At 72.5% G+C, this 55,839-nt stretch carries 49 protein-coding genes and 1 pseudogene (2 of these 50 cut by a window edge); 26 read left to right on the top strand and 24 right to left on the bottom strand.

Annotated features, from left to right (window positions below; all coding sequences use genetic code 11):
• On the top strand, positions 1–559 hold the final stretch of the coding sequence (locus tag ACGFZS_RS32755; RefSeq protein ID WP_393798117.1) for an MFS transporter. It extends 935 nt beyond the left edge of the window; 559 of the gene's 1,494 nt are visible here — the last part of the coding sequence; its start codon lies beyond the left edge, outside the window; its stop codon occupies positions 557–559.
• On the opposite strand, the gene ACGFZS_RS32750 is transcribed toward ACGFZS_RS32755, so the two are convergent.
• Positions 556–1,587, bottom strand: a complete 1,032-nt coding sequence (locus tag ACGFZS_RS32750) for a methyltransferase (protein WP_393798116.1) — start codon at positions 1,585–1,587, stop codon at positions 556–558. The two genes, ACGFZS_RS32755 and ACGFZS_RS32750, sit on opposite strands and share 4 nt — an antisense overlap.
• 138 nt (positions 1,588–1,725) lie before the next feature.
• Positions 1,726–2,514, bottom strand: a complete 789-nt coding sequence (locus tag ACGFZS_RS32745; RefSeq protein ID WP_393798115.1) for a LysR family substrate-binding domain-containing protein — start codon at positions 2,512–2,514, stop codon at positions 1,726–1,728.
• 59 nt (positions 2,515–2,573) lie between these two features.
• On the opposite strand from ACGFZS_RS32745, the gene ACGFZS_RS32740 reads away from it, so the two are divergent.
• Both ACGFZS_RS32740 and ACGFZS_RS32735 read left to right on the top strand, forming a co-directional pair.
• A complete protein-coding gene (locus ACGFZS_RS32740; protein WP_355712012.1) occupies positions 2,574–2,966 on the top strand; it encodes a DUF5997 family protein in 393 nt (130 codons plus the stop codon).
• Between the two features lie 323 nt (positions 2,967–3,289).
• Positions 3,290–4,141 carry a LuxR C-terminal-related transcriptional regulator gene (locus ACGFZS_RS32735; protein ID WP_393798114.1) on the top strand — a complete coding sequence of 284 codons (852 nt, stop codon included), beginning with the start codon at positions 3,290–3,292 and terminating at the stop codon, positions 4,139–4,141.
• Here the strand turns inward: ACGFZS_RS32735 and ACGFZS_RS32730 are convergent.
• Entirely contained in the window at positions 4,126–5,415 is a 1,290-nt protein-coding gene (locus tag ACGFZS_RS32730; protein WP_393798113.1) for a DUF4241 domain-containing protein, read from the bottom strand. The two genes, ACGFZS_RS32735 and ACGFZS_RS32730, sit on opposite strands and share 16 nt — an antisense overlap.
• A 139-nt stretch (positions 5,416–5,554) precedes the next feature.
• Between ACGFZS_RS32730 and ACGFZS_RS32725 the strand changes: the two genes are divergently transcribed.
• Entirely contained in the window at positions 5,555–6,295 is a 741-nt protein-coding gene (locus ACGFZS_RS32725) for a class I SAM-dependent DNA methyltransferase (protein ID WP_393798112.1), read from the top strand.
• A gap of 21 nt (positions 6,296–6,316) precedes the next feature.
• Here the strand turns inward: ACGFZS_RS32725 and ACGFZS_RS32720 are convergent, their stop codons facing one another.
• From ACGFZS_RS32720 to ACGFZS_RS32700, 5 genes are read right to left on the bottom strand one after another with little or no spacing between them, the layout of a single operon-like run.
• Positions 6,317–7,480, bottom strand: a complete 1,164-nt coding sequence (locus ACGFZS_RS32720) for an MFS transporter (RefSeq protein ID WP_393798111.1) — start codon at positions 7,478–7,480, stop codon at positions 6,317–6,319.
• Positions 7,480–8,016 carry a GNAT family N-acetyltransferase gene (locus ACGFZS_RS32715; RefSeq protein ID WP_393798110.1) on the bottom strand — a complete coding sequence of 179 codons (537 nt, stop codon included), beginning with the start codon at positions 8,014–8,016 and terminating at the stop codon, positions 7,480–7,482. Before ACGFZS_RS32715 ends, ACGFZS_RS32720 begins: the two co-directional genes overlap by 1 nt.
• Positions 8,013–9,191, bottom strand: coding sequence for a type III PLP-dependent enzyme (locus ACGFZS_RS32710; protein WP_393798109.1), 1,179 nt, complete (start codon positions 9,189–9,191; stop codon positions 8,013–8,015). Before ACGFZS_RS32710 ends, ACGFZS_RS32715 begins: the two co-directional genes overlap by 4 nt.
• 8 nt (positions 9,192–9,199) lie before the next feature.
• Entirely contained in the window at positions 9,200–10,507 is a 1,308-nt protein-coding gene (locus ACGFZS_RS32705; protein WP_393798108.1) for a DUF6271 family protein, read from the bottom strand.
• Positions 10,489–11,562: a phytanoyl-CoA dioxygenase family protein gene (locus ACGFZS_RS32700; RefSeq protein WP_393798107.1), complete on the bottom strand. Its 1,074-nt coding sequence runs from the start codon at positions 11,560–11,562 to the stop codon at positions 10,489–10,491. The genes ACGFZS_RS32705 and ACGFZS_RS32700 overlap by 19 nt, the downstream gene beginning before the upstream one ends.
• A 281-nt stretch (positions 11,563–11,843) precedes the next feature.
• Here ACGFZS_RS32700 and ACGFZS_RS32695 point away from each other — a divergent pair, with 281 nt between their 5' ends.
• Together ACGFZS_RS32695 and ACGFZS_RS32690 are read left to right on the top strand one after the other, a co-directional pair.
• Positions 11,844–13,355, top strand: coding sequence for a glycoside hydrolase family 3 protein (locus ACGFZS_RS32695; protein ID WP_393798106.1), 1,512 nt, complete (start codon positions 11,844–11,846; stop codon positions 13,353–13,355).
• 109 nt (positions 13,356–13,464) lie between these two features.
• A complete protein-coding gene (locus ACGFZS_RS32690; RefSeq protein WP_393798105.1) occupies positions 13,465–14,949 on the top strand; it encodes a glycoside hydrolase family 76 protein in 1,485 nt (494 codons plus the stop codon).
• 34 nt (positions 14,950–14,983) lie between these two features.
• Here the strand turns inward: ACGFZS_RS32690 and ACGFZS_RS32685 are convergent, their stop codons facing one another.
• Positions 14,984–15,412, bottom strand: a complete 429-nt coding sequence (locus tag ACGFZS_RS32685) for a secondary thiamine-phosphate synthase enzyme YjbQ (protein WP_393798359.1) — start codon at positions 15,410–15,412, stop codon at positions 14,984–14,986.
• Positions 15,413–15,496: 84 nt separating this feature from the next.
• Between ACGFZS_RS32685 and ACGFZS_RS32680 the strand changes: the two genes are divergently transcribed.
• Positions 15,497–16,576: an NAD(P)-binding domain-containing protein gene (locus tag ACGFZS_RS32680; protein ID WP_393798104.1), complete on the top strand. Its 1,080-nt coding sequence runs from the start codon at positions 15,497–15,499 to the stop codon at positions 16,574–16,576.
• Positions 16,577–16,591: 15 nt separating this feature from the next.
• On the opposite strand, the gene mltG is transcribed toward ACGFZS_RS32680, so the two are convergent.
• Complete coding sequence (mltG, locus tag ACGFZS_RS32675; protein WP_393798103.1) at positions 16,592–17,545, bottom strand: endolytic transglycosylase MltG; 954 nt, start codon at positions 17,543–17,545, stop codon at positions 16,592–16,594.
• Between the two features lie 57 nt (positions 17,546–17,602).
• Positions 17,603–19,558 carry an ABC transporter ATP-binding protein gene (locus ACGFZS_RS32670; protein WP_393798102.1) on the bottom strand — a complete coding sequence of 652 codons (1,956 nt, stop codon included), beginning with the start codon at positions 19,556–19,558 and terminating at the stop codon, positions 17,603–17,605.
• A 95-nt stretch (positions 19,559–19,653) separates the two neighbouring features.
• On the opposite strand from ACGFZS_RS32670, the gene ACGFZS_RS32665 reads away from it, so the two are divergent.
• On the top strand, positions 19,654–20,106 hold the full coding sequence (locus ACGFZS_RS32665) for a MarR family transcriptional regulator (RefSeq protein WP_365694506.1): 453 nt from the start codon (positions 19,654–19,656) through the stop codon (positions 20,104–20,106).
• 58 nt (positions 20,107–20,164) lie between these two features.
• Here the strand turns inward: ACGFZS_RS32665 and ACGFZS_RS32660 are convergent, their stop codons facing one another.
• Positions 20,165–21,511: a cation:dicarboxylate symporter family transporter gene (locus ACGFZS_RS32660; RefSeq protein WP_393798101.1), complete on the bottom strand. Its 1,347-nt coding sequence runs from the start codon at positions 21,509–21,511 to the stop codon at positions 20,165–20,167.
• A gap of 168 nt (positions 21,512–21,679) precedes the next feature.
• Positions 21,680–23,281, bottom strand: a complete 1,602-nt coding sequence (locus ACGFZS_RS32655) for a peptide-N4-asparagine amidase (protein ID WP_393798100.1) — start codon at positions 23,279–23,281, stop codon at positions 21,680–21,682.
• Positions 23,282–23,434: 153 nt separating this feature from the next.
• Between ACGFZS_RS32655 and ACGFZS_RS32650 the strand changes: the two genes are divergently transcribed.
• From ACGFZS_RS32650 to ACGFZS_RS32625, 6 genes are all read left to right on the top strand, one after another.
• The gene (locus ACGFZS_RS32650; RefSeq protein ID WP_393798099.1) at positions 23,435–24,955 is read left to right on the top strand and encodes a M1 family metallopeptidase; all 1,521 of its coding nucleotides are present in this window, start codon (positions 23,435–23,437) and stop codon (positions 24,953–24,955) included.
• Positions 24,956–25,169: 214 nt separating this feature from the next.
• Positions 25,170–27,242: an N-acetylmuramoyl-L-alanine amidase gene (locus ACGFZS_RS32645; protein WP_393798098.1), complete on the top strand. Its 2,073-nt coding sequence runs from the start codon at positions 25,170–25,172 to the stop codon at positions 27,240–27,242.
• Positions 27,243–27,405: 163 nt separating this feature from the next.
• Positions 27,406–29,217 carry an ABC transporter transmembrane domain-containing protein gene (locus ACGFZS_RS32640; RefSeq protein WP_393798097.1) on the top strand — a complete coding sequence of 604 codons (1,812 nt, stop codon included), beginning with the start codon at positions 27,406–27,408 and terminating at the stop codon, positions 29,215–29,217.
• Positions 29,214–30,995 (top strand): ABC transporter ATP-binding protein, encoded by a 1,782-nt coding sequence (locus tag ACGFZS_RS32635; protein ID WP_393798096.1) that lies wholly within the window; start codon positions 29,214–29,216, stop codon positions 30,993–30,995. The genes ACGFZS_RS32640 and ACGFZS_RS32635 overlap by 4 nt, the downstream gene beginning before the upstream one ends.
• 195 nt (positions 30,996–31,190) lie before the next feature.
• The gene (locus ACGFZS_RS32630) at positions 31,191–31,661 is read left to right on the top strand and encodes a DUF5709 domain-containing protein (protein ID WP_365694521.1); all 471 of its coding nucleotides are present in this window, start codon (positions 31,191–31,193) and stop codon (positions 31,659–31,661) included.
• 51 nt (positions 31,662–31,712) lie between these two features.
• Positions 31,713–31,973 (top strand): type B 50S ribosomal protein L31, encoded by a 261-nt coding sequence (locus tag ACGFZS_RS32625; RefSeq protein WP_355711964.1) that lies wholly within the window; start codon positions 31,713–31,715, stop codon positions 31,971–31,973.
• A 26-nt stretch (positions 31,974–31,999) separates the two neighbouring features.
• Here the strand turns inward: ACGFZS_RS32625 and ACGFZS_RS32620 are convergent, their stop codons facing one another.
• On the bottom strand, positions 32,000–32,794 hold the full coding sequence (locus tag ACGFZS_RS32620; protein ID WP_355711962.1) for a metal-dependent hydrolase: 795 nt from the start codon (positions 32,792–32,794) through the stop codon (positions 32,000–32,002).
• A 145-nt stretch (positions 32,795–32,939) separates the two neighbouring features.
• Between ACGFZS_RS32620 and ACGFZS_RS32615 the strand changes: the two genes are divergently transcribed.
• Positions 32,940–35,453: a DUF3516 domain-containing protein gene (locus ACGFZS_RS32615; RefSeq protein ID WP_365694525.1), complete on the top strand. Its 2,514-nt coding sequence runs from the start codon at positions 32,940–32,942 to the stop codon at positions 35,451–35,453.
• Between the two features lie 49 nt (positions 35,454–35,502).
• Positions 35,503–36,369: an acyl-CoA thioesterase II gene (locus tag ACGFZS_RS32610; RefSeq protein ID WP_365694527.1), complete on the top strand. Its 867-nt coding sequence runs from the start codon at positions 35,503–35,505 to the stop codon at positions 36,367–36,369.
• 21 nt (positions 36,370–36,390) lie between these two features.
• On the opposite strand, the gene ACGFZS_RS32605 is transcribed toward ACGFZS_RS32610, so the two are convergent.
• Together ACGFZS_RS32605 and ACGFZS_RS32600 are read right to left on the bottom strand one after the other, a co-directional pair.
• Positions 36,391–37,299 carry a DUF6397 family protein gene (locus tag ACGFZS_RS32605; protein WP_393798095.1) on the bottom strand — a complete coding sequence of 303 codons (909 nt, stop codon included), beginning with the start codon at positions 37,297–37,299 and terminating at the stop codon, positions 36,391–36,393.
• 127 nt (positions 37,300–37,426) lie between these two features.
• Positions 37,427–37,840, bottom strand: a complete 414-nt coding sequence (locus tag ACGFZS_RS32600) for a roadblock/LC7 domain-containing protein (protein ID WP_359219691.1) — start codon at positions 37,838–37,840, stop codon at positions 37,427–37,429.
• A 96-nt stretch (positions 37,841–37,936) separates the two neighbouring features.
• Between ACGFZS_RS32600 and ACGFZS_RS32595 the strand changes: the two genes are divergently transcribed.
• Positions 37,937–38,365 carry a PPOX class F420-dependent oxidoreductase gene (locus tag ACGFZS_RS32595; RefSeq protein ID WP_393798094.1) on the top strand — a complete coding sequence of 143 codons (429 nt, stop codon included), beginning with the start codon at positions 37,937–37,939 and terminating at the stop codon, positions 38,363–38,365.
• Positions 38,366–38,378: 13 nt separating this feature from the next.
• Here ACGFZS_RS32595 and ACGFZS_RS32590 read toward each other — a convergent pair whose 3' ends face one another.
• From ACGFZS_RS32590 to ACGFZS_RS32570, 5 genes are all read right to left on the bottom strand, one after another.
• On the bottom strand, positions 38,379–38,987 hold the full coding sequence (locus ACGFZS_RS32590; protein WP_393666185.1) for an ATP/GTP-binding protein: 609 nt from the start codon (positions 38,985–38,987) through the stop codon (positions 38,379–38,381).
• Positions 38,988–39,188: 201 nt separating this feature from the next.
• Entirely contained in the window at positions 39,189–39,602 is a 414-nt protein-coding gene (locus ACGFZS_RS32585; protein WP_393798093.1) for a DUF742 domain-containing protein, read from the bottom strand.
• An 18-nt stretch (positions 39,603–39,620) separates the two neighbouring features.
• A complete protein-coding gene (locus ACGFZS_RS32580) occupies positions 39,621–40,058 on the bottom strand; it encodes a roadblock/LC7 domain-containing protein (RefSeq protein ID WP_355711946.1) in 438 nt (145 codons plus the stop codon).
• A complete protein-coding gene (locus ACGFZS_RS32575) occupies positions 40,055–42,562 on the bottom strand; it encodes a nitrate- and nitrite sensing domain-containing protein (protein WP_393798092.1) in 2,508 nt (835 codons plus the stop codon). Before ACGFZS_RS32575 ends, ACGFZS_RS32580 begins: the two co-directional genes overlap by 4 nt.
• A 38-nt stretch (positions 42,563–42,600) precedes the next feature.
• A complete protein-coding gene (locus ACGFZS_RS32570) occupies positions 42,601–43,374 on the bottom strand; it encodes an MHYT domain-containing protein (protein WP_393798091.1) in 774 nt (257 codons plus the stop codon).
• A gap of 150 nt (positions 43,375–43,524) precedes the next feature.
• On the opposite strand from ACGFZS_RS32570, the gene ACGFZS_RS32565 reads away from it, so the two are divergent.
• The 3 genes from ACGFZS_RS32565 to ACGFZS_RS32555 all read left to right on the top strand — a co-directional run bounded on the left by ACGFZS_RS32565 (position 43,525) and on the right by ACGFZS_RS32555 (position 45,569).
• Entirely contained in the window at positions 43,525–44,124 is a 600-nt protein-coding gene (locus ACGFZS_RS32565; RefSeq protein WP_393798090.1) for a class I SAM-dependent methyltransferase, read from the top strand.
• A 127-nt stretch (positions 44,125–44,251) separates the two neighbouring features.
• Complete coding sequence (locus ACGFZS_RS32560) at positions 44,252–44,557, top strand: hypothetical protein (RefSeq protein WP_393798089.1); 306 nt, start codon at positions 44,252–44,254, stop codon at positions 44,555–44,557.
• A 136-nt stretch (positions 44,558–44,693) separates the two neighbouring features.
• Complete coding sequence (locus ACGFZS_RS32555; RefSeq protein WP_393798088.1) at positions 44,694–45,569, top strand: hypothetical protein; 876 nt, start codon at positions 44,694–44,696, stop codon at positions 45,567–45,569.
• Between the two features lie 50 nt (positions 45,570–45,619).
• Here ACGFZS_RS32555 and ACGFZS_RS32550 read toward each other — a convergent pair whose 3' ends face one another.
• A complete protein-coding gene (locus ACGFZS_RS32550) occupies positions 45,620–45,802 on the bottom strand; it encodes a hypothetical protein (protein ID WP_355711936.1) in 183 nt (60 codons plus the stop codon).
• A 312-nt stretch (positions 45,803–46,114) separates the two neighbouring features.
• On the opposite strand from ACGFZS_RS32550, the gene ACGFZS_RS32545 reads away from it, so the two are divergent.
• Positions 46,115–47,374, top strand: coding sequence for an alpha/beta hydrolase family protein (locus ACGFZS_RS32545; protein WP_393798087.1), 1,260 nt, complete (start codon positions 46,115–46,117; stop codon positions 47,372–47,374).
• A gap of 162 nt (positions 47,375–47,536) precedes the next feature.
• On the top strand, positions 47,537–48,877 hold the full coding sequence (locus tag ACGFZS_RS32540; RefSeq protein WP_393798086.1) for an esterase-like activity of phytase family protein: 1,341 nt from the start codon (positions 47,537–47,539) through the stop codon (positions 48,875–48,877).
• Between the two features lie 15 nt (positions 48,878–48,892).
• Here the strand turns inward: ACGFZS_RS32540 and ACGFZS_RS32535 are convergent, their stop codons facing one another.
• A complete protein-coding gene (locus tag ACGFZS_RS32535; RefSeq protein ID WP_393798085.1) occupies positions 48,893–49,396 on the bottom strand; it encodes a hypothetical protein in 504 nt (167 codons plus the stop codon).
• Positions 49,397–49,580: 184 nt separating this feature from the next.
• Positions 49,581–50,747 carry a xylose isomerase gene (xylA, locus tag ACGFZS_RS32530; RefSeq protein WP_393798084.1) on the bottom strand — a complete coding sequence of 389 codons (1,167 nt, stop codon included), beginning with the start codon at positions 50,745–50,747 and terminating at the stop codon, positions 49,581–49,583.
• Between the two features lie 216 nt (positions 50,748–50,963).
• Between xylA and xylB the strand changes: the two genes are divergently transcribed.
• From xylB to ACGFZS_RS32510, 4 genes and pseudogenes are all read left to right on the top strand, one after another.
• Positions 50,964–52,409, top strand: a complete 1,446-nt coding sequence (xylB, locus tag ACGFZS_RS32525) for a xylulokinase (protein WP_393798083.1) — start codon at positions 50,964–50,966, stop codon at positions 52,407–52,409.
• 74 nt (positions 52,410–52,483) lie between these two features.
• A complete protein-coding gene (locus ACGFZS_RS32520; protein WP_359219668.1) occupies positions 52,484–53,692 on the top strand; it encodes an ROK family transcriptional regulator in 1,209 nt (402 codons plus the stop codon).
• A gap of 193 nt (positions 53,693–53,885) precedes the next feature.
• A pseudogene (locus tag ACGFZS_RS32515) lies at positions 53,886–55,294 on the top strand (APC family permease).
• Positions 55,291–55,839 carry the 5' portion of an acetamidase/formamidase family protein gene (locus ACGFZS_RS32510; RefSeq protein ID WP_393798082.1) on the top strand. The gene runs 465 nt beyond the window's last position, so the window shows 549 of its 1,014 coding nt (coding positions 1–549); it begins with the start codon at positions 55,291–55,293; its stop codon lies beyond the right edge, outside the window. The pseudogene ACGFZS_RS32515 and the gene ACGFZS_RS32510 overlap by 4 nt, the downstream one beginning before the upstream one ends.

The following is a 55,839-nucleotide window of genomic DNA, read 5'->3' as shown; positions in this document are numbered from 1 at the left end:
CAGCGCGCTGGCCGCCGGTGTCACGGTGCTGCCGTTCGCGGTCGCCTCGGCCGTCGGCGCCGCTCTCGGCGGCCGACTGGTGATGCGGCACGGACGCAAGCTGGTGGTCATCGGTCTGAGCGGGGTGGCGCTGGGGCTGCTCGGGATCGTCGCGGTGGTGCGGCTGGTGCCGATGGAGAGCCTGGGGTGGGCCACGGTGGTGCCCATGATCGTCGGTGGCCTCGGCTCCGGCATCACGGTCTCCCCCAACACGACGCTCACCCTGACCCGGGTCCCGGTGAAGCGGGCCGGTGCGGCCGGCGGGGTGCTGCAGACCGGCCAGCGCGTCGGCTCGGCGGCCGGGATCGCCGTGGTGGGCTCGGTGTACTTCGCCCACCTCGCGAACCGCGGCCCGGCCACCGAGGCGCTCCAGCTCGGTCTGCTGACGTCCGTCGGGTTCATCCTGGTGGCCCTGTGCCTGGCGGTCGCCGATCTGCGGGAGCGGACGAAGGCGGCGGCACCGGAGGCCGGGTCGCCGGAGGCCGGGTCGGAGCGGGAGACCGGGTCCCGGGTGTCCTAGGCGGCGACCGCCTCCACCACCGAGAGCACGGTCGAGGTCGGCACCACCCGCGACAGCTTCAGACCGGCGGCCTCGAACAGCCCGGCGAACTCCGGCTCGGTGCGCTCCCGGCCCACCAGGGCCGCCATCAGCAGCAGGTCCAGGGCCTTGGCCTGATGGGGCGCGTTGCCCGGCGGGACCACCGCGTCGACGACCAGGATCCGCCCGCCCGGCGCCAGCGCGGCCCGGCAGCGTTCCAGGAGGGTCACGCACTGGTCGTCCTCCCAGTCGTGCGTGATCCGCTTCAGCACCAGGACGTCACCCTCCGGTACGTCGGTGAAGAAGTCCCCGGACGCGGTGGACCAGCGGCCCGCGGTCCCGGGCGTGTCCAGCCGGGCACCGGCCAGGACGTGCGGCCGGTCGTACAGGATGCCGCGCAGACCGGGGTGGCGGTCGAGGACCGCCAGCAGGAAGCCGCCGTGCCCCCCGCCCACGTCGACCACCGTCCCGGTGGGCGGGAAGTCGCAGGCGGCGGCGATGGGCTCGTTCTCCGCGTCGGACATCGCGGCCATACCGCAGTGGAAGACGTCGGCGGTCTCCTCGTCCTGGGCGAAGTACTCGAAGAACGGCAGCCCGAAGAGGTGCTCGAAGGCGGACGTGCCCTCGCTGACGCAGCGGCTCAGGTCGGCGGTGGGCAGCCACATGCTGCGGTCGGTGTTCATCAGGACGGCGGTGCGCGCCGAGCAGGGGGCGTCGCTGCGCAGGGTGTCGCCGACGGAGGTGAGCCGGAAGCGCCCGCTGTCGTCCTCCTCGAAGATGCCGCGGGTGGCGAGCAGCCGGAGCACCCGGTGGAGGTTCCGCGCGTCGGTGCGGGTGGTCGCGGCCAGTTCGGCCGGGGTGCGGGGGCCGTCGGCCAGATGATCGGCCACCCCGACGACCGCGGCGGCACGCAGCGCGGCCGGGACGAGGTAGCCGAGCGATTCGTTGACGAGGAACGCGGACGACGTACGGGGGTCGACGGCTTCGTCCGGGGCTGCTTCAGTGCTCACGGGCGCCTCCAGCGGTGAATGTCCGGGTTGTCCGGAGGCATCGTGACATCGCGGGGGCCCTGGATCGGGGAGGGTGATCGGGGCGCGCGGGAGCAGATCGGGAGCGGGCGTGGGGCCCGGCCCCCGGCCCGGCCCCGGTCACGACCGGCGGCGGGGCTTTCCGCGCTTCGCGGGCTTGGCGGACTTCGCGCCGGTGGCGCGGGCGCGCGCGGTGCGGTCGGCCGGTGTCGCCTTGCCGGCCGCCGGCTTCTGCGCCCGCTTGGGCTTGTCCTGCGAACCCTGTGCCGCCTGGGCAGACTGCGACGGCTGTGCCGCCTGGCGGCCCCGCGTGCTGTTGACCGTGCGGCCGCGGACGATGCCGATGAAGTCCTCGACCAGCTCCGTGGTGGCCTCCTCGGGCCAGGACAGCGCGACGGTCGACTGCGGGGCGTCGGTGAGCGGGCGGTAGGTGAGGTCCCGGCGGTGGTGGAGACGGGCCAGGGACTGCGGGACGACCAGGAGGCCCACCCCGGCGGCGACCAGTTCGACCGCGTCCTCGGTGGTGGCGGGGCGCTCGAAAGCGGGCTCGCCGGGCGGCGCGTCCCAGTCGAGGACGTCGTCGAGGGGGTGGAAGAGGACCTCGTCGGCGAGGTCGGCGACGGTGACCTCCTCGGCCGCCGTGATCACGTGGTCCTTGGGGACGACGACCACCGTGGTCTCGCTGTAGAGGGGGATCGCGCTGAAGAACGTACGGTCCACCGGGAGCCGTAGGAATCCGGCGTCCGCGTCGCCCGCCCGCAGCAGCTCGGGCGCCTCGGCGGCCGTGACCTGGTGGAGGGTGAGCGGGATGTCCGGCAGGCGCTCGTTCCAGATCCGAACCCATTTGGCGGGCGTCACGCCGGGGACGTACGCGAGCCGGAACGACGGTGTTTCCTCCGAGCCTGTCACCGGACCAGGTTAACCGGCGGTGGTCAGGGCCCGCGCACCCGGCCGATACCCTTGACCTCATGAGTTCGCACCAGACCGCCCAGACGATGAAGCCCGCGACCGCGGCGAAGAAGCTGGGGGTGTACCTGCCCGCCACGCCCGCCTCCTTCCAGGAGGGTGTCGTCTCGCGCGCCGAGCTGACCGAGCTCCAGGCGAACCCGCCCGAGTGGCTGCTCGAACTGCGGGCCAACGGGCCGCACCCGCGTCCGGTGGTCGCGGCCAAGCTGGGCGTGTCCATCGCGGGGCTGGCCCGCGGCGGGGTGACGGAGGCGCTCACCACCGAGCAGATCGAGGAGCTCAAGCGCGAGCTGCCCGCGTGGCTGGAGAAGGAGCGCACCACCCAGGCGGAGGTCCGCAAGGAGGGCGCGCGGCTGAAGAACCTGCAGCGGGAGAAGGAGGCGGGGCAGGACTGACGTCCCGGCCCGCGAGACGGTCGTACGGCTCCGGCCCAGGCGTTGCCGCCTGCGGTCCGGGGCCGTTGTCGTACCGGCCGGCTCCGGGGCCGCCCTCCGCACCCCCTGTGCCCCGCCGTCGACGACCGGTCGCGGGGGGCGGCCCCCCCCCCCCCCCCCCCCCCCCCCCCCCCCGCGGGGGCCCCCCCCCCCCCCCCCCGCCCCCCCCCCCCCCACGACCGGAGTCGTCGCACCCGATCTCGGTGCCCGGTTGAAGCATGCGACACCTGACCGTTGCCTGGGTATGCGTATAACTGCGTAGGGGCAGGGGCAGAGAGGAACACGTGTTACACGGGCTGGACAGGGCCTACGAGCGTCTCACCGAGCTGGCCGTGGCCGCGCTGCACGAACGCGAGCCCGATCGGCTGTGGCCGCTGCTCGCCGACGCGCTGACCGGCCTGTGCGGCGGCGAGACGCTGATCTACAAGCTGGACGACTGGAGCGAGGGCAAGGGCACCCTCGGCCTGGCGCCCGCCGCGGCCGTCGAGTTGGGCCGGCTGGACGACGAGGCGCTGAGCGTGCTGCGCTCGGGCTACCCGTTCGCCCACCACTACGCGGCCGGTCTCGGCCGTAGCCCCGTCACGGCCCGCAGGATCGCCGACCGGGCCTGGTCGGCGAGCGAGACCGCGCGGGTGCTGGGCAACGCCCTGGATCTGGACCAGGTGCTGGCGCTCCCGCTGCCCGGAACGGTCGCGCCGATCACGGGGTGTCTGGTCTACCGCTCCGGAGCGGACTTCACCGACGACCAGGTGCGGATCGCGGAGCGCGCCCAGCCGCTGCTGGCCGCCGTGGAGCAGCAGCGGCAACTCCTGGAGCAGTGGCGCCGGTTGTCGGCGGCGGCCGACGCGCCGGAGGAGCGCGCGGCGGACTGCGCGCTGACTCCCCGGGAACTCACCGTCCTGCTCCTGCTCACCGATGCCCTGACCGCCGACGCGATCGGCCGCCGGCTGGGCATCTCGGCGCGCACGGTGCACAAGCACATCGAGAACATCTACCGCAAACTCGGCACGCGGGACCGCCTCGGCACGGTGCTGCACGCCCAGCGGCTGGGGTTGGTGCCCGCACCGGACCGCCCGCCGGACCGCCCGCCGGGCGGCAGGCGGCGCGCGGGCGGCGGGGATCACAACGGCAGGTAGTCCGAGAGCCAGTCGGTGAGGACCACCACGGAGACCACGTCCCCGGACGCGGACCGGCCCAGCCACACCGACCAGGCTCCGTCACCGCAGGTGCAGAAGGTCACCAGATCGCCGCCGGACTTCCGGCCGGCGACGCGCATGGTGCCGGTCCTGACCTCCTCGACTCCCTGCTCGCCTTCGCCGTCGTAGTAGCGCCGGAACGTTCCGGACAGCGGGTCCCAGCCGGCGGCATCGGCGAAGGCGCCGTGCGCGGCGTCGGTGACGAAGCCGTAGGCCTCGCCGTCGAGCAGCAGCCGGGGATCCTCGCCCGCGCCGAGCCCCATCTCCCAGGAGACCGCCGGTTCGTCGGAGATCAGCAGGCGCAGCAGGGGCTCCTCCTCCACCGGGAAACCCTCACCGTGGTAGTCACCCTCGCCGACGAGTACGGGTGTCTGCAGGCGGTACTCCCCCGGTGGGATCGGCTGGGTGAGTTCCCTGGGGGCGGCCGGGTAGAGCGGATCGGCGACCACCAGCCGCCCGCTGGGCACCCGGACCGTGGTGACGTCCTCGACCCGGTCGACGGTCAGCTCGCCCCAGTCGTCGTGGTCGAACCTGTTGCCCGGCCGCAGGAGTTCCTGCACGTCGAACTCCAGTCGGCGTGGCCGGGGCGGTCTCCACAGCGACACCGGCGGCTCCGGTGCGTCATCAGGCTCGGACTGAGGCTCGGACTCGGACTCGGACTCGGACTCGGACTCGGACTCGGACTCGGGCTCGGGCTCGTCGGGGCCGGGCGCCGGGGAATCGTCCTGGTCGTCGGTGGCGCCGACGCCGAACGCGGCGCGGGGGATCCACCACTGTGCTTCCGGCAGGTCCGACCAGCCGTGCCGGCTGGAGCCGAGTGCCCCCTGCTCCTGGACGACGTGCTTGGCCTTCTTGCCGGGGGTGAGGGTCAGTCTGGTCAGCCAGGCGTCGGGGGCGCGGTCGGGCTGGTCCGGTGAGGAGTAGCGCCGCTCCACGACCTCGCGTATGAACAGGCGGTCCGGTTCGAGCAGGCGCAGGTCGAACTCGCGGGTGCGGCGGCCCAGTTCGTCGTACATCCAGTGCCCGACGTGCCCGTCGGCCCAGGCCACGAGGTACACCTGCACGGGCTCGGCGCGGCCCGGCTCGCGGTGGATCTCCACATAGGGCTGGCAGGCGGTGTCCCGGCGCCGTGCCCCCGCCGCCGAGAGCGGCCGGTGGGCCCGGCGGGTCGCGGCGTCCCAGCCCTCCGCGTACGAGATGTCGACTGTGGTCATGTTCCCCGCCCGATCCGCTCCGATCGCCGATCCGGCCGTGCGATCCACTTGCCACGACCGTACCGGGCGCCACTGACAACGCCGGACGGCCGGGAATCGCGTGGACAGTCTCCTCGGGCGCCCGGCAGAGTGGGCGATCATGACGACCAGTGAGCTGTGGAGCCGTACCGTGGCCGAGCGCTACGACGCCGAGGAGACCGGGATGAACTCGGCCGCGGTGCTCGGGCCGACCGTCGACTTCCTCGCCGGACTCGCCGGAGACGGCCGGGCGCTGGAGTTCGCCATCGGGACCGGACGGGTCGGTGTCCCGCTCCGGGAGCGCGGGGTGCCCGTGGCGGGCATCGAGTACTCGGAGCCGATGGCGGCGGTACTGCGGCGGAAGGCCGACGAGGAGACGCTGCCGGTCGTGATCGGGGACATGGCCAGGGCCACCGTGCCCGGCGAGTTCTCCCTGGTCTATCTCGTGTACAACACCATCTCGAACCTGCTCACCCAGGACGAGCAGGTCGAGTGCTTCCGCAACGCCGCCCGGCATCTGGTGCCCGGCGGCCGCTTCGTGATCGAGCTGGGGGTGCCGCCGCTGCGACTGCTGCCGCCCGGTCAGGTCGCGGTGCCGTTCGACGTGTCCGCGGGACATCTCGGGTTCGACACCTTCGACCTGGTCGAGCAGATTCTCGTCTCGCACCACCTCACCCGCGACGGCGAGGACGGTCGCTACCGCCGGGACGACTCCCGGCACCGGTACGCCTGGCCGGCGGAGCTGGACCTGATGGCCCGGATCGCGGGCCTGGAGCTGGAGCGGCGCGTCGCGGACTGGGACGGATCCCCGTTCGTGCACGACTCCTCGAAGCACATCTCCGTGTGGCGCAAGCCGGCCTGACCGACCGGGGCGGGACGCCTGTCAGCCGCTCGCCGGTGTCCACTGGATCCGGGTGCTGCACAGGGAGACCACGACCGCCGCGGTCGCGACGACTCCCAGGCCCCACACCAGGCTGGTCGAGTTCGCCACGAAACCGATGAGCGGCGGCCCGGCCAGCAGACCCGTGGTGCCCATGGCGGCGACCAGGGCCAGCGCCTCCGAGCCCTGTTTCGCCGCGGCCACGTACACGCACGGGGTCACCGCCGCACAGCCCAGTCCGACACAGGCGAACCCGACGAGGGCGGCCACCACTCCGCCGCTCACCAGGGCGAAGGCGAGTCCGGCGGCGGCCAGGGCGCTGCCGGACAGCACGACCCGCCCGTCGCCCCACCGGTTGCGCCAGCCGTCCGCGAAGAGCCGGGCCAGCACCATCATGCCGGAGAAGACGGCGATGCCCATCGGCGCCAACTCCGCCGAGGACTTGGCCACTTCCCTCAGGTAGAGGGCGGACCAGTCGTTCATGGCGCCCTCGGTGACCGTGCCGAAGGCCATGGCACAGCACATCCAGAGCGTCACCCGGGACGGGAGGCTCCAGCCGGTGCGGCTCCTGCTCTGCTTCTCCGCCGCCGGAGCCTCGTCCACGAGCAGACCGGGGCGTGCCACAGCCGTCAGCAGGACGAGGACCGCGGCGGCCACACCGAAGTGCGCCTTGACGGAGGAGGTGACCGCGTTCATGCCGGAGGCGAGCAGCGCGGCGAGCAGCGAGCCGGCGCTGAACGTGGCGTGCAGCTTGGCCATGGTGGTGCGTTCGTACCGGGTCTCCAGGGCCGTTCCCTGCGCATTCATGGCCACGTTCAGGCATCCCACGCACACCCCGTCGGCCACCATGACCAGCAGGGCGACCGGATAGTCCGGCGCGAGGGCGAGCGCCGGGAGCAGCAGGGTCAGGCAGAGGGCCGACAGCAGGGCCAGCCGTGCCGAGCCCAGCCGCCGCATGAGCACCGGCACCAGCGGGAAGGACGCCACGGCGCCGATACCGGCCGCCATCAGCAGCACCCCCACCTCGGCCGCGGTCAGCCCGAGGTCCGCCTTGATGGCGGGGATCCGCGCGGCCCAGGTGGCGTACTGGAAGCCGAGGGAGCAGAACAGCGCGGCGATGGCCAGCCGGCTGCGCTGGAAGGGGTCATGGACAGGGAACACGCACATCAACTCGTTTCGTCGACTCGGCCGTCGCCGCGGACCTGCGGACGGGACATGTAGACGGCGTTCGCGCCGTATCCGCCCGGCGCGATCCCCGGGTACGCGGTGAACCCGCGCCTCGCCCAGAACGGCTCACTGCGGCCGACGGCGATCAGCGAGATCCGCTCGAAGCCACGCGACCCGGCGGTCAGGGTCAGGTGGTGCAGGAGCCGCTGCCCCAGTCCCCCGCCCCGCAGCCGCTCCGCGACGACGATGTCGTGCAGGTGCAGATTGCGCGGCCGGTCCGCGGGAACCGACGACTCTGACGCTCGTTCGAGGTCGGGGTATCTGAACGGCGGATACGGCAGGGCCAGCACGTACCCGGCCGGCCGCGCGTCGACGTCCAGGACGAAACAGGTCTCCGGTGAGGCGTCCGCCCTGGCCCTCAGGGCCGCCTGCCCCTCGGAGAGCCCGAGTTCCGTGTAGGCACGGGATTCCATGGCGGCGATGGCGTCCCAGTCGGCGTCGGTGATGCGGCGGATGCCCACGCCGTCGCCGCTCACGGGTGTCCTCCGCCGACGCAGGTGTACGGGAGCGGGGCGAAGCCGTTGAATCCCTGGGTCGTGTAGCTGATGGCGTAGGCGCCGGTGGAGAGCAGCCAGACGGGGTCGCCGGACGCCAGTTCCCGGGGGACCTGGACGAGGGCGTGTCCCTGGGGGTAGGCGTCGTCGCTGTCGCAGGTGGGACCTGCCAGGACGGCGGGGACGTACTCGGCGTCGGGGTGGGTGGGGAAGACGAGCGGGTACTGCAGCGCGTCCATCTCGTAGAGGCCGTTGAACTTGCCGCAGCTCAGGTAGAGCCAGTGCCGGCGCTCGCCGTCGGGTCCCCGGCGCTCGGCGAGGCGGGCCACGTGGGCGCGGATGGCTCCGTGGTCGGCGACGAGGTGGCGCCCGGGTTCCATGACGAACGCGAGGTGTTCGCCGTGGACCTTTCTGAGGTGGCGCATCCCCTCGCGGATGACGGCGAAGATCTTGTCCAGCGGGGGTTCCAGGGGCAGGCCGTACCGGTCGAGGTAGCCGAGGGCCGGCAGCCCGCCGCCGAGGTTGACATGGTCCAGGACGATCCCGCGCCGGCCGAGGGCGGTCAGTACGTCCGCCAGGCACTCGACGGCGCTGTGCCAGGCGTCCGCCGTCATCTGCTGGGAGCCGACGTGCACGGACAGTCCGGCGGGCGTGAGTCCGGTCTCCCGTGCCGTCTGCAGGATCCGTACCGCGTCCGCGGGCGGGCAGCCGAACTTGTTGCTCAGTCCCCACAGCGCCCCGTCGCCGCTCGTCGCCAGCCGGCAGAACACGCGGGCTCCCGGGGCGTGGGCCGCGACGGCCGCCAGGTCCTCGACGCTGTCGGTCGCGAAGTCCCGGACGCCGAGACGATGGGCGTCGGCGATGTCCCGGTCGGACTTGACGGTGTTGCCGTAGTGCGTCCGCTCGACCGGGACGCCCGCGCGCAGCGCCTGCTCCAGCTCGCGGGGGCTCGCCCCGTCGACCCCCGCGCCCTTGCGGGCCAGATGGGCGAGCACCTCGTCCACCGGGCAGGTCTTCATGGCGAAACGGACGGCGACGCCGGGCAGTTCGCGCCGGAGTGTGTCGTAGCGGCTCTCGATTCCGGTCAGGTCGAAGAAGATCCGGTCCTCGGTGGCGCCCGCCAGCGCGGCGCGCAGCGGTACGGACTCGTGCGCCATCGTCGCCCTCACCGCCGCCGCGGCACGGACGTGAGCGCGGCCGCCCGCACCAGCGGCTCCCACGCCTCCACCAGCAGGGCGAAGTCCTCGATGTCGCCGCGTGCCTCGTCGAGGAGGCGTTCGCGGCGCTGCCCGAGGAGGTCGGCGAACTCGGCGTATCTGCCGCCCAGTTTCCGGTACGCGGTGTCGAGGACGTCCAGCCGGTGGACGTTCTCGGTCCGGTCCAGGCTCGCGCTCCGCCTGGCCAGTTCGGCCACGACGGACGGGCGTACCCGCCCTTGCCCGTCGAGCAACGACGCACCGGCCCGCGCCATCCGGTCGTAGACGAAGTTGAAGTAGAGCATCGACAGCAGGAACTTGACGAAGCGCAGCTGGTACGCCGTGAATCCGGAGTCGGTGCGGCGTTCGCCGGTGTAGTAGTTGACGATGTTCCGGTTGTGCAGGACGCCCGGCAGCGCGGCGTCGTGGACCAGGTGGATCAGGAAGTAGTCGCTGCCGATGGTGTCGGTCGCGGGCGGCAGGGGCACCCGTTCGTGGACGCCGTGGAAGGCGATGTTGCACATGTCCACGCGCATGGGGTCGACCAGGGTGAGGGTGGAGTGGTCCGCGGTGAAGGCGTCGGTGCCGGCGCCCCGGAAGGACTCCTCGACGAGTTCCCGCTTCTGCTCGCCGGACCAGTCGGCGGGGGCCCAGAGGCCGACCATGTCGTGGTAGACGTCGGGGTCGATGCGGAGTATGTCGCCGATGTCGACGGAGAGTTCGCCGACGAAGGAGCTGCCGACCATCGCGACCCGGCGGTCCAGGTGGCCGGCGGCCAGTGCGGTCTCGGTGACGTGCGGGACCGCGTCGGCCGCGCGCCTGCCGAGTGCCGGCAGTTCGTGGTGGACGGGGAAGACGGGCGCGCCGTCCACGGCCTGGTACCGGCTGTCGGAGTCCCTGCGGTGGACCGACTCGCAGCCGAGCGCGGCGGCGAGGAGGAAGGCCCGGTTGGTGCAGGCGCCGTAGGAGACACCGGCCGGGAGCATCAGGTCCAGCAGGAGGTCGGGTTTCGTCGCCGCGGACCGGTCGATCGCGCGCCGGAGGAAGTCCCGCTGCTGTGCCTCGTCGAGGTGGTGTACGACGATCCGCGGGTCCTCCGGGATCCGGCGCACGGTCTCGGCGTGCTCCGCGTGGGCCGGTGCGGGGCAGGAGTCCAGGATCAGGAGGTGCACCTCGACGTCGAAGTGCCGGACGGCGTAGGCCGCTTCCTCGGCCACGGCCGTGATCGTCGCCGCGCAGGGCCTGTTGGTCGGCAGGGTCAGGCAGATTCGGCGCATGTCTCTTCTCCGGCCTGCGGTGTCGCCCCGTCGAGGTCCGCTCCGGTCCAGGACCTGAGGCCGAGCAGCTTGGCGCCGAGTTCGTCGAGTTCGGCCCGCCCGTACCGCAGGGACTCGTGGCGGGTGGCGTCGCCGAGCAGCGTTCCGTTCCAGTCGGGTGTGGCGAGGGTGCGCCAGGACTCGACCCGGGACCTCCGGAGCGTCTCGTGGGACTCCAGGGCCGGCATCATCGACAGGTACTGGACCGCGCGTACCTTCTCGTGGGCGGTGTTCGGTGCCACGCCGTGCGCCAGCAGGCCGTTGAAGATCAGCAGGTCGCCGGCCTCCAACTCCGGTCGGACCACGGGGAACTCCGCGCGGTCGATCCGGGGCCGGATCGGGTCGCGGTCCTCGGGCTGGAAGACCTTCCACTGGTCGAACCGCTTGAACAGCTCGGGGCAGCACTGGAAGCCGCCGAGTTCCGGCCTGGTGTCGGTCAGGGCGATGATCCCCTGGACCCGCTGCGGCAGGACGCCGAGCGTGGTGTCGACATCCCAGTGGAGCTCGATGTCGAAGCCCTCGTCCGTGCGCGGGATCAGGGCGCGGTCACGGTTCCTGATGTTGGGCGGGTTCAGGTTGAGCCGGTCGAGCGTCACCCACAGCTCTTCGCAGTCCCAGACGTCGACGAAGGCGTCGTAGACCCGCCGCGTCTGGCGGCTGTCCCAGATGAGCTGGTGGTGGTAGGCCTCGACGAAGCCGTAGATGTGCAGTTCGCGGTCGAGGTCGGAGCGGTACTCCCGCTCCTCGTACCAGGTCTCGGGCCGCTCGGCGTCGAGGCCCTGGAACTCCCAGGCGAAGTCCAGCAGTTGACGGGCCGACGCGGCGGGAATGGCCTGCTTGACCACCACGTAGCCATAGGTCTGCCAGAAGGCGAGGTCCTCTTCGGACAGGACTCGCAGGGGGCGGGTCTTCTTCAGGTCCCGCAGGGGTGTCGGGGCGAGATAGGTCTCGCCGTCCGAGCTGAAGTAGGGGGTGTCCGAGGGGGCTCGATGGAGATAACGGTCAGTCGTGGGCATAACGGTGCTCCACACCTCGTTCTCGGGTACCGGCGACCCAGCCGGGTCACCAACTGCGCGGAGTGCGGGGCGGGGACGCGTGGCGGCATCACTGCACCACGGGCCGCACCAGCCCCTCTTCGAACTCGCGTTGCAACCAACTTGGACTAGACCAACTCGATGTGTCAAACACCGCAGTTGAGGGCGCTTATCCGCCAACAGGGCGCGATCCGGGCCCACTTGACAGCACGGCTAGCCTGAGCGGCAACACATTGGTCTGTACCAACAGGAGGGTGCACGCTATGGTCTCCCGTACGCACAGCGAGGGGTTGCGTCAGCTGGCGCGCTCCGTCCTGCAGCCGGGGTTCGTGGGCACCGAGGCCCCCGACTGGGTACTGCGCGAGATCGGGGACGGGCTCGCGTCGGTCGTGCTCTTCTCCCGCAACATCGTCACGCTCGATCAGGTCGCCCGGCTGACCGGGCAACTACGCGCGGAGAACCCCGAGTTGATCATCGCGATCGACGAGGAGGCCGGTGACGTCACCCGGATCGAGTCGGCGACCGGCTCCACCCGGCCGGGCAGCTTCGCACTCGGAACCGTGGACGACACCGACCTGACCGAGGCCGTCGCCGCCGACCTGGGCCGCCAGCTGCGCACGGCCGGGGTGAGCCTCGACTACGCGCCGAGTGCGGATGTGAACTCCAACCCCGACAACCCGATCATCGGGGTCAGATCCTTCGGCGTCGACACCAAGGTGGTGGCGCGGCACACCGGGGCCTGGATCCGGGGGCTCCAGTCGGCCGGGGTCGCCGCCTGCGCCAAGCACTTCCCCGGCCACGGCGACGTGGCCGTCGACTCCCACCACGGCCTGCCCGTGTACGGCGCCGACCGCGCCCGGATCGCCGAGCAGGCCCTGCCGCCGTTCCGCGCGGCGATCGAGGCGGGCGTCCGCGCGGTGATGAGCGGTCACCTGCTGGTGCCCGCCTACGACCCCGACCTGCCCGCCACCCTCAGCCGGCGCATCCTGGAGGAACTGCTGCGCCAGGAACTCGGGTTCGACGGCGTGATCGTCACCGACGCCATCGAGATGGGTGCGGTGACCGGCCGCTACGGGATCGGCGGAGCCACGGTCAGGGCCGTCGCCGCCGGTGCCGACGCCGTCTGCGTCGGCGGCGAGAACTCCGAGGAGGCCACCGTGGGCCTGCTCGTGGACACCCTCGCGGACGCCGTCCGGTCGGGGGACCTGCCGGAGGAACGACTCGTGACGGCGAGCCGTCGCGTCCGGGAGTTCGCGGCCTGGTCGGCGGGGCTCACCCCGGTCGGCCTCGCCCCCTGGGGCGACGGCGGCATCGGATTCGCCGCCGCCCGCCGCGCCATCCGGCTGACCGGCGCCGTACGGCACGCCCTCCCCCTGGTCACCGCGCCGCACGTGGTGGAGCTGGCGCCCGCCACCAACCTCGCCATCGGCAAGGAGACCCCCTGGGGCGTGGCCGCCCCGCTGGGCGAGCGGCTGCCCGGGACGACCTCCGTCCGGGTGCGCCGCGAGGACCTCCAGGCACACGCGACCACACTCCGGACACAGGCGCTGGCACCCGCCGCGGGGCGGCCCCTGGTCGTGGTGGTCCGCGACGCCGCCCGGCACGCGTGGATGGCCCGGGCCCTCGCGGATCTCCTCGCCGCCCGTCCCGACGCGATCGTCGTGGAGATGGGTCTGCCGGGCACCGTCGTCCCCTCGGCCGCCCAGATCTTCACACACGGCGCCACGGCCGCCTCCGGGGTCGCGGCCGCCGAGGTGCTGGCGGGTGCCCTTTAGTGCAGACCTGGGTGCAACTTCCGTACCCGTGAGCGACATTGACGCCTCCCCGCCCCTTCCCTACGGTCCGAGAGCGCTCTCACACCTGTCCCCCACACAGGGAGGCCCGATGTCCCCCGCCCACCGGCCACGAGTCCGCCCCCTGCGCCGGCTGGCGTCAGCGCTCGCCCCGGCGCTGTTCGCCGTCCTCCTCCCCCTCTCACCCCCGGCGGTGGCCGCCGACACCGCCGCGGCGGCCACCGTCTGCAACAAGTACTGCGACACCCGCGACCCCGCGCTCGCCCCGGGCGACCGCACCCCGGTCACGGCGGGCGTCTACGGGCGCTCGATCGTCCTGCACTTCGACGACACCGACGCCATGGGCTGGGCCTCCCTCGACAACGGCAACCCCGGCGACGAGGTGTGGCTCGACCGCTCCTTCGACGGCGGCCGCACCTGGAGCTCTGGCAGCAAGCTCGGCGACACCACCGTGCCCACGGGGCAGCGCGGCTGGCGCACGCTCATGTACAACGTGGACGACTGGAACAACCTCGGCGTCGGCGCCCTGCGCGCCTGCGGAAAGGCCGGCGACCGCACCGAGATCGCCTGCACCCCCTGGGCCCGCACCACCTGGAACGCGGGCGAGCCGCGCACCGCCGCCGCCACCGGCCTGATGACCTTCTACGACTACGGAACCGGCCTCTTCGACACCACCGGCTGGTGGAACTCCGCGAACGCCCTGACGGCGGTCATCGACAACATCCGCGTGACGGGCATGGGCAGTTACCGGTACGCGATCGCCCGCACCTACGACCTCAACATCAACGCGCAGGGCGGGCAGTTCCGCAACGACTACATCGACGACACCGGCTGGTGGGGCCTCGCCTGGGTCGCCGCCTACGACCTCACCGGCGACACCCGCTATCTCGACACGGCCCGCGCGGACGCCGACCACATGGCGGCCTACTGGGACTCCACCTGCGGCGGCGGGGTGTGGTGGAGCACCGCGAAGACGTACAAGAACGCGATCGCCAACTCCCTCTACATCCAGCTCAACGCCGCCCTCCACAACCGCGTCCAGGGCGACACGGCCTACCTCGGCCGCGCCCGCGCCGGCTGGACCTGGTTCCAGGGCACCGGCATGGTCAACGGCTCCCACCTGGTCAACGACGGCATCGACCTGTCCACCTGCGGCAACAACGGACAGGCCGTCTGGTCCTACAACCAGGGCGTCCTCCTCGGCGCCCTCACCGAGCTCTACCGGGCCACCGGCGACACCGCGCTGCTCACCGGCGCCCGGCAGATCGCCGACGCCGCCACCACGACCTCCCAGCTCCACACCTCCGACGGCATCCTGCGCGACCCCTGCGAGACCGGCGACTGCGGAGCCGACGGACCATCCTTCAAAGGCGCCGACGCACGCGGCCTCGGCACACTCGACTCCCTCCTCCCCGACCACCCCTACAGCACCTACCTCAAACACCAGGCAGACACCGCCCACACCAACGACCGCAACGCCCTGGACCAGTACGGACTCCACTGGTACGGCCCCCTCGACCAGACAGACGCGGCACGCCAGCAGAGCGCGCTCGATCTGCTGAACGCGGCGTATTGATCACGTCGGTCAGCGTCGGCGCAGCGGGACGGAATCAAGAACCCCCAAGAAAGGAAAAGCGCACCTTTCGCGATGGATTGTCCTTGTTGGTGTCGACCAGGCACACCGACTGCCAAGTGCCCAGTTCCAGGCGGCCGTTGATGACGGGGAGGGTGGCGTGTGGGGGGACGAGGGCTGGGAGGACGTGGTCGCGGCCGTGGCCGGGGGTGCCGTGGCGGTGCTGCCGGCGGTCGTCGGCGGGGAGCAGGGTGTGGAGGGCGGCGAGCAGGTCGTCGTCGCTGCCGGCGCCGGTCTCGATGACGGCGATGCCGGCCGTCGCGTGCGGGACGAAGATGTTCAGCAGTCCGTCGCGGCCGGCCGCGGCCTCGCGGAGGAAGGTCTCGCAGTCGCCGGTGAGGTCGACGACCCGCTCCCGGCTTCCGGTGGCGACATGGATCTCGCGTGTGGTGAAGGCATCCGACATGCCCCCATCCTGGCCCATGCGCCGGGCCGGCAGCGGCGCGGCCGGGTGGGGAAGATCCATGGCCGCCCCTCTGTTGGTAGAAGCGTGAACGATGTGCGTGAGGTGGCGGTAGTCGTCGTAGGCGCTGGTCAGGCGGGTCTGTCCAGCGCCTATCACCTGCGGCGCACCGGTTTCGAGCCGGACCGCGACTTCGTGGTCCTGGACCACTCCGCCGCCCCGGGCGGCGCCTGGCAGTACCGGTGGCCGTCGCTGACGTACGGCAAGGTGCACGGGATGCACGCGCTGCCGGGCATGGAGCTGACCGGGGCCGATCCGGCACGGCCGTCCGCCGAGGTGATCGGCGGGTACTTCACGGAGTACGAGCGCGCCTTCGACCTGCGGGTACGGCGGCCCGCGGACGTCCGCGCGGTGCGCGAGGGCGAGGGCGGGCGGCTGCTGGTCGAGACCGATCACGGTGACTGGTCGACGCGGGCGCTGATCAACGCGACCGGCACCTGGGACCGGCCGTTCTGGCCGCGCTATCCGGGTCAGGAGACCTTCCGCGGACGGCAGTTGCACACCGCGCAGTACGCCGGGCCGGAGGAGTTCGCCGGGAAGCGGGTCGTGGTCGTCGGCGGCGGCGCCTCCGGCACCCAGCATCTCCTGGAGCTGGCCCCGTTCGCGAAGTCCACCACCTGGGTCACCCGGCGGCCGCCGGTCTTCCGCGAGGGCCCCTTCGACGAGGGCGCGGGCCGGGCCGCGGTGGCGCTGGTGGAGGAGCGGGTACGGCAGGGGCTGCCGCCGCGGAGCGTGGTCTCGGTCACCGGGCTGCCCCTCAACGACGCGATCCGGCAGGGCCTGAAGGACGGCGTCCTGGACCGGCAGCCGATGTTCGACCGCATCACCGCGGACGGGGTGGAGTGGGACGACGGGCGGCGGGTCGAGGCCGATGTCATCCTCTGGGCCACCGGTTTCCGTGCCGCCCTGGAGCATCTGACACCGCTGCGGCTGCGCGAGCCGGGCGGCGGGATCCGGGTCGAGGGGAGCCGCGCGGTCGCCGATCCGCGCGTCCACCTCGTCGGGTACGGCCCCTCGGCGAGCACCATCGGCGCCAACCGCGCAGGCCGGGAAGCCGTCCGGGACATCAGGAGGCTGCTCGCCGGGGAGCCGGTCGCCGCCGCCTGACCGGCGGGCGGCGGCTCAGCGCCACGACTGCGACGGCTGCGAGGCCTGCGGCGACTGGGCTGACTGGGGCGACCGGGACGACTGGGGCGGCTGCTGGGCCTTGCTGCTCTGCACGGCGTTGAACTCGGCGACGTTGCGCTGCTGTTCGGCGTAGTCGGCGGTGAACCGCGTGTCGCCCGGCTTGACCGTGACGAAGTACAGCCAGTTGCCCGGCGGCGGGTTGAGCGCGGCGCGCATCGCGTCCTCGCCCGGGTTGTCGATCGGGCTGGGCGGTAGGCCCATGCGCTGGTAGGAGTTGTACGGGCTCTCGCTGCGGGTGTCGTCCAGCGTGGTCTTGAGGGTGCTGCGGTTGAGGCCGTAGTTGAGGGTGGAGTCCATCTGCAGCGGCATGCCGTTCTGCAGCCGGTTGAAGATGACCCGGGCCACCTTCCCCATGTCGGCCTTGTTCCCGGCCTCGGCCTGGGCGATGCTGGCGATGATCACCGCCTGGTGGACGTTCATGGCGTTGCGCTGCGCGCCCGCCGCGACGGGCGCCCCCTCGAACTTCTGGTTGGCGGTGTCGACCATGTACCGCAGTACCGACTGCGGGGTCGCGTCCTTGTCCAGGGGGTAGCTGGCCGGGAAGAGATAGCCCTCCGGGTTGCCCCCGGCGTCGCCGGGCAGTTTCAGGCCCGCGGTGCCGACGGACTTCCTGGTGCTGCCGGCGGGCAGGGCGAGGGCCTTGTCGACGGCGTCGTAGACCTGGGACGCGCGCCAGCCCTCCGGGATGACCAGGGTGGCGGGCCGGGAAGTCCCGCTGTGGGCCAGGTAGAGCAGCGGCACCGCCACGGCGGCGCCCGCCACGACGGCGCCGGTCACACCGAGCAGCAGCCTGCCCCGGCGCGTGAGCCGGACCGTCCTGCGCCGAGTCGGGTGCGGTCGGCCGGGGTTCCGACGGATCGTGTTCCGTGGCGGAGTGTTCGTCTGCATGCGGGAACGTTAGCCCGCATATTGCCTCAAACCCGACATATCTTCAGCTTGTCGGCGTCAGTTTGTCGGTGGAGTCGCGTGTCGGCGCCCCCGGTCACCCCGTCGGCGCCCCGGCCGTCGCGCCGCCTCCCACTGGCTCGCCTCGTCGGTCCCGGCCGGCTCGACCGGGACGTCGGGCTCGACCGCCGGGTCCCCCGCCGTCTCCCCCGCCGTCTCCCCCGTCGTCTCCAGCCGGGCGTCCCGCCGCACCAGTTCCGCGTACCGCCCGTCGAGTTCCAGAAGTTCCTCGTGGGTGCCGCGTTCGGCCACCTGCCCGGAGTCCAGGACTACGATCTGGTCGGCGCCGCGGATCGTGGACAGCCGGTGGGCGATGGTGAGCGTCGTCCGGTTGGCCGACAGCGCGTCGATGGCTTCCTGGACGGCGTGTTCGGTGCGGGTGTCCAGAGCGCTGGTCGCCTCGTCGAGGATCAGGACCGGCGGGTCGCGCAGGATGGTGCGGGCGATGGCCAGCCGCTGCTTCTCGCCGCCGGAGAAGCGGTGACCGCGCTCGCCGACGACCGTGTCGTAGCCGTCGGGCAGCCCGGCGATGTGGTCGTGGATCTGGGCCGCGCGGGCGGCCGCGTGGAGTTCCTCGTCGGTCGCGTCCGGCTTGGCGAAGCGCAGGTTGTCGGCGACCGAGGCGTGGAAGAGGTACGTCTCCTGGGAGACGACGCCGACCGCGCGGGCGAGGGTGTCGAAGTCGAGGTCACGGACGTCGACGCCGTCCACCGTGACCCGGCCGCCGGTGACGTCGTAGAGGCGGGGAACCAGGTAGCCGAGCGTGGACTTGCCCGCGCCGGTCGGGCCTACGACGGCCAGGCTGCCGCCCGCCGGGACGGTGAGGTCGATGCCGTCGAGGACGGGGCCGCCCTTGTCGTCGTACCTGAACTCGACCTTCTCGAAGCGCACCTCGCCCTTGACCCGGTCCAGATGCACCGGCTCGTCCCGCTCGGTGATGTCGATGGGCAGGTCGAGGTACTCGAAGATGCGCTGGAAGAGCGCGAGGGAGGTCTGGATCTGGACGCCGGTCGCCAGCAGGCTCACGGCCGGGCGGAACAGGCCCTGCTGGAGCGAGACGAAGGCGACGATGGTGCCGAGCGAGATCTGCGGGCCGCCCGTCTGGAGGGCCATGCCGGCGGTCCAGTAGATGACGGCGGGCATCGCGGCCATCACGATCGTGATCACGGCCATCCGCCAGCGGCCGGCCATGTTCGAGCGCACTTCCAGGTCGACCAGTTGGTCGGACTCCTCGGCGAAGGAGGCGGTGAGCGAGTCGGCGCGGCCCATGGTGCGGCCGAGCAGGATGCCGCTGACGGAGAGGGACTCGGTGACCGTGGCGGCCATCGCGGCCATCTGTTTCTGGCGCTGGGTGGTGATCTTCTTGCGTTCGTTGCCGACCCGGCGGCTGATCCACACGAAGACGGGGAGCAGGACCAGCGAGACGACGGTGAGCCGCCAGTCGAGGGCGAGCATCGCGACGATCGTGGCGACCACGCTGGTCAGGTTGGAGACCAGGGAGGTGGCGGTGGAGGTGACGGTGGCCTGCATGCCGCCGATGTCGTTGGCAATGCGGGACTGCACCTCGCCGGTGCGGGTGCGGGTGAAGAAGGCGAGCGACATGCGCTGCAGCCGGCCGTAGACGGCGGTGCGCAGGTCGTGCATGACGCGCTGGCCGACGGTGGTGGATATCAGCGTCTGCAGGACGCCGAAGACGCTGGAGAGGACGGCACTGAGGATCATGCCCAGCGCGAGCAGGCTGAGCAGTCCGGTGCGGCCCTGCGGGATCGCGGTGTCGAGGGTCGCCTTCAGCAGGAACGGCGTGGCGACCGAGACCAGCGAGGAGGCGCCGACCAGCAGGCCGACGATCGCGAGCCGGCCGCGGTAGGGGCGGAAGAGCGTGAGGATGCGGCGTACCTGGCGGGGCTGTCCGGCCGAGGTGCCGTCGGGGGTCCAGTTGATCTCGTCTCGGGGCATGGCTCCTACGGATGGGTGCGGTGTGTGCGGACTGACGGAGCATAGCTCACTGTTACCTATGCTCACAATGAACTAGGTCCTGATATTATTCCCGCATGAGCACCCCCGATCCCGACGGCCCGCTCGCCGAGCAGCTGCTGCGTCTGACGCGCCGGGTGTGGCGTATCCAGAAGCGCCATCTGGAGGCGCGCGATCTCGGCGTCACCCCGGCGCAGTCCCGCCTGCTGCGCACCCTCGCGCACTACGACGCGCCGCCGCGCATGGCCGACCTCGCCGAGCGCCTGGAGGTGGTGCCGCGCGCGGTGACGACCCTGGTCGACGGTCTGGAGGCGAGCGGCAAGGTGCGCCGGGTGGCGGATCCGACGAACCGCCGGGTGACCCGGATCGAGATCACGGACGAGGGGCGCGAGACCCTGCGCGAGCTGCGGGCGGCACGCCGGTCCGCCGCCGAGGAGATCCTGGCCCCGCTCTCCGAGGAGCAGCGCAAGGTGCTGGGCGGGCTGCTGGACACGCTGGTCGACGGACCGGTGCCGGCGAAGCGCTGCTGAGACGTGGCGAAGCGGCTCCCCTGCCTCTCCGAGAGGGGAGCCGCTTTCCGCCGTACGGTCAGCTTCGGGCCACCGGCTCCTCGGCCGGCACCTCGGCCTCTTCCTCGACCGTCCCGGTCTCGCCGCCGAGCACCCGCTTCGCCCGCTCGATGTCCAGCGCGCCCTCCCAGCGGGACACCGCGAACACGGCGACGCAGTTGCCGAGCAGGTTGGTGACGACGCGCATCGAGTCCATGATGCGGTCGACGCCGAGCAGCAGGGCGACGGCACCGGCCGGGATCGCCCCGAGCGAGGAGGCGGTCGCGGACAGCGCGAGGAAGGCCGAGCCGGGGATGCCGGCCATGCCCTTGCTGGTGAGCATCAGCACCAGGACCACGGTGATCTGCTGACCGAGACTCAGGTCGACGCCCACGGCCTGCGCGATGAACAGGGTGCCGATGGAGAGATAGAGCGAGGCGCCGTCGAGGTTGAAGGAGTATCCGGTGGGCAGCACAAGGCCGACGGCGTCGTCCCGCGCGCCCGCCCTGCGCAGCTTCTGCATCACGCGCGGCAGCACGGACTCCGTGGAGGCGGTGCCCAGCGCGAGCAGCAGCTCCGCGCGGATGTAGCGGACGAACTTCCAGAGACTGAGCCCGGTGAGGGCCTTCAGGGCGACGGCGAGCAGGGCGATGAAGAGGGCGGCGGCCGCGTAGCAGAGGACGATGAGCTTGGCGTAGGTCTCGATGACGCCCAGCCCGTACTGGCCGATCAGGACGGCCATCGCGCCGAAGACGGCGATCGGGGCGAGGCGCATCACGAAGCCGACGATCGCGAAGATGATCTCCTGGGCCTGCTCGACGGCCGGCAGCACCTGGGGCACCTTGGTGTGGCCGAGGTGGAGCAGGGCCGCGCCCACCAGGCAGGCCAGGACGAGCACTTGGAGCAGGGAGTTCTCGGCGAAGGCGCCGATGAAACTGGTGGGCAGGGCGTTGAGCACGAACTCGGTGGTCGAGGGCAGCGAGCCGCCGCCCGTCTTGGCGTCGACCGCCTTGGCGCTCAGCGTGGCCGGGTCGACGTGCATCCCGGAGCCGGGCTGGACGAGGTTGGCGGCGACCAGGCCGATGACCAGCGCGAGCGTGCTGGCCACCTCGAACCAGATCAGGGCCTTGAGCCCGATCCGCCCGAAGGCCTTCAGGTCACCGGCCTTGGCGATGCCGACGACGACCACGCAGAAGACGAGCGGCGAGATGATCGTCTTGATCAGCCGGGTGAAGCCGTCGCCGAGCGGCTGGAGGTCCGAGGCGAACCCGGGCCACAGCCGCCCGACGACGATGCCGAGCACGAGCGCGCAGGCGACCTGCGCGAAGAGAGAGGTACGCAGTATGCGTGCGACGCGTCGCGGCAGGGACGGTACGGACTGCGGCACGGGCACTCCTGGTGGGGGGATCGACTCGCGGAAGCCGAGCGGGACTTCTGCGATACGGAAAGCGGCTTCCGCGTCGACCACTCTGGAGGTCTTCTTGATCCCGTCCGAGACCACCGTGTATCAGCCGTGTAAATCACGTTCCGAGTGACCCATCGCACACAACTCGCCTCAGCAGCCGCTGCGGTCCTCCGTCAGCACCCCCTGTTCGGTGGCCAGCGAACGGTCGTAGCACCCGCCGGGGCCGTACAGCCGGTACCGCTCGCTCGACGTGCCGACCGCGTGCCGCTGGTCGCGCGGTACGCCCAGGGTGTACGTCGCGTCACCGCGGTAGGTGTCGTCGAGGCGCGACCGGCCGCCTCCGGCTCCCACGACCGTCGCCCGGTCGCCGAGGGTGAGTTCGGTGCGCAGCCGATCGTCGGCGCCGACGGTGATGGCGCCGTCCATGGTGTACGTCCGGCGGGTGGCGGTCGTCCGGGGCGCCCCGCCCGCCGCTGTCACCGTGATCTTCTGGTCGTCGGTCCAGGTGGCGTCGAGCGCGTCGGTGGTCTCGCCGTCGTTCCAGCGGTGGACGGAGGTGTTGGCCAGCGTCCGGCTGACGGTGGTGGTCACCCGGCCGTGCGAGGTGTCGAGGTATCCGGCGGCGGTGAACCGGTGCCCGGCGTCGGTGTCGACCCGGTACTCCCCCGAACCCGGCGTGTACACCGAGGAGTTGGCGGGGTCGGAGGCCGTGGCCCCGGTGAGCTTCCCGGTGACGCGGGCGCGGTGCGCGTCCTGCCAGACCAGCACGTTCACCGGCGCGCTCCAGCCGGCCTGCCCCTCGGGCACCCCGGCGACGGAGACCTCGACCTGGTGCGGGCGACCGTCGTTGAGCAGTCCGGCGAACGGCGTCAGGTCGTATTCGATCGGCTTGACGTCGAAGGCGCGCGGGCCCGGAATGACGTACCAGAGGAAGGGGTTGGACCAGCCGCCGGTCCACACGTTCGGGAACGGCGCCGCGATTCCCGCCAGTTGGCCGTCGACCTTGATCTGCACCTCCCGGTACGGCCCCTTGTCCGCCTTGCAGGAGTACGACGCCGGGTCGGCCACGGTCAGGTACCAGAACTCCTCGCAGCCGCCGCCGGATCCGGTGGCGTACACCTCGGCGACGATGCGTTCGCTGTTGCGCGGGGTGGTGAGGGTGGTGCCGTCGGTCAGGGTCAGCACCTTGTCGGGGACGGCGGCGGGCTGCGCGCGCCCCTCGTAGAAGGTGAGTGTGGCCTTGACGTCGATGACCCCGGTGTAGGTGTCGTCGACGACGTTGCCGATGAGCATCTCGACGTCCTGGGCGGTGCGGAAGGTGTCGCTGTAGCGTGTGACGTCCTTCTCCACATGCCACTCGATGCCGTCCGGGGAGGGCTCGGGCGTGGAGGTGCGCAGTACCTCGACGCCGCCGACGTGCAGATAGCCCAGGCGGTCGTACTGACGGCCCTTCACCTTGCCGTCGAGCCGCAGCACCACCTTGCTCCACCGGTCACCGCAGCCCCGGGGTGGCGTGTACGTCCCCTGGTACGGCGTGAAGTCGCGGAACTGGGCCTCGGCCAGGGTGACCTGGCAGGACTTGGCGCCCTTGGGCACCGACACCGGCGGAGCCGCGGTCACCGGGTCGTGCCAGTCGGTGCCGAACTCGGCCGGGACGTCGGCGGCCCGGGCGGCGGGGGCACCGGTACCGAGGAGGGTGCTCGCGAGGAGGGTCGCCCCTGCGAGCATGGACATGACGATCCGTCTTCTCATGGCCGGTGTTCTACGGGGAGTTGACCATCGGCCGCAATGGGGAGACCGGCCGACGACAGGCCGGCGCCCGGCCGGCGCCCACCCGACCCGCACGGGCGCACCCATGGGGTACATATAGTGCTATAACCTGATACTCCTGCCACAGTGCTGCCCATGGAGATCACCACCGCTCGCGTCCGCCGCGTGGCCCTCGCCCTGGCCCTCGGCGGTGCCGTCGCCCTCACCTGCGACGCCGTTCTCGCGGGCCTCCCGCACGAGGGCCCCGGCTCCCCCGCTCCGGGCCCCTCGGCCGCCCCGTCCGGACCGGCCCCCGCCCCCGGCGCGCCGGGCATCGGCGACCCGCTCATGCCCCTGGACGGCAACGGCGGCTACACCGTCCGCCGTTACACCCTCGACTTCGACTGGCGGGCACCCGCGACGCCCTTCGAGGCCGGGACCACCATCAGCGCCACCGCCACCCAGGCCCTGTCCCGGTTCGACCTCGACTTCGCGGGCAACACCCTGCACAAGGTCACCGTCGACGGGGCACCGGCCGCCTTCGTCCGCGACGGCGACGAACTCGTCGTCACCCCCGCGCGGGCGATCCCGCGCGGCGGCACGTTCACCGTCCGCGTCACCTACACCGCCGACCCGACCCAGCGCCGGCGGCGGAGCGACGCGATCCGGGAGTACGGCTGGGTGCCCACCCCCGACGGCACCCTGATCTGCGCTCAGCCCGACGGCGCCAAGCTGGTCTTCCCGGTGGACGACCACCCCAGCCTGCGGGCGCCCGTCACCTTCCACATCACCACCCCGCCGGGAATCCGCGCGGTCGCCAACGGCCGGCTCGTCGACCGCGCCGGGCGCCCCGGCGGACGGGTCCGGTGGACCTACGACTCCGAGGAGCCCATCGCGGCCCAGCTGGTCCAGGTGGCGATCGGGAGGTTCACGGTCCTCGACAGCACCGGCCCGCGCGGGCTGCCCGTCCGGGACGTCGTGCCGGACGGCCTGGTCGCGGACACCGCGGAGCAGCGCGCGCTTACCCCGGAACACCTCGCCTGGCTGGAGAAGCGGCTCGGCCCGTACCCGTTCCGGCGCTACGGCGTACTGGTCGGGGACACTGACCTGCCGGTGGCCCTCGAGACGCAGTCGCTGTCCGTCGTACCCAAGGACGACCTGCTGGGCGACCGGGTGGACGCCGAGCGCAACCTCGTCCACGAGCTGACACACCATTGGACGGGTGACAGCGTTGCCGTCCGGCGCTGGTCCGATCTGTGGCTGAGTGAGGGTCACGCCCGTTTCTACGAGCGGCTCTACTCCGCCGAGCACGGCGGCGTCGGCATGGAGGACGCCATGCGGGCCGCGTACGAGCAGCACGACCAGTGGCGGCACGACGACGGCGCGCCCGCCGAGCCCACCGAGCCGACGCTCTTCAAGGTGATGCGGTACGACGGCTCGGCGCTGGTGCTGTATGCCCTGCGGGAGAAGGTCGGTGACGAGACGTTCGACCGGATCGAACGGACCTGGGTGACCAGGTACCGGGGCCGCGCGGCCGGCACCCGGGAATTCGTCGCCCTCGCCTCAGAGGTCGCGGGTGAGGATCTGACGCCGTTTCTGACCCCGTGGCTGTACGGGCCGGACACCCCGCCGATGCCGGGTCACCCCGACTGGCGGGTGGACCCGGTCGAGGACTGAGCCCGTGCGTTGTGTGGCCACCCACGGATGACGGGCCGTTGCCCGCCGACCGGGTGGCCTCTGCCGGACCGCTGGGCCACCCCGGTGAAGCTCGGCGCGCCGCATCGCGCCGGGCACGGAAACGTACAGGGGGTGACGTGAAGGGCAACTCCTCGGCGTTGGTTGCGACAAGCGTGGTGGGAGACCCTCTGCAAGCGGTTGGAGACCCTCTGGTATGAGAAGAACTGTCGCTCCACGTGTGCCCGACACCGCCCGGATCTGCCGCCGGACGGCCTGCCTGCTCGCGACGGCGGCGATGCTGCCACCGCTGCTCATCCTCCCGTCGTCCGGCGACGACGAGGCGGAGGGCCAACGACTGCAGAACGCCTTCACGGACGCCGCACGCGAGTTCCACGTACCGCGCAGTGTGCTCATGAGCGTGTCCTACATGCAGTCGCGCTGGGACGCCCATCCCGGCGCGCCCAGCGTCGCGGGCGGCTACGGGCCGATGCACCTGGTGGACACCGGCCAGGCCCAGGCCGCGGCACCGGCGGCGGGCCCGGTCGAGGCGGACGGGCGGACCACCGTGCCGCGCGAACTGACGGCGGGCGGACCGAGCGGCTCGGGCGGTCCAGCGGGTTCGGGCGGTCCAGCGGGTTCGGGCGGAACGGGGGGTTCGGGCGCCTCGGGCGCTCCGGGCGGTCACACCGTGCAGCCGGCGGACCTGCAACGCGCCGCACGGCTGATCAGGACCCCGGCCGGGCAGCTGCGGACGGACGCCGTCGCCAACGTGCGCGGCGGCGCGGCCCTGCTGGCCGCCACCCAGCGGCATCTCGGCAAGCCGCTCAGTGTCCGCCCGGAGGACTGGTGGCAGGCGGTGGAACGTTTCCCCGGCACCCCCGACGTCACCTCGGCCGCCACCTACGCCGACGACGTCTTCGGCCTGATCCGCCGGGGAGCGCACCGGACCACCGCCGAGGGGCAGGACGTCACGCTGCCGGCCTCCCCCGGCGTCCGCCCGCACCCCGGCCCGCAGTCCGCGCGGCGGCCGAAGAACGTCGAGTGCCCCGCCGACCTGACCTGCGACTGGCTCGCCGCGCCGTACGAGGAGATCGACGACGACGGCGACTACGGCAACCACGACCTGGCCGACCGTCCCCGGGACCAGCGGATCGAGTACATCGTCATCCACGACACCGAGTCGAACCTGCCGAACATGTTCAAGACCGTGCAGGATCCGACGGAGGCGTCCTGGCACTACTCGATCCGTTCCACCGACGGTCATGTCACCCAGCACGTCAGGACCAAGGACGAGGCCTGGCACTCCGGCAGCAAGTTCGTCAACGCCCGCTCGATCGGCATCGAGCATGAGGGTTTCCTCGCCCACCCCGGGACCTGGTACACGGAGCAGATGTACCGGTCCTCGGCGCGCCTGGTGCGCTACCTGGCGAAGAAGTACGACGTCCCGATGGACCGGCAGCACATCTTCGGCCATGACAACGTGCCGTCCCCGACCGCCGACAGCATCCCCGAGATGCACGAGGACCCTGGCCCGTACTGGGACTGGCGGCACTACTTCGAGCTGCTGGGCGCACCGCTGAAGGCCACCGCCGGACCGGACAGCGACATGGTGATGATCCTGCCGGACTACGCCACCTACCAGCCGCGGTACACGGGGTGCGACGGTGACGGCAAGAAGTGCAAGCCGCACGGCTCCAGCGCCGTCCGCCTGCACACCGAACCGGACGAGAACGCCCCGCTGATCCAGGACCCGGGCCGCAGGCCGGACGGCGACGACTCCACCGAGGACGTCAGCGACCTCGGTTCGCGCGTCTCCACCGGCCAGGTCTTCGCCGTCGCCGACCGCAGCGGCGAGTGGACGGCGATCTGGTTCCAGGGCAACAAGGCCTGGTTCAGGAACCCCAAGGACCACCCGACGGCCGTCGGCGCGAGCGGGCGCATGATCACGCCGAAGGAGGGACTGGACGAGATCCCGGCGTTCGGCCGGGCCCTCCCGGAGGAGGAGGCCTATCCGGAGGGCGTGGAGGAGGAGTCGGAGTCGCCGCTCCCCTACACCATCCGGGCGGGTCAGCGGTATGTGACCCAGGCCGCCGTCGGCAGTTCCTACGTCGACAGGTCGTTCTTCTCCGCCACACCGCAGCCCGTGGTGCTGGGCCACGAGAAGTACTACGAGATCCAGCTCGGTCACCGGCTCGCCTACGTCCGCGCGGACGACGTCGACCTGGTGACCGCCCCCGCCGGCGCGGCCGGTGGACCCGGGCAGCAGAACGGCTCGACCAGGCCGTGAACCACCGACCGTTCCTCGCACGACGGGCGTCGGACCCTGTCCGGAAGGCAGTGGATTTCGACGGCCGCCCGGGAAAACCGTTTGATTTCGACCACGCTACGACGCGAACCTTTCACGGCTTGTCGCCACCTCCCCCTCCCCCGACACAAGCCGCTGGGACGCCATGCAGATTCAAGATCTTCCGTACTCCGATCCGGGCGTGCCCGACGCGCGTTCGGGTCCCCGATTCCTGTGGTGGCTCGGGCGGAACCAGCTGGGCGGCCAGTTCACCTCGCTGGCCTGGGGCCTGTTGCACTTCGTGTCCGTCTGCGCGCTCCCGTTCTGTGTGGGCCTCGCCGTCCAGGCCGTCGTCGACCGGTCCGGCACCCGGCTGGCCCTGACGGGCGGTCTGCTGGTGGTGTGCGGCACGGCGATCGCCGTCGGCGACACCTTCCTGCACCGCACCGCCGTCACCAACTGGATCACCGCCGCCGCCCGCGTCCAGCAGCTGCTCGCCCGCAAGGCCGCCCTGCTGGGCTCGGCGCTGACCCGCCGGGTCGCGGCCGGCGAGGTGGTCGCGGTCTCCACCGGCGACGTCGAGAAGATCGGCTGGTTCGTCGAGGCGGTCTCCCGCTTCACCGCGGCCGCGGTGACCGTGGTCGTGGTCGCCGTCGCCCTGCTCCTCTACCAGCCCGCGCTCGGCTGGATGGTCGCCGCCGGTCTGCCCCTGGTGGCGCTGGCGGTGCTGCCGCTGCTGCCCCGGGCGACCCGGCGCGCCGACTTCCAGCGCACCAAGGCCGGCCGGGCCACCGAGCTGGCCTCGGACACCGTCGCGGGGCTGCGGGTACTGCGCGGCATCGGCGGCGAGGACCTCTTCCTCGACCGCTACCGGCGCGCCTCCCAGGAGGTGCGGCGCGCGGCGGTGCGCAGCGCCCGGATGTGGTCGCTGATCTCCGCCATCCAGGTGCTGGTGCCCGGGCTGCTGCTGATCGCGGTCCTCTGGCGCGGTGTCCAGCTCGCCCGCGAGGGCCGCGTCACCGTCGGCGAACTGGTCACCGTCTACAGCGCGGTCATGATGCTCAACTACCCGCTGCAGCACTTCACCGAGATCGCCATGGCCTACTCCTTCTCCCGTCCCTCGGCGAAGCGGGCCGCGCGGGTGCTCTCCCTGGAGCGGGCCACGGACACCGGCGGCTCACGCGCGGACACGGTGCCGGACGGCGACCTGTACGACCCGGCCACCGGTCTGCTGGCGCCCGCGGGCCGGCTGACCGCGGTGGTCTGCGGCGACCCCGACGCGGCCGGTCTCCTCGCCGCACGGCTGGGCGGCCACCCCGCCGAGGCCGGCCCCTCCGTGCTGCTCGGCGGTGTACCGCTGGACGAGCTGCCCCTGGAGGCCGCCCGGACCGCCGTCCTCGTCCAGGACAAGGACCCGGTGCTGCTGTCCGGTTCGCTCCGCGAGCTGTTCGACGTGCCGGCCTCGGGGGCGGTGCGCGCGGCGGACGCGCTGGCCGCCGCCCAGTGCGCGGACGTCCTGGAGGCCCTGGTCCAGGGCTCGTTGGAGGTCAGCGACCCGATGGACGCCCGGATCACCGAGCGGGGCCGCTCGCTGTCCGGCGGGCAGCGCCAGCGGCTCGCCCTGGCCCGGTCGCTGGTCACCGACCCGGAGGTGCTCGTCCTGGACGAACCGACCTCCGCCGTCGACTCCCACACGGAGGCACGGATCGCGGAGGGCCTCCGGGAGCTGCGGTCCGGCCGTACGACCGTGGTGTTCACCTCCTCGCCGCTGCTGCTCGACCGGGCCGAACGGGTCGTCCTCGTCCACGAGGGCGAGGTCGTCACGGTCGGCGTGCACCGCGAGCTGGTGCGCACCGAGCCCCGGTACCGCGCGGTGGTGACCCGGGAGACCGCCGAGGAGACCGCCCGCCGGAACCCCGCGGACGACGAGGTCGCGCTGCGCGGCGCGGCACTGGAAGAGATCGAGGAGAGCGCATGATCGGCGTCGCGCCACCGGAGTACGACCCGGCGGCCCCGACCACGGCCACCACCCTGCCCGTCGGCGCCACCGCGACCGTCCGCGCCTACGTGGCCGAGCTGTTCCGCCGGCACCGCCGGGCCTTCTTCCTCCTGATCGCCGTCAACGCGGTGGCCGTCGTCGCGTCCATGGTCGGCCCGTACCTGCTCGGCGGGCTCGTGGAACGGGTCTCGGACGGTACCCGTGAGCTCCATCTGGGCCTGACCATCGGCCTGTTCGCCCTCGCCCTCGCCGTCCAGGCCGTCTTCGTGCGCGAGGTGCGGCAGCGGGGCGCGGTGCTCGGCGAGCGGATGCTGGCCGACCTGCGCGAGGACTTCCTCATCCGCTCGGTCGGGCTGCCGCCGGGCGTGCTGGAGCGGGCCGGCACCGGTGATCTGCTGTCCCGGATCACCACCGACATCGACCGGCTCGGCAACGCGATGCGCGAGGCCGTGCCGCAGCTGTCGATCGGCGTGGTGTGGGTGGCGCTGCTGCTCGGCGGGCTCGTCGTCACGGCACCGCCGCTGGCCGCCACCGTGCTGCTCGCCCTGCCGATCCTGATCGCCGTCTGCCGCTGGTACTTCAGGCGGGCGCCCGCCGCCTACCGCTCCGAGGCCGCCGGGTACGCGGCCGTGGCCGCCGCCCTCGCGGAGTCCGTGGACGCCGGTCACACCATCGAGGCACACCGCCTCGGTGCCCGGCGGATCGCCCTGTCCGACCGCCGGATCAAGGAGTGGACGGCCTGGGAGCGCTACACGCTGTGGCTGCGCTCGGTGCTCTTCCCGGCGCTGAACGCCACGCACACCGTGGTGCTCGGTTCGGTGCTCGTGATCGGCGGGGTGTTCGTCCTGCACGGCTGGATCGACGTCGGCCAGCTGACCACGGGCGCGCTCATCGCCCAGATGCTCGTCGAGCCGATCAACCTGATCCTGCGCTGGTACGACGAGGTCCAGGTCGCCCAGGTGTCGCTGGCCCGGCTGGTCGGCGTGCGGGACATCGAGCCCGACGCCGGGGACGCCGCGCTGGCCCCCTTGGGCCGGGAGGTCCACGCGGACCAGGTCCGCTTCGGCTACCTGCAGGGCGTCGACGTGCTGCGCCAGGTCTCCCTGGAGGTGGCGCCCGGTACCCGGCTGGCCCTGGTCGGCCCCTCGGGCGCGGGCAAGTCCACCCTGGGCCGGCTGCTCGCCGGGATCTACGCGCCCCGGGACGGCCGGATCACGCTGGGCGGCGCGGAGCTGTCCCGGATGACCGCCGAACGGGTCCGCTCGCACGTGGCCCTCGTCAACCAGGAGCACCACGTCTTCGTGGGCTCCCTGCGCGACAACCTGCTGCTGGCCCGGACCGACGCCGAGGAAGCCGAGCTGTGGGCGGCCCTGGGGGCGGTCGACGCGGACGGCTGGGCGCGGGCCCTGGAGGAGGGTCTGGACACCGAGGTCGGCTCGGGCGGCCTCGCGCTGACCCCGGCGCAGGCCCAGCAGATCGCGCTGGCCCGGCTGGTGCTGGCCGACCCGCACACCCTGGTCCTGGACGAGGCGACCTCGCTCCTGGACCCGCGGGCGGCCCGCCATCTGGAGCGGTCCCTGGCCCGGGTCCTGGACGGCCGCACCGTGGTCGCCATCGCCCACCGGCTGCACACCGCCCATGACGCGGATGTCATCGCCGTGGTCGAGAACGGCCGGATCAGCGAGCTCGGCAGCCATGACGAGCTGGTGACCGCCGGCGGGCCCTACGCGGCGCTGTGGCGGTCGTGGCACGGGTGACGGGCCCTGGCACGGGGTGCGCGCCGCAGGTCGCGCCCCGTGCCGTTGCGCGGGTGCGAGCAGGGGTGGAAGGCTGGAGAGCGGCACCGGTGCGGGAACCGACCGGGAACCGCAGGGTTCACGCCGTGTGAGACCCGTGCCGAGCGTGCCGGCGGCCCGCCCCGCGGACCGCGTCCTCACTCCCTGGAGGTAGCCGTGACCACCGCCGACGGATGGGGGGACGACGTCTACCAGCCCGACGGATCCGAGATCCGCGAGGACACGGGACTGCTCGACGTGGAGGACACGCTGGAGTCCGACGGCGTCAGCGATCCCCTGGACCGCGGCTGGTCCCCGCCCGAGCGGCCGTGGGCCGTGGAGCACACCGGGGTGACCGCGGCGGAGCGCCACCGGGGCGAGACCCTGGACCAGCGGCTCGCAGAGGAGCTGCCCGATCCGGGCGTCCCGGACGACGACGGCATCGGCGACTGCCAGGGCAGCGACGGCGAACTCCTGGACAACGAGGTCGGCGATCTGCGCTCCGGCCGCCTGGTGGCCCCGAACGAGGGGGCGCACGAGGACGACGAGAACGGCCTGGTCGCCACCGACATCGGCATCGACGGCGCCGGGGCCTCCGCCGAGGAGGCCGCGATGCACATCGTCGACGAGGACACCGCCTACGGCTGAGCCGTGCCGTCCGCGCCCGACCGCCCCGACCGCCCTGTCCGAGGAGCCGCCATGCAGCAGGACAAGCACCCCGACTACCACCCCGTGGTCTTCCGTGACCGGGCCGCCGGATACGCGTTCCTGACCCGGTCGACCGCGACCAGCGAGCAGACCATCGAGTGGGACGACGGCCAGACCTACCCCGTGGTCGACGTGGAGATCTCCTCCGAGAGCCACCCCTTCTACACGGGCAAGGCCCGCACGGTGGACACCGAGGGCCGCGTCGCCGCCTTCGAGCGCCGCTACGGGAACGGCTCGGGGAAGGCCGGCTGACCCTGGCCCTCGGGGCCTCCTCGGGGTCAGATCACGTTGAGGGCGGCGGCGCAGCCTATGCCGCCCAGCACCATGAACACGGGCATCAGCACCTTCAGCTCGACCCAGCTGCCCGCGCGGAACCGCATCATCTTCGGCGGGCCCAGCGGGTACCAGCGCTTGCGGCCGATCGGGATGGGCCACAGGATCGGGCAGCCGGAGACCGTCAGCGCGTCCCCGATGTCGTGCACCAGCGCTCCCAGCACCACCGGCAGCCCCAGCCACAGGTACTCCTGGCCGGGCTGGGTGAACAGCCAGTCCGCGCCGTTGCCCGGCTTGTCCAGGACTTCCGCCAGGATCCAGGCGCTGGTCGCCGCCAGCAGCCACACCAGCACATCGCTGCTGGAGCCGCGGGCGGCCCGCCACAGCAGCCCCTCGATCGCCAGCACCATGTGGGCGAAGAGGATCGCAAGCACCGCCCACCGGCCGCCCAGGATCGCCGCGGCCGAGCAGCCTCCGCCGATCATCGCCGCCCACACCCAGGTGTGGGTCAGGGTGCGGTGCCCGCCGTTGCGGCGCGGGTCGCCGGGCTTGCGGGTCGCCTTGTAGACGGCGTAGGAGAGCTTGTCGACGATCTCGCAGAGCCAGCGCGAGAGCGGTCCGAAGGCGCGCGAAATGGTGGCGGCCTTGTGGTCGAGGTCCGGGGCGAGCGCGGCGCCGGCGCAGATCAGCGCCCCGACCAGCAGTACCGGCCAGGGCATCGCGTGCCCGGCCGCTGCCGCCGCGGCTCCTACGCCGAGCCAGGCGGCGGCCCCCGACAGTGAGTGTGCTGGTCCCATCATGGCCGTTGCCCGCCCCATTCCTCGTATACCGCTGTCCAGTTGACCGGGTGCGATGACGCTCCGTCGGCGACACAGCGTAGCGGCCATGATCTTCGTGCTCGCAGCCGATTCCCCTCTCACCACCAAGGCCAGGCAAGATGGGTCCGTGACCCTCATCGATCGACTGCCGCCGACCGCCGACCCCGACGCCCTCTACGAAGCCTTCGAGTCCTGGGCCCAGGAGCGTGGCCTCACGCTCTACCCGCACCAGGAGGAGGCGCTGATCGAGGCGGTCTCCGGGGCGAACGTGATCGTGTCGACGCCGACCGGCTCCGGCAAGAGCATGATCGCCGCGGGCGCGCACTTCGCCGCGCTCGCCCGGGACGAGGTCACCTTCTACACGGCTCCGATCAAGGCGCTGGTGTCGGAGAAGTTCTTCGAGCTGTGCAAGATCTTCGGGACCGAGAACGTCGGCATGCTCACCGGCGACGCCTCCGTGAACTCCGACGCGCCCGTCATCTGCTGCACCGCCGAGGTGCTCGCCTCCATCGCCCTGCGCGACGGCAGGCAGGCGGACGTCGGCCAGGTCGTCATGGACGAGTTCCACTTCTACGCGGAGGGCGACCGCGGCTGGGCCTGGCAGATCCCGCTGCTCGAACTGCCCCAGGCGCAGTTCATCCTGATGTCGGCCACCCTCGGCGACGTCTCCTTCTTCGAGAAGGACCTGACCCGCCGCACCGGCCGGACCACCGCGGTGGTCCGCTCGGCGACCCGCCCGGTGCCGCTCTCCTACGAGTACCAGTTCACCCCGATGACCGAGACGCTCACCGAGCTCCTGGAGAGCCGGCAGGCGCCGGTGTACATCGTGCACTTCACGCAGGCACAGGCGGTGGAGCGGGCGCAGGCGCTGATGAGCATCAACATGTCCTCGAAGGAGGAGAAGGAGCAGATCGCCGAGCTGATCGGCAACTTCCGGTTCACCACCAAGTTCGGCCAGAACCTCTCCCGGTACGTCCGGCACGGCATCGGTGTGCACCACGCCGGGATGCTCCCCAAGTACCGACGCCTGGTGGAGAAGCTCGCCCAGGCCGGTCTGCTGAAGGTCATCTGCGGTACCGACACCCTGGGCGTGGGCGTCAACGTGCCCATCCGCACGGTGCTGTTCACCGCCCTCACCAAGTACGACGGCAACCGGGTGCGCACCCTGCGCGCCCGCGAGTTCCACCAGATCGCCGGCCGCGCGGGGCGCGCGGGGTTCGACACGGCGGGCCTTGTGGTGGCGCAGGCCCCCGAGCACGTCATCGAGAACGAGAAGGCGCTGGCGAAGGCGGGCGACGACCCGAAGAAGCGGCGCAAGGTGGTGCGCAAGAAGGCGCCGGAGGGCTTCGTCGCCTGGTCGGAGACCACCTTCGAGAAGCTGATCGCGTCCGAGCCGGAGCCGCTGACGTCGCGTTTCCGGGTGACGCACACGATGCTGCTGTCGGTGATCGCCCGCCCGGGCAACGCCTTCGACGCGATGCGCCATCTGCTGGAGGACAACCACGAGCCGCGCAAGCAGCAGCTGCGGCACATCCGCCGGGCGATCGCCATCTACCGCTCGCTGCTCGACGGCGGCATCGTCGAGAAGCTCGACGAGCCCGACGCCACCGGCCGCATCGTCCGGCTCACGGTCGACCTGCAGCAGGACTTCGCGCTCAACCAGCCGCTGTCGACCTTCGCCCTGGCCGCGTTCGAACTCCTCGACCCCGAATCGCCGTCCTACGCCCTCGACATGGTGTCCGTCGTCGAGTCCACCCTGGACGACCCGCGCCAGATCCTGGCCGCCCAGATGAACAAGGCGAAGGGCGAGGCCGTCGCCGCGATGAAGGCGGACGGCGTCGAGTACGAGGAGCGCATGGAGCGCCTCCAGGACGTCACCTACCCGAAGCCGCTGGAGGAGTTGCTCTTCCACGCGTACAACACGTACCGCAAGAGCCACCCCTGGGTCGGCGACCACCCGCTGTCGCCGAAGTCGGTCATCCGTGACATGTACGAACGGGCGCTGACCTTCACGGAGTTGGTGTCGGTCTACGAGCTCGCCCGCACCGAGGGCATCGTGCTGCGCTACCTGGCGAGCGCCTACAAGGCCCTCGACCACAACATCCCGGACGACCTCAAGTCCGAGGACCTGCAGGACCTGATCGAGTGGCTGGGCGAGATGGTCCGCCAGGTCGACTCCAGCCTGCTGGACGAGTGGGAGCAGCTCGCCAACCCGGAGGAGATGACCGCCGAGGAGGCCCAGGAGAAGGCCGACGAGGTCAAGCCGGTCACCGCCAACGCGCGCGCCTTCCGGGTCCTGGTCCGCAACGCGATGTTCCGGCGCGTGGAGCTGGCCGCCCTCGACCACGTCGAGGAACTGGGCGAGATGGACGCGGAGTCCGGCTGGGACGCCGACGCCTGGGGCGAGGCCATGGACAAGTACTGGGACGAGTACGAGGACCTGGGCACCGGCCCCGACGCCCGCGGCCCCAAGCTGCTCGTCATCCAGGAGGAACCGCAGAACGCGCTGTGGCGGGTCCGCCAGATCTTCGACGACCCGAACAGCGACCACGACTGGGGCATCAGCGCGGAGATCGACCTGACGGCCTCCGACGCCGAGGGCCGCGCGATCGTCCGTGTCACCGATGTCGGCCAGCTCTGATCCGACCGGGCCTGCCCCGGCCTGCCCCGACCCCAGGAGAAACCCGCCCATGACGAACCCGGCCGAGAGACTGGTCGACCTGCTCGACCTGGAGCAGATCGAGGTCAACATCTTCCGCGGCCGCAGCCCCCACGAGTCCCTCCAGCGGGTCTTCGGCGGGCAGGTGGCCGGGCAGGCGCTGGTCGCCGCCAGCCGCACCGTGGAGAACGACCGCCCGGTGCACTCGCTGCACGCGTACTTCCTGCGCCCCGGCCGGCCGGGGGTGCCGATCGTGTACCAGGTCGAACGGGTCAGGGACGGGCGGTCGTTCACGACGCGCCGGGTCACCGCCGTGCAGCAGGGACGCACGATCTTCAATCTGACCGCCTCCTTCCACAAGCCTGAGGTGGGAGCCTTCGAGCACCAGTTGCCGCCGTTCCGCGAGGTGCCGCACCCGGAGTCGCTGCCCACGCTCGCGGAGGAGATCCGCAAGCATCTGGGCGAGCTGCCGGAGCGGTTGGAGCGGATGGCGCGTCGGCAGCCCTTCGACATCCGCTATGTGGACCGGCTGCGCTGGCACCCCGAGGAGATAGCGGGCGCCGAGCCCCGCAGCGCGGTGTGGATGCGCGCGGTCGGCCCGCTGGGCGACGACCCGCTGGTGCACACCTGCGCGCTGACCTACGCCAGCGACATGACCCTGCTGGACGCGGTGCGCGTCCCGGTCGAACCGCTGTGGGGGCCGCGGAGCTTCGACATCGCCTCGCTGGATCACGCGATGTGGTTCCACCGGCCGTTCCGCGCGGACGAGTGGTTCCTGTACGAGCAGGAGTCCCCCATCGCCACGGGCGGACTGGGCCTGGCCCGCGGGCGGGTCTACGACCTGGAGGGGCGGCTGCTGGTGTCGGTCGTCCAGGAAGGTCTGTTCCGGGCCCTGTAGTTCGGACTCGCAGTGCCCGGTTCAGTGGGCGAGGCGCGGGCTTCTGCGGCGGAGCCATGCACGCAGGCCGTGCGCGGGCCGCGGCGGCGCCGGGTGCTGGGGCGGTACGACTGGGCCTGGAGTCGGGGCGGCGGAGTTCTGGGTCGGGGCGGCTGGGCGGGGCGCCGGCCGGAGTGTGCGGGCTTGGGCCACCTCCCGTGCGAGGTCGCTCCGGAACCAGCCGATCTCGTCCGGGTCGTCCGCCGTCATGAGTTCCTCGGCGAGCTGCGCGGCCGGCGAGCCCGGCGCGCCGTGGGCGGGCGGGGCCGACCGGAGGGACCTGATGTACAGGCGCTCGTGAGGGTCCGTCAGAACCTCGTCGATCTCTTCGGGTTCCAGGAAGCCCGCCACCGCTCCGGCCCGCTCCCACGGCCCGTCCGCCTGCCTCAGCAGGAAACCGCAGTGGCGTCCCCGCCAGTTCCGGGCCCGCTGGTCCGCGCCCGCGTTCAGCCGGTCGCGCAGGTCTTCGGGGGTACGGCCGGTGAGCAGCCGCGCGTTCTTCTCGTCGGCCGCGAACCGCCGTAGCTCCTCGGCCAGATAGAGCCAGACCACGGCCCGGTAGCGGTTCGGGTACCACTTCACGGGGGTTGTCAGGCCGAGTTTGGCGAAGCGGGTGAACCTGCTCGCCGGGATCTTCATGAGGGCCGCGCCCTCGGCCGTCCCCACGACCCGCACGCTCTCGCGGAGGGATTCGGCCCGGGTCAGGAGCCGGTCGATCTCGGTGCGTGGGACGCGGCGGCCGCCACCGCCACCCTCGTCCGGCAGCGTGCGGATCCGGCCAAGATGCACCGCGAGGTCGAACTCGCCGCGCTTCAGGCCCAGTTCTCGGGCCGCGCGGCTGGACGCGCAGGTGAGCGGGCGGGGCTGGGTGACGGCGTCGATGCCGGGCATGGTCGTTCTCCCCCGTGGAGCGGGTGGCTCGCGCCGGGTGCGCTCGCCGTGGAAAAGACCGTAGCCGCTGCGGCGAATCTCGTGGCAGGCCTGTGGAAAACCCTGCGATGGAAGGTGAATCCGCAGGTCAGAGGTCCATCACGGAGGATCGCTCCGGGTGCCTGGCGTCCACGCCGAGGTGTTCGCCGACGCGGTTCACCAGCAGGGTCATCTCGTAGGCGATCAGGCCGATATCGGCCTCGGCGCCGCTGAGCACGCACAGACAACTGCCGGTTCCGGCGGCGGTGACGAACAGGACCGCGTCGTCGTACTCGATCATCGTCTGACGGACCTGCCCCGCGCCGAAGTGGCGTCCGGAGCCCTTGGCAAGGCTGTGCAGCCCGGAGGCGACGGCGGCCAGATGCTCCGCGTCCTCCCGGCGAAGGCCCGTGCTCGCGCCCGTGACCAGCCCGTCGTTCGACAGGACCAGCGCGTGCCGTACGTGCTCCACACGCTCGGTCAGGTCGTCGAGCAGCCAGCCGAGTCCCTGGTTCTGCGCCATGTCCCGCGTCTCCCCGTGTGCCCTCTCTCCCCCTGGCTGGAGGATCTCCCCGCCAGCCTTCCCCACCACCGGCGTCCGGGCAAGGAGGATGAGGACATGGCACAGAAGATGACCGACGAGGAATGGCGGGCGTTCGTCTCGCACGGCACCCGCACCGGCAAGCTGTCCACCGTCAACGCCGACGGCAGCCCGCATGTGGCGCCCATCTGGTTCCTGCTGGAGGGAGACGATCTGGTCTTCAACACCGGCAAGGAGACCGTGAAGGGGCGCAATCTCACCCGCGACGGGCGGATCGCCCTGTGCGTGGACGACGACCGGCCCCCCTTCCATTTCGTGGTGCTGAGCGGGCGCGCCCGGCTGTCGGAGGATCCGGGCGAGCTGCGAGATTCGGCCACCCGGATCGCGGCGCGCTACGTGGGAGAGGACCACGCGGAGGAGTTCGGCGCCCGCAACGGCGTCCCGGGCGAGCTGCTGGTGCGGGTCGCCGTGGAGAAGGTGGTGGCGCTCAAGGACCTCACGGGCTGAGCCGTGCCCCCGGTCAGCCCACCGAGTCGAGGAGCCGGGCGGTGTGCATCCGCCCGGCGTACTCGACGAGCCGGATCAGCACCTCCTTGCCGGAGTCCCGGTCGCGGGCGTCGCACAGGACCACCGGTGTGCCCTGGTCCAGGTCGAGGGCCCGGCAGACGTCGTGGGCGCCGTAGGACCGGGCGCCGGTGAAGCAGTTGACGGCGACGACGAACGGGATGTGCCGGTGCTCGAAGTAGTCGACCGCGGGGAAGCAGTCCTCCAGACGGCGGGTGTCGGCGAGGACGACGGCGCCGAGGGCCCCTTGCGACAGCTCGTCCCAGAGGAACCAGAACCGGTCCTGGCCCGGGGTGCCGAAGAGGTACAGGGAGAGCCCGGAGCGGATGGTGATGCGTCCGAAGTCCATGGCGACGGTCGTGGTGACCTTCTGGTCCACGCCGTCGGTGTCGTCCACCGACTGGCCCGCCTCGCTGAGCATTTCCTCGGTGCGCAGCGGCCGGATCTCGCTGACGGCACCGACCAGGGTCGTCTTGCCGACGCCGAAGCCGCCGGCGACCAATATCTTGAGCGCCATGGCCGCCGTGTCGTCGTCGGCGGCGGGCTCGGAGTGCTCGGAGACCATGATCACTTCTCTCGGGAGGGCCGGCTTCGGTCGACGTCTGGGGGTTCGGCACCGTGCGGGTGGTCAGGACGCGAAGCCAGCATCATGACAACTGCCGCTCGGCCGCGGACGGTTGGACCGGAACGCGTCGGTGCTGACCGGCTCGCGCCCCGTTGGTTCCGCGATGGTTCCGGATGGTTCCGGTCGGTTCCGGATGGTCATCTACAGTGCCCGCAATCCCTCGATGACCTCGCGCAGAATCCGTTCGTCGGGGAGCTGCGCCGGTGGCACCGGGCGGCTCACGGTGACGCAGCCCAGTTCCAGCAGATCGCCCAGGAGCACCCGGACCACCCCCACGGGCAGGTCGGCTCCGGCGGCGAGTTCGGCGACGGACTGCGTCTCCGTCCGGCAGAGGTCGATCAGCGCCCGGTGTTCGGGGCCGAGCGGGGTGTCGTCGTCCACGCCGGGGGCGCCCGGGTCGAGGGTGACCAGGGCGATCAGGTCGAACCGCACCCCGGTGGGGCCCGGCGTGGTGCGGCCGCCGGTCATGGCGTAGGGGCGGACCAGCGGCCCTGCCTCGTTGTCGTACCACTGGCTGCCCGGCTCGTGCGGGGTGCCGCTCGCGTACTCGGTCATCGGGGGCGGTCTTCCGGTTCATCCGGCGGCGGGTGGCCGCGCGCCGACGCGCGGCGCGGTGTAGAGGTGCTCGCCGACGCGCTTGACCAGGCGGGCCATCTCGTAGGCGACCAGGCCGATGTCGGCGGTGACGTCGGTGAGCAGGGCGAGGCAGGAGCCGTCGCCGGCGGCGGCCACGAAGAGGAAGGCGTCGTCCATCTCGACCATCGTCTGGCGCACCCCGCCCGCCCCGAAGTGCCGTCCGGCGCCCTTGGCGAGGCTGTTGAAGCCGGAGGCCACGGCGGCGAGGTGCTCGGCGTCCTCGCGCTTGAGGCCGGTCGAGGCGCCCACGGCTAGGCCGTCGTTGGACAGCACGACGGCATGCCGTACCTCCGTGACGCGCAGCACCAGGTCGTCCAGCAGCCAGTCGAGTTCGCCGGAGCGCCGGTCCGCCCTTGTGCTCGGGTCCTGGATCATGCGCGGTCTCCTTCGGTGCTGTCGGTGCTCCCGGCGGGTTCCGGGGCGGCTCCGCGGCCGGGTTTCCTGCCGCCGCCGCGCGTCCAGCCCGCGCGGTAGGCCGCCATGCGGTCGCGGACGAGTTCGGGGGTGCGTTCGCCGCCCCGGCGGGCGGGCGCGGGGTCCTCGGCGCGGGGATCGCGGAGTTGGGGGGCGAGGTTCGCCTGGCGTACCCGGCGTGGCAGGTCGTCGTCCTGGGGCTCGGAGTCGTGCGGTGGGCGGTGCGGCCTCAAGGTGGTGACTCCGGGAGGCGGCGGCTCGGGCGCCGCCGGCCGCGGGGACGGCCGGGCGGTGACGGCCAGGGCGGGCCGGTCGGCGGGGATGGCCTGCGGGAGGGCGGCGTCGGGCACGCGCGCGTACACGCGCTCCGGTGCCGGTTCGGTGTCGGCCGCCGGACGGCCGGAACGTTCCGCCGGACCACCGTGCAGCAGGACCTTCGGCAGCAGTACCACCGCGGTGGTGCCGCCGTAGGGGGAGGTGCGCAGATGCACCTTGATGCCGTGGCGGGCCGCGAGCCTGCTGACCACGAAGAGGCCGAGCCGGTCGCTGTCGAACAGGTCGAGGGCCTCGGACTGTTCGATGCGCCGGTTGGCCTCGGCGAGGGTCTCCTGGCCCATGCCGAGGCCCCGGTCCTCGACCTCCAGGGCGTAGCCGTTGCCGACGGGTTCCCCGGTGATGCGCACGCGCGTGTGCGGCGGTGAGAACTGGGCGGCGTTCTCCACGACCTCGGCGAGCAGATGGGTGAGGTCGGCGACGGCCGCGCCGGCGACGGCCGCCTCGGGGAGCTGGCGTACCTCCACGCGCGCGTAGTCCTCGACCTCCGAGACGGCGGCCCGTACGACGTCGGTGAGGGACACCGGCATGCGCCAGGCCCGGCCGGGGGCCGCCCCGGAGAGGATGATCAGGCTCTCCGCGTGGCGCCGCATCCGGGTGGTGAGGTGGTCGAGACGGAAGAGGTCGCTCAGTTCGTTGGGGTCCTCGGAGCGGCGTTCCATGCTGTCCAGCAGGCTCAGCTGGCGGTGGACGAGGATCTGGCTGCGCCGGGCGAGGTTGACGAACACGCCCGAGATGCCGCTGGCGAGTTCGGCGCGTTCCATGGCCGCGCGCAGGGCGGCGCGGTGCACGGTGCCGAGGGCCTCGGCGACCTGCCCGGTCTCGTCCTCCGCGGCCGGCCCCGGGGGCGCCTCCGCGCGGATGTCGATCTCCTCGCCGGCCCGCAGTCTGCGCATGGCCTCGGGGAGTTTGCGGCGGGCGATCTCCAGGGCGCTGTTGCGCAGGCTCACCAGCTCCACCACGAGGCCACGCCCGATGCGGACGGAGATGACGAGCGAGGCGGCCACGGCGAGCAGCCCGAAGAGGACGGCGGCACCGGCCGGGGTGAGCAGTCCGCGCGCGAACGGGTCGGCCCGGCCCGCGACCGCGCGTGCCGTGTCGCTCTGGACGGTGCGCATGCCGTCCTGCACGCGCGCGTGGGCGGTGTCCCAGGCGGCTTCCGGAGCGGCGTGCAGGGCCTTGGCGCCGGGGGGACTGGCCAGGATCCGGTCCTCGGCGTTGCCCAGCGCGGTGTAGTCCTCGCCGCCGGTGAGCCGGCGCCAGGCGGTGCGCTGGGCGCCGGGCAGGTCGGCGACGGCCGCGTCGGTGAGGGCACGGCGGGTGTCGACGGCTCCGGTGAACAGCCGCAGTCGCTCGCCGTCGAGGCCGCCGGCCAGCCGTGCGCCGGCGAGGACCGCGTCCTCCTGGGCCAGTGCCTCGCCCGCGCGGGAGAATTCGAGCAGCACGCGCGCGTCGGAACCCATGTCGTCGGCCTGGATGCCGGTGAGGGCGCCGTCCACGGCGAAGGCCGAGGAGATGGCGCGTGTGTACCGCCCGTAGGCCTCGTCCCAGCCGGTGCCGCGGTTCTGCACCGCCGACCGCAGCGTGCGCAGCTGCTCGGCGCCGGAGACGAAGGTCTCCAGGCGCCGGGCGACACCGGAGGGCAGCTCCTCGCTGTCGGCGACGGTGCTGCCCTTGCCGAGCCGCAGGGCGGCCACGGCCCGGTCGGTGCGGGCGCCGAGTCTCCTGAGATCCCCGGTCTGTTCGGCGCCGGGATCGGTCGCGTACCGGACGGCCGCGGCGCGCTCGGCCTGGAGCGCGGCGACGGCGGTGGCGACCGGGGTCCGCAGCGCCGTGTCGACGCGCTGGGACTGGCGCAGCCGGGAGACGTCCTGGGCCGTGGTGACCGTGGCGTACGCCCACAGGGCGAGCAGGGACATGACCGGAACCATGAGCAGGCAGACGACCTTGGCCCGGACGGTCCGGGGCCGGATCCGCCAGCCGCTCCCGCGTGGTGGCGCGCTGTCATCCGCCTCGACGAGGTCGTCGACCGGTTCGTCGGCGGGTGGTCCGGCGTGCGCGCGACGGCCGCGCGGAGGTCGCGGGGACGGTGTCTCCGGGCCTGTGGTGGGGGTCCTACGGGGCGTACGCATGGCCTCCTCGCTCGTCTGGGGAACTGGTTCGGGCCGGGTCAGCGCGCGACGCCGGTGACGGGCCGCTGGGCGGAGGCGGAGGCCTCGCGCTCCCCGGCCGTGGGCGAGAGCGCGACGAAGGCCGAGGTGAGGAACAGATAGGACCCGAGGCCGACGGCCAGGGGGAAGATGAACTGCATGGCCGTGGCCCCGGGCAGCGGGGTGCCGGAGGGGGTGACGCGCACGCTGACCGCGAACATCCCGGTGTAGTGCATGCTGCTGACGGCCGCGCCCATGACCAGGGAGGCGACGGTGACGGCCACGGGCGACCTGATGTTGAGGGCCGCCCACAGGGCCGCGGTCGCGGCGACCACGGCGATGAGGACGGAGAGTCCGACGAGCATCGGGTCGTAGCGCACATCGCCGTGCAGCCGGACCGCCGCCATGCCGAGGTAGTGCATGCTGGCGACGCCCAGTCCGGTGGTGAGCCCGCCCAGCAGGAGCGCCCGGCCGCGGTCGCGGCTGTAGCCGACGGCGAAGACGCCGGCGCTCACCACGACCACGGCGACGAGCAGGCTGAGGATGGTCAGCGGTACGTCGTAGCGGATGTCGGTGCCGCTCACGCTGAAGCCGAGCATGGCCACGAAGTGCATGGTCCAGATGCCGGTGCCGAGCGCGGAGGCGGCGGTGAGGAGCCAGTTGCGGCGCGAGCGGCCGGTGCTGCCGAGCGCGCGGACGGTACAGCGCAGCCCCAGCGCGGCGCCTATGCAGGCCATCACGTACGACAGCACGGGGGTCAGCCAGCCGAAGGTGGCGTGGTCCAGGTGTCCCATGGCCCAGGGACGCTAGGGGGCATGGGAGCACAAAGGGGGCGCATTTCGAAAGGTGCCGCAATATGACTCAGAGATGTGCCGGAACGATCGCGTCCCGTTCGAACGTGCGCACAGGGGCGTCCTCCGTGACGGTGAGGGATCATGCGGGGCATGAGCGAAGACCACACACATGTCCGGGAGTTCTTCACCGCGCGGGCGGCCGGCTGGGACGGGAAGTTCCCCGACGACGGTCCCGCGTACGCCGCCGCCGTCGGCGAGCTGGGGCTGCGCGCGGGTGACCGGGTGCTGGACGCGGGCTGCGGCACGGGGCGCGCCCTGCCGCCGCTGCGCGCGGCCGTGGGCCCCTCGGGCGCTGTGCTCGGAATGGACCTGACCCCGGCGATGCTCCAGGCCGCGGTGCGGGCCGGGCGGGACCGCGCGGGCCGGCTGCTGCTCGCCGACGTCGCGGCGCTCCCGGTGCGTTCGGAATCCCTCGACGCCGTGTTCGCCGCGGGCCTGATCGCCCATCTGCCTCGACCCGCCGAGAATCTGCGGGAGTTGGCGCGCGCGGTCCGCCCCGGCGGCACGCTCGCGCTGTTCCACCCGATCGGTCGGGCCGCGCTGGCGGCGCGCCAGGGACGGCAGATCACGCCGGGCGACCTGCGCGCGGAGGGCAACCTCCGCCCCCTGCTGGCCGGTTCGGGCTGGCGCATGATGTCGTACGTCGACGAGGACGCCCGGTTCCTCGCGCTGGCGGTCCGCGGCGGCTAGCCGGGAGCCGGTGCCGATGGAGGCATTCCGGGGGGCGCCCCCTTCTGTTGCCGGAACTTCAACTCTACGTTCGGTAGGGGATGACGATTGTTCGAAGGCAACAACCGACAGGGGGAAGGTGGCCCGCGTGTTCGACCGGATCCGTAAGTACGCAGGCAGATTCCGTGGCGCAGAGGGTGCCGGCGGCGCCGAGGCGCCCAAGCGGCCCGAGAGGCGCGCGCACAACTTGTTCGAGGCCGCGGCCGACTATGTCGCGGCCCATGCGGAGGACGATCAGGACCGGATCGAGGAGGCGGCGGGCTGGGTCTCGCCGGAGGCGTTGTCGTTCGGGGTGAGCGAGCTGGCGTGCCGGGCCGTCCTCGCGCTGGCCCGGGAGCGCGACGAGTCGCCGCGGACGGTGGCGCGCGACCTCCTCGGGCTGCCGGTCGCCTGACCGATCGGCCGCCGTCTCGGTCGTTTCGTCCCGTCCTGGCGGAACGCCGCAGCTCCGCGTGTGGTGGCCGGTCGTGACAAGGGGCTTCCCGTCGCACTAGGGTGCGCGCCGTTGGACGAACGAGTGGGAGGCAGGGATGGCCGGGACGGACGAGGAGGCCGTCGCCGCGGATGAGGCGCTGTACGTGCTCACGGCGGTGCTGCTGACGCCGGCGCAGTTTCCGAGCGTGCTGGGCGACGACTATCCGGAGGCCTGTGCGGCGCTGGAGCTGGCGCCGCGCGCCGACGGGTACGGCCTGGTGCTCGGCCAGGACGGCGAGGGGGCCCGCTGGACGGTCGTGATCGACGACGTCTCGCTGGTCGCCGTCGCGATCGCGTCCTGGGACTGCGGCATGGAGTACGACCTGTCGCCGGACGAGCGGACGGTGGTCGCCGCCCTGCCCGGCTGGCCGCTCGCGGTCGCCGTGGCGGCGCCGAACGTGCCCGCGCCGCACGACCCCGAACCGGAGGTGGCCGACCGCGCCCCGCTGACCCCGCCGGACACCAGCACCTGGGGCCCGGCGCAGCGGCGGCTGGGCGCGGACGAGATCGCCCTGCAGTGGGCGGTGTGGCGGGAGCAGATCGGCGACGACCACTTCTCGGTGACACCGGCCCCGGCCGACGCCCCGAAATCCCCCGAGGAGGCCCCTGCGGAGGCCCCGGAGGACGCCGAGGCGGCCCCGGAAGCCTCCACGGCCGCGAAGGGGCACGCCGGGATCCGGCGGGTCCTGGCCGAGGCGTGGGCCTATCTGGACGCGCCGCCGCCGCTGGGCCGGGTCCGTTCGTCGTTCGCCCCCGGCGACGCCCGTACGCTCCGTGCCGACGGGCCCGGCTGGTCGATGGTGGCCCGCACCGACGACATCGCCTTCGTGCTCCTCGACGAGGAGCCCGGCGAGGTCCTGCCCGTGGGCCGGGGCCCCGAGCTCCCCGGCCTCCTGGAAGCCCTCGACAAGATGGCCGTACGGCCCCTGTGAGCCCTCCTGGGCCGCGCCCCGCGAAGGGGGCGCGGCCCGGGGAGGGTCGCTCAGCGGCCGATCTCCTTGCGCGTGACCCTGCGCAGCCTGCGCCGCTGCGAGGGGTCGAGCGCGAGGTACGCGGCCACCGGGACGCCCACCACGATGAGGAACGACACCCACCAGGGCAGCCATATGAACAGGATGAGCCCGACCGCCACACCTCCTGCGGCGATCTTCGCGTTCTTCGACATCAGCGTCGCCTCCTCCGCGGCCGTTGCCGCTCTCTGATCTGAAAACGGGCCCGCGCTTCCCGCGGTTCCTGACCGCGACCCTGAGACATCCCTGACGAGCGACCCCTACTGGCCCCTGAGGGCCGAGTCGAACAGATTGTGAAGCAGTCCTGCTCCCAGCGTAGCGATTCCTCCCACGCACCGACCGGGCCGCTTCTGGCCTCTCCTCCGGCCCACTCCCCCCCAGGATCCTGCGGAAAACCCCACCTCCACACGCCCGTTGGCCGGATGGTCGGTGATGCCGGAGGTTCGTACGGTCCCGGTATGAAGCGAATGAGCAGGTTACTGGTGATCTCGGCGGTGTCGGTCGCGCTGACGGCGAGCACCGCGACGGCCGTGGTCGCGCGGGAGGCAGCCGGGCCACGACCCGCCGCTGCCGCGCGGGAGGCGGCTAACGTGTCACGCGGCACGCTGGTGTCCGTCGAACATCTGAGGACGCTCACCGCGCGGCAGGTCGCGGCCGAGCTGGCGGGGGACGAGGGCGGGGCCTGGGACACCGGCACCGTCCGCCACGGACTGGACACCTTCCGGATCGTGTACCGCACGGTGAATCCGTACGGCCGTCCCACCACCGCCAGCGGGCTGCTGGCCCTGCCGCGCGGCGGCGAGCGACGGCTGCGGACCGTGTCGTTCACCCACGGCACCGAGCTGTTCAAGGGCGATGTCGCCTCCGTCTCGGCCGAGGTCTGGGGCCAGGCGCCCGCGCTGACGTACGCCTCCGCCGGATTCGCCGCGGTGCTCCCCGACTACCTCGGTCTGGGTCTGGGCCCCGGCCCCCACCCCTGGATGGACGTGCCCTCGGAGACGACGGCCGCCCTGGACATGCTGCGCGCCTCCCGCACCGCCGCGGCCCAGAGGGGGCGGGAACTGCGGCGCGGGGTGCTCGCCACCGGCTTCTCCCAGGGCGCCTCGGCGGCACTGGGACTGGCCCGGTCGCTGCAGGAGGGGGACGACGGCTGGTTCCGGCTCCGCGCGGTGGCACCGGTCAGCGGTGCCTACGCGTTCCGGGACGCGGAGCTGCCCGCGCTGCTCGCCGGGCGGACGGAACCGAAGGCGAGCGTGATCTACACGGCGCTGGCCCTGGTGTCCTTCAACCGCCTGCACCACCTGTACGACACACCGGCCGAGGTGTTCCGGGCGCCGTACGACCGCACGATGGAAAGCCTGCTGGACGGCACGCACACCGGCCAGGAGGTCGTGGCCGGCACCCCGGACTCCCTGCACGGGCTGCTCACCGCCCACGGCCGGGCGATGCTGGCACACCCCGGCGGGCGGCTGGCGGCGGCCCTGCGGATCACCGACGGCGTGTGCTCCGACTGGACGCCCGAGGCTCCGATCCGGCTCTACTACGCCGACGGGGACGAGCAGGCCGTCAACGCGAACACGACCCACTGCCGGGCCGCACTGCGCGCCCACGGCGTCGACGCCCCGCTGGTCGACCTCGGCACCCCGGACTACGGCGGTTCCCGTCACCTGGGCTCCCAGCAGGCGGGAACCGCCGCCGTGGTGCGGTGGTTCAGGTCGCTGCGGTAACCGCGCACGGGTAAGCCGCGGAATCCGGGAATCCGCTGCTCGCGGGCCGAAAACCGATGATCGCCGAGTGGCGGTCGCCCGGTGTTCACCGAGTGGTCGAACGGCGTTCCTTGTGAGGCCCAACTCTGGCCGCTGCCAACGAACTTGTTTTCAGGAGGCCCGATGTCCCCGCACGCCACCGGCAGACGCCGCGTCCACCGTTCCGTCGCGACGGGTCTGCCCCTGGCCCTGGCCGCCGCCCTCGTGGCGGCGGGCACGGCCGACGCCTCGTCGTCCGGCGCGGCACACGTCACCCGCACCGCCGTCCTCGGCGACATCCCGCTCGGCACGTTCAGCAACGCGCTGCTCCCGGGCACCGTGGACAACGACCGGGGTATCGACCTCGGCGGCATCGGCAGCGACATCTACCCGGCCGGCCGCAAGGGCGAATACTGGACGGTCACCGACCGGGGGCCCAACGGCCAGATCAAGGTGGACGGCAAGAAGCGCCGGACCTTCCCGGTGCCCGGCTTCGACCCGGCGATCGTGAAGATCCGCGTCTCCGGCGACAGCATCAAGGTGATCGACGCCCTGCCGATCACCACGTCCTCCGGCAAGGCCGTCACCGGTCTGCCCGACCAGTCAGGCCGGGACGAGGCGCCGTACTCCTACGACGCCAAGACCCCGCTGTCGTACAACCCGAACGGCCTGGACACCGAGGGCATCGTCCGCGCGGCGGACGGCACCTTCTGGCTGGTCGACGAGTACGGCCCGTCGCTGGTCCACGTCTCCGCGCGCGGGCAGGTGCTCACGCGGTACGTGCCCAAGGGGCTGAACCTCACCGGCGCCGACTACCCGGTGGTGGAGGCGCTGCCCTCCGTGCTGCTGCACCGGAAGATCAACCGCGGCTTCGAGGGCCTGGCCCTGCTGCCCGACGGCGACCTCGTGATGGCGCTGCAGAGCCCGCTGTCGCTGCCCGACGGGGACGCCGGGGATGCCTCGCTCAACACCCGTCTGCTGCGTTTCTCGCCCCGCAAGAAGGCGGTCACGGCCGAGTACGCCTACCGCTTCGACCCGGTGAACGTCGTGGACCCGAGCGAGGACGACACCTCCGAGCTGAAGATCTCGTCGATCGTGGCCGTGGGCGGCGACCGACTGCTCGTCGAGGAGCGCACCGACAAGGCGGCGCGCCTCGAACTGGTCAAGCTGGACCGCAGGTCGAACATCCTCGGCGGCGCGTACGACGACGACACCACGTCTCCGTCGCTGGAGCAGCTGGACGACCCGGCGGCGGCCGGTGTCCCGGTGCTCGACAAGCGCCTCGTCGTCGACCTGAACACCGTGGCCGGGGTGCCGCTGAAGATCGAGGGCATCGCGCGCGTGGACCACGACACGCTCGCCCTGATCAACGACAACGACTTCGGGATGACGGACGGAACGGGCGCGTTCGACGCGCAGGGCCGCCTGGTCGACAGCGGCATCGAGACGACCCTGGTGTACGTCCGGCTGCCCAAGGGCCTGTAGCGAACCCGGCGGAGGTCACCCCAGCAGGGACGGCAGGACCGACTCCAGACCGCTCTGCAGCTCGCTGGGGAGCCCCGAGGGCCACTCCGAGGGGAGTTCGCTCGGCAGCCGCGACGGCAGGCTGCTGGGCAGCTCGGTCGGGAGGCTGATCGAGGGGCGGGGCGAGCCGGAGGTGCTCGGGCTGCTCGTGGTGGGCTTCTTGCCGGGTGAGCCGTCGCCACCGGACGCCATCAGGACGACGGCGGCGACGGCCACGGCGGCCACCAGCACGACCAGGACGGCGAACAGCGGTCCCCTGCGCCGCCGGGGCCGCTCGGGAGGCGGTGGCGTCCAGCCCACGGCGGTGGGCGGGTCGCCGCCCCCGGCAGGCGGCCCCTCGGGAGGCCCTGCGGGAGGCCCGAAGCCGCCGCCCGACGGTGGTCCGAAACCTCCGTACGCGGGCGGGTCGTAGCCCCCGTCCGGGGGCGGGGTGCCGTTCGGCGGGCCGGGCGGTCGTGGCGGTACGGGCGGCATGGCCATACCGCCAAGAGTCACCGCGTACCGGTCATCGCGTAAGCCCCGCGCGGGAGTTGATACGGACTGATGCCATGGATCGCACGATTCCGGAGCAATTCCCGCACGAACCGGCCGCGCGGGCGCGGATTGCGACACGCGCGCGTGGGGGCGTCCGCTCCGGGAGCGGCCCGCACGCGCGCGTGCGTGTTCAGCCCCGGGCGCCGAGCAGGTGGTCCATCGCCAGCTGGTCGAGCTGCTCGAAGGCCATCCCGCGCGCGGCGACCGCGTCCGCGTCGAACTCCTCGAAGGCCGCGCGGTCCGCGAGGAGCGACTGGAGGCCGTCCGCGGCGGTCGGCTGGGCCAGCTGGTCCAGGCGGGAGGCGCGCAGGGCCTCCTGGACCTCCGGGTCCGCGCGGAAGGCGGCGGCACGCTCCTTGAGGATCAGGTAGTTGCGCATGCAGCCGGCGGCCGACGCCCACACCCCGTCGAGGTCCTCGGTCCGCGGCGGCTTGAAGTCGAAGTGCTTCGGGCCCTCGTAGCCGGCGCTCTCCAGGAGGTCGACCAGCCAGAAGGCGGCACGCAGGTCGCCGGCGCCGAAGCGCAGGTCCTGGTCGTACTTGATGCCGGACTGGCCGTTGAGGTCGATGTGGAAGAGCTTGCCCGCCCACAGCGCCTGGGCGATGCCGTGCGGGAAGTTCAGGCCGGCCATCTGCTCGTGACCCACCTCGGGGTTCACGCCGTACAGCTCGGGGCGCTCCAGGCGCTCGATGAACGCGAGCGCGTGGCCGACAGTGGGGAGCAGGATGTCGCCGCGCGGCTCGTTCGGCTTGGGCTCGATGGCGAAGCGCAGGTCGTAGCCCTGGGCGGTGACGTACTCGCCGAGGAGGTCGAAGGCCTCCTTCATGCGGTCGAGGGCGACCCGCACGTCCTTGGCGGCGCCGGACTCGGCGCCCTCACGGCCGCCCCAGGCGACATACGTCTTCGCGCCCAGCTCGGCGGCCAGGTCGATGTTGCGGATGGTCTTGCGCAGCGCGTAACGGCGCACCTCGCGGTCGTTCGCGGTGAACGCGCCGTCCTTGAAGACCGGGTGGGTGAAGAGGTTGGTGGTGGCCATCGGGACGGTCAGGCCGGTCGCGTCGAGGGCCTGGCGGAAGCGCTTGATGTGCGATTCGCGCTCGGTGTCCGAGGACCCGAAGGGGATCAGGTCGTCGTCGTGAAACGTCACACCGTAGGCGCCCAGTTCGGACAGGCGCTGCACCGTCTCGACCGGGTCGAGGGCGCGCCGGGTGGCGTCGCCGAACGGGTCCCTTCCCTGCCAGCCGACGGTCCACAGGCCGAAGGTGAACCTGTCCTCGGGGGTGGGCTGGAAGCTCATGCCGCGGCTCCTTGCTCGGGGGTTCTGCTCGAAGTCTGTGCCGGACGACTGTCGTGCCGACTATTTCGTCATGGCGGTTTACAAATTAGTATGCCGACGCGTCCCTGGGAAGGGTCACCCTGTCCCCGAAGGACGAAAACCGGGTCGCGACACCCCGACGAACCGGAAAAACTGCAGGTCAGATCAACCGCTAGCCGCGGAAAAAGGGAGAGCCCGATGTCAGCAGCCGAGGGTCCGCTCGTCGTCGGCGTGGACACGTCCACCCAGTCCACCAAGGCGTTGGTGGTCGACGCGTCCACCGGACAGGTCGTGGCGAGCGGCCAGGCGCCGCACACCGTGTCCTCCGGGGCGGGCCGGGAGAGCGATCCGCGCCAGTGGTGGGACGCGCTGTGCGAGGCGCTGCGCCAGTGCGGTGACGCCGCGCACGAGGCGGCCGCCGTGTCGATCGGCGGGCAGCAGCACGGTCTGGTCACGCTGGACGAGCGGGGCGAGCCGGTGCGGCCCGCGCTGCTGTGGAACGACGTCCGTTCGGCGCCCCAGGCCCAGCGGCTGATCGAGGAGCTGGGCGGCCCGAAGGCCTGGGCGGAGCGCACCGGCAGCGTGCCGGGCGCGTCCTTCACGGTGACGAAGTGGGCCTGGCTCGCGGAGCACGAGCCGGAGGCGGTGCGCGCGACCAGGGCCGTACGACTCCCCCACGACTACCTCACCGAGCGCCTGACCGGGGTGGGCACCACCGACCGCGGTGATGCCTCGGGCACCGGCTGGTGGGCGTCGGCGACCGAGGCGTACGACGAGGAGACGCTGGCGCATGTGGGTCTGGACCCGGCGTTCCTGCCGCGGGTGGTCCGCCCCGGCGAGGTCGCGGGCACCGTCCGGGACAGTCACGACCTGCCCTTCTCCAAGGGCACCCTGGTCGCCCCCGGAACCGGCGACAACGCGGCCGCCGCGCTGGGCCTCGGGCTGCTCCCCGGCACCCCGGTGCTGAGCCTCGGCACGTCGGGCACGGTGTACGCGGTCTCGAAGCACCGCCCGGCCGACCCGACCGGCACCGTCGCGGGCTTCGCCGACGCGCACGGCGACTGGCTGCCGCTGGCCTGCACGCTGAACTGCACCCTCGCGGTGGACCGGGTCGCGGCCCTCCTCGGCCGGGACCGCGAGGCCGTCGAGTCCGGCACCTCGGTCACCCTGCTGCCGTACCTGGACGGCGAGCGCACCCCGAACCTGCCGCACGCCTCCGGACTGCTGCACGGTCTGCGCCACGACACCACCGGCGGCCAGCTCCTCCAGGCCGCCTACGACGGTGCCGTGCACGCCCTGCTGGGCGCCCTGGACCTGGTGCTGGACCAGGACGCCGACCGGACCACCCCGCTGCTGCTGATCGGCGGCGGCGCCCGGGGCCGCGCCTGGCAGGAGACGGTACGGCGGCTGTCCGGGCGTCCGGTGCAGGTGCCCGAGGCGAAGGAGCTGGTCGCGCTGGGTGCCGCGGCGCAGGCGGCCGGGCTGCTCACCGGGGAGGACCCGGCCTCGGTGGCGCGGCGCTGGAACACGGCCGCGGGGCCGGTGCTGGACGCGGTGGAGCGGGACGACGCGACGCTGGCCAGGATCTCCGGGGTACTCTCCGACGCGGCCCCGCTGCTGGAGCGGGCACCCGAAGACCGCTGACCGCCTGCCGCCGGCGACTGACCGGCGGAAGACCGGCGGAAGACCGTCCGGAGGATCAGAGGATTGATGGAGGCATGACCGCACCGCTGCACGAGGCCCGCCCGACGGCGAACGGCCGTGCCCTGCCCGACACCCAGCAGGGCATGCGCCGGCGCAACCTCGCGCGCGTGCTGCACGCGGTCAGCGCCGAGGGCTCGCTGTCGCGGGCCGCGGTCGCCTCGCGCATCGGCCTGACCAGGGCGGCGGTGTCGACCCTGGTCGACGAGCTGATCCGCTGGGGGCTCCTGGAGGAACTCGGCCCCGAGCGGCCGAGCCGGGTCGGGCGGCCTGGCTCGGCGCTCGCGGTGAGCGGGCGCGGCCCGGCCGGTATCGGCGCGGAGGTCGGGGTCGACCATCTCGCCGTGTGCGCGGTGGACCTGCGCGGGGAGGTACGCGCGCGTGCCGTGCGGCACGGCGCCAACCGGGGCCGTGATCCGCGGCCGGTGATCGAGGCGCTGACCGCGCTGGTCCGCCGGGTCGTGACGGAGGCCGAGGGCGAGGGCCTGTGGCCGGCCGGTCTCGCGGTCGCCGTCCCCGGCCTGGTCGCCCGCGACGGGCACACGGTCGTGCACGCCCCGAACCTCGACTGGCACGACACCGACCTCGGCGCGCTACTGCCCGCCGGACTCCCGCTGACGGTGGACAACGAGGCCAACTTCGGCGCCCTGGCCGAGCTGTGGCTCGGGGACGCCACCCCCCGCGACTTCCTGCATGTGTCCGCGGAGATCGGCATCGGCGCCGCGGTCGTCGTGGACGGACAGCTGCTGCGCGGGAACCGCGGTTTCGCGGGCGAGCTCGGCCATGTGCCGGTCCGTCCCGACGGGCCGCGCTGCGCCTGCGGCGGACGCGGGTGCCTGGAGCAGTACGCCGGCGAGGAGGCGGTGCTGCGTGCGGCCGGCCTCGAGTCCCGCGAGGACGCGGTGGGTCTGCTCGCGCAGCGGGCGGGCGCGGACCACGAGGGTGTACGACGCGCCCTGCACGACGCGGGCACGGCGCTGGGCATCGCCCTGACCGGCGCCGTCAACCTCCTCGACCCCGAGTCCGTGGTCCTGGGCGGCGCCCTGGCCGGCCTCGCCCCCTGGCTGCTCCCGTCCCTGGAAGCCGAACTGGCCGACCGCACGACGGGCCCGGCCTGCCCGGTCGCCGTCTCCCGGCTGGGCCCCGAGGGCCCGCTCCTGGGCGCGGCCCACTCGGTGGTCCGCGCCGTCCTGGACGATCCGGCGACGGTGGCGGAACGGGTCTGACGCCGCCCCGGCCGCACACAGGCACACCCGCGCACGGCCGCACTTCACCCGTCCGAGTGGCGTGGTTTTCCACAACTCCCGTCCCGTCCACGGAACCACCCTGCGCTCTTCTGCCCGACTCGTCGGCGCCGTACCGTGATTCACACGAAGCGGTCCGTGGGATCGTCGGATTCACGCACGTCGGGGGGTGTGTATGGCCGGAGAGGTGGCCGCGGGGCTGCGGCGGGACGCGGTCGGTCTGCGGGAGGTGCTGTTCCAGAGCATCACCGCGATGGCGCCGGCCGCCGCCGTCGCCGCGTCCATTCCGTCGGGGGCGGCCTTCGCCGGGGGCAGTCTGCCGCTGTCGGTGCTGATCGCCCTGGTGGCCTGTCTGTTCACCGCGTCGTGCGTCGCCGAGCTGGCACGGGAGTTACCCGCGGCGGGCTCCGTGGCCACCTACGCGGCGCGGGGGCTGCACCCGGCCGTGGGGTTCCTCGTGGGCTGGGGCTATGTGTTCGTGGAGGCGCTGGTCCCCCCGTTGCTGCTGCTCCAGCTCGGGTTCACCACGGCGGGGACCCTGCACGACGAGTGGGCCTCCTATCCGGCGGACCTGTGGTGGCCCTGGTCGCTGGCCGGAGCCGCCGTCATCGCCGTCGCCGGGTATCTGGGCGTGCGCGCCTCGGCCCGTTTCGGAACCGTCCTCGGGATCTTCGAGATCGCGGTCTTCCTGGTCTTCGCCGGGTGGCTGATCGGGAAGGCCGGTGACCACAACACCCTCTCCGTGTTCGGTGCCTCGCACACGGCACCGGGGCACGGCGGGGTGAGCGGGATCTTCGCCGCACCATGCACCGCGCGGTGCTCGGCGCGGCCCTGGGCATCGGACTGTTCTACGTGGTGACGACCTACGCGATGACCGTGTACTTCGGCCCGGACCGGTTCGCCTCCTTCGGAGCGGCGGGCGACGCGTCCTGGGAGGGGGTCGCCCGGGCCTCCTTCGGTCTCTTCTGGGTCCTCGTGTTCCTCGCGGTGGTCAACTCGACGATCGCCAATGCCAACGCCTGCGCCAGCGTGTCCACGCGGACGGCGTTCGCACTGGCCCGGATCCGGGTCCTGCCGGGGGTACTCGCCACGCTCCACCCCCGGTACCGCTCCCCCGTCGTCGGGATCGCGGTCCAGACGGTGGTGGCCGTCGGCGCCGTGCTGGGGCTGGGCTTCGGCTACGACCCGGTGACCGCCTTCTTGCTGCTGGCCACGGTGATCGTCACGGTCGTGGTGGGCGTCTACATCGTGGTCAACCTCGCCTGTGCCGGTTACTTCCTGCGCCGCGGCCGTGCTGCCCTGCGTCCGGTACGCCACCTGGTCCTCCCGCTGCTGGGCATCGTGGCCTTCGTGCCCGCCCTGCTCACCGCGGCCGGCCTGCCCGTCTTCGACTTCGTGACGAAGCTGACCGCGCCGGTGTCGTACGCCGGACCGGTGGTCGGCGTCTGGATGGCGGCCGGAGTGGTCGTGCTCCTGGTACTGATACGCCGTCACCCCGAGCGCATAGCCGAGACCGCGCGTGTCCACCTCGACGAGGACGGCCCTGCCGTCCCCGACCTGAAGAGCGGAGACCTTCCACGATGACCGACCCCCGTGTCCTCACCGTCCGGCCCGGACCGGGCGAGTACGCGTGGACGTTCGGCGGTGCGCCGCCGGTGGCGCGGATCGCACCCGGCACGGTGCTCGACCTGTACACGGAGGACTGCTTCGCCGGACGGGTGCGGTCCGAGAAGGACCTGGTGTCCGAGGTGTGCGAGTTCCCGTTCCTCAACCCGCAGACCGGGCCCTTCCACATCGAGGGCGCGGAGCCGGGCGACACGGTCGCCGTGCACTTCGTGTCGATCGAACCGGCCCGGGACTGGGCGGCGTCGACGACGGTCCCCCTGTTCGGCGCGCTCACCTCGACGCACACCACCGCCACGCTCCAGCCGCCGCTGCCGGAGACGGTCTGGATCTGGCAGCTGGACCGGACCCGGCGCACGGCCCTGTTCCGCGCGCACGAGGGCGACCTCGAGCTGGAGCTGCCGATGGACCCGATGCACGGCACGGTCGGGGTGGCCCCCGCCAACCTGGAGGTCCGCTCCGCCCTGGTGCCCGACGCGCACGGCGGGAACATGGACACGCCCGAG

Origin of the sequence: Streptomyces sp. NPDC048288 (assembly GCF_043201555.1) — a bacterium.
Taxonomy (GTDB): Bacteria; Actinomycetota; Actinomycetes; order Streptomycetales; family Streptomycetaceae; genus Streptomyces.
Note: the sequence above shows the minus strand (reverse complement) of the source record. Positions and strands in the feature narration are given on the sequence as shown.

What these genes read in the sequence shown, in the direction of transcription:
- ACGFZS_RS32740 (WP_355712012.1), top strand. Translation starts at nt 2,574, where the DNA reads ATGAGTTCGCACCAGACCGCCCAGACGATGAAGCCCGCGACCGCGGCG.
- ACGFZS_RS32730 (WP_393798113.1), bottom strand. Translation starts at nt 5,415, where the DNA reads ATGACCACAGTCGACATCTCGTACGCGGAGGGCTGGGACGCCGCGACC.
- ACGFZS_RS32725 (WP_393798112.1), top strand. Translation starts at nt 5,555, where the DNA reads ATGACGACCAGTGAGCTGTGGAGCCGTACCGTGGCCGAGCGCTACGAC.
- ACGFZS_RS32720 (WP_393798111.1), bottom strand. Translation starts at nt 7,480, where the DNA reads ATGTGCGTGTTCCCTGTCCATGACCCCTTCCAGCGCAGCCGGCTGGCC.
- ACGFZS_RS32710 (WP_393798109.1), bottom strand. Translation starts at nt 9,191, where the DNA reads ATGGCGCACGAGTCCGTACCGCTGCGCGCCGCGCTGGCGGGCGCCACC.
- ACGFZS_RS32705 (WP_393798108.1), bottom strand. Translation starts at nt 10,507, where the DNA reads ATGCGCCGAATCTGCCTGACCCTGCCGACCAACAGGCCCTGCGCGGCG.
- ACGFZS_RS32700 (WP_393798107.1), bottom strand. Translation starts at nt 11,562, where the DNA reads ATGCCCACGACTGACCGTTATCTCCATCGAGCCCCCTCGGACACCCCC.
- ACGFZS_RS32695 (WP_393798106.1), top strand. Translation starts at nt 11,844, where the DNA reads ATGGTCTCCCGTACGCACAGCGAGGGGTTGCGTCAGCTGGCGCGCTCC.
- ACGFZS_RS32690 (WP_393798105.1), top strand. Translation starts at nt 13,465, where the DNA reads ATGTCCCCCGCCCACCGGCCACGAGTCCGCCCCCTGCGCCGGCTGGCG.
- ACGFZS_RS32685 (WP_393798359.1), bottom strand. Translation starts at nt 15,412, where the DNA reads ATGTCGGATGCCTTCACCACACGCGAGATCCATGTCGCCACCGGAAGC.
- mltG (WP_393798103.1), bottom strand. Translation starts at nt 17,545, where the DNA reads ATGCAGACGAACACTCCGCCACGGAACACGATCCGTCGGAACCCCGGC.
- ACGFZS_RS32670 (WP_393798102.1), bottom strand. Translation starts at nt 19,558, where the DNA reads ATGCCCCGAGACGAGATCAACTGGACCCCCGACGGCACCTCGGCCGGA.
- ACGFZS_RS32665 (WP_365694506.1), top strand. Translation starts at nt 19,654, where the DNA reads ATGAGCACCCCCGATCCCGACGGCCCGCTCGCCGAGCAGCTGCTGCGT.
- ACGFZS_RS32655 (WP_393798100.1), bottom strand. Translation starts at nt 23,281, where the DNA reads ATGAGAAGACGGATCGTCATGTCCATGCTCGCAGGGGCGACCCTCCTC.
- ACGFZS_RS32650 (WP_393798099.1), top strand. Translation starts at nt 23,435, where the DNA reads ATGGAGATCACCACCGCTCGCGTCCGCCGCGTGGCCCTCGCCCTGGCC.
- ACGFZS_RS32645 (WP_393798098.1), top strand. Translation starts at nt 25,170, where the DNA reads ATGAGAAGAACTGTCGCTCCACGTGTGCCCGACACCGCCCGGATCTGC.
- ACGFZS_RS32640 (WP_393798097.1), top strand. Translation starts at nt 27,406, where the DNA reads ATGCAGATTCAAGATCTTCCGTACTCCGATCCGGGCGTGCCCGACGCG.
- ACGFZS_RS32635 (WP_393798096.1), top strand. Translation starts at nt 29,214, where the DNA reads ATGATCGGCGTCGCGCCACCGGAGTACGACCCGGCGGCCCCGACCACG.
- ACGFZS_RS32625 (WP_355711964.1), top strand. Translation starts at nt 31,713, where the DNA reads ATGCAGCAGGACAAGCACCCCGACTACCACCCCGTGGTCTTCCGTGAC.
- ACGFZS_RS32620 (WP_355711962.1), bottom strand. Translation starts at nt 32,794, where the DNA reads ATGATGGGACCAGCACACTCACTGTCGGGGGCCGCCGCCTGGCTCGGC.
- ACGFZS_RS32610 (WP_365694527.1), top strand. Translation starts at nt 35,503, where the DNA reads ATGACGAACCCGGCCGAGAGACTGGTCGACCTGCTCGACCTGGAGCAG.
- ACGFZS_RS32605 (WP_393798095.1), bottom strand. Translation starts at nt 37,299, where the DNA reads ATGCCCGGCATCGACGCCGTCACCCAGCCCCGCCCGCTCACCTGCGCG.
- ACGFZS_RS32600 (WP_359219691.1), bottom strand. Translation starts at nt 37,840, where the DNA reads ATGGCGCAGAACCAGGGACTCGGCTGGCTGCTCGACGACCTGACCGAG.
- ACGFZS_RS32595 (WP_393798094.1), top strand. Translation starts at nt 37,937, where the DNA reads ATGGCACAGAAGATGACCGACGAGGAATGGCGGGCGTTCGTCTCGCAC.
- ACGFZS_RS32590 (WP_393666185.1), bottom strand. Translation starts at nt 38,987, where the DNA reads ATGGTCTCCGAGCACTCCGAGCCCGCCGCCGACGACGACACGGCGGCC.
- ACGFZS_RS32585 (WP_393798093.1), bottom strand. Translation starts at nt 39,602, where the DNA reads ATGACCGAGTACGCGAGCGGCACCCCGCACGAGCCGGGCAGCCAGTGG.
- ACGFZS_RS32580 (WP_355711946.1), bottom strand. Translation starts at nt 40,058, where the DNA reads ATGATCCAGGACCCGAGCACAAGGGCGGACCGGCGCTCCGGCGAACTC.
- ACGFZS_RS32575 (WP_393798092.1), bottom strand. Translation starts at nt 42,562, where the DNA reads ATGCGTACGCCCCGTAGGACCCCCACCACAGGCCCGGAGACACCGTCC.
- ACGFZS_RS32570 (WP_393798091.1), bottom strand. Translation starts at nt 43,374, where the DNA reads ATGGGACACCTGGACCACGCCACCTTCGGCTGGCTGACCCCCGTGCTG.
- ACGFZS_RS32565 (WP_393798090.1), top strand. Translation starts at nt 43,525, where the DNA reads ATGAGCGAAGACCACACACATGTCCGGGAGTTCTTCACCGCGCGGGCG.
- ACGFZS_RS32555 (WP_393798088.1), top strand. Translation starts at nt 44,694, where the DNA reads ATGGCCGGGACGGACGAGGAGGCCGTCGCCGCGGATGAGGCGCTGTAC.
- ACGFZS_RS32550 (WP_355711936.1), bottom strand. Translation starts at nt 45,802, where the DNA reads ATGTCGAAGAACGCGAAGATCGCCGCAGGAGGTGTGGCGGTCGGGCTC.
- ACGFZS_RS32545 (WP_393798087.1), top strand. Translation starts at nt 46,115, where the DNA reads ATGAGCAGGTTACTGGTGATCTCGGCGGTGTCGGTCGCGCTGACGGCG.
- ACGFZS_RS32540 (WP_393798086.1), top strand. Translation starts at nt 47,537, where the DNA reads ATGTCCCCGCACGCCACCGGCAGACGCCGCGTCCACCGTTCCGTCGCG.
- ACGFZS_RS32535 (WP_393798085.1), bottom strand. Translation starts at nt 49,396, where the DNA reads ATGGCCATGCCGCCCGTACCGCCACGACCGCCCGGCCCGCCGAACGGC.
- xylA (WP_393798084.1), bottom strand. Translation starts at nt 50,747, where the DNA reads ATGAGCTTCCAGCCCACCCCCGAGGACAGGTTCACCTTCGGCCTGTGG.
- xylB (WP_393798083.1), top strand. Translation starts at nt 50,964, where the DNA reads ATGTCAGCAGCCGAGGGTCCGCTCGTCGTCGGCGTGGACACGTCCACC.
- ACGFZS_RS32520 (WP_359219668.1), top strand. Translation starts at nt 52,484, where the DNA reads ATGACCGCACCGCTGCACGAGGCCCGCCCGACGGCGAACGGCCGTGCC.